Source organism: Microcoleus sp. MOSTC5 (assembly GCF_036701825.1).
Classification (GTDB): Bacteria; Cyanobacteriota; Cyanobacteriia; order Cyanobacteriales; family Microcoleaceae; genus Microcoleus; species Microcoleus asticus.
Genome location: NZ_JAUBRK010000018.1, coordinates 56,848 through 114,518 on the forward strand (window position 1 = coordinate 56,848; position 57,671 = coordinate 114,518).

Annotated in this window: 52 protein-coding genes; 28 read left to right on the forward strand and 24 right to left on the reverse strand. The window is 46.9% G+C overall.

What is annotated here, in order from left to right; genetic code table 11:
• Positions 1 to 371: 371 nt before the first annotated feature.
• The 3 genes from QUA54_RS12185 to QUA54_RS12195 form a co-directional block, all read right to left on the reverse strand.
• Positions 372 to 1,757, reverse strand: a complete 1,386-nt coding sequence (locus QUA54_RS12185) for a hypothetical protein (RefSeq protein WP_333414830.1) — start codon at positions 1,755 to 1,757, stop codon at positions 372 to 374.
• A 345-nt stretch (positions 1,758 to 2,102) separates the two neighbouring features.
• On the reverse strand, positions 2,103 to 2,384 hold the full coding sequence (locus QUA54_RS12190) for a type I restriction enzyme endonuclease domain-containing protein (protein ID WP_333414878.1): 282 nt from the start codon (positions 2,382 to 2,384) through the stop codon (positions 2,103 to 2,105).
• Entirely contained in the window at positions 2,327 to 2,650 is a 324-nt protein-coding gene (locus QUA54_RS12195) for a type I restriction enzyme endonuclease domain-containing protein (protein WP_333414879.1), read from the reverse strand. The genes QUA54_RS12190 and QUA54_RS12195 overlap by 58 nt, the downstream gene beginning before the upstream one ends.
• Positions 2,651 to 3,220: 570 nt before the next feature.
• Here QUA54_RS12195 and QUA54_RS12200 point away from each other — a divergent pair.
• Positions 3,221 to 4,276, forward strand: coding sequence for an alpha/beta fold hydrolase (locus tag QUA54_RS12200; protein WP_333414831.1), 1,056 nt, complete (start codon positions 3,221 to 3,223; stop codon positions 4,274 to 4,276).
• 314 nt (positions 4,277 to 4,590) lie between these two features.
• Here the strand turns inward: QUA54_RS12200 and QUA54_RS34460 are convergent, their stop codons facing one another.
• The 3 genes from QUA54_RS34460 to QUA54_RS12210 all read right to left on the reverse strand — a co-directional run bounded on the left by QUA54_RS34460 (position 4,591) and on the right by QUA54_RS12210 (position 5,549).
• Positions 4,591 to 4,827, reverse strand: coding sequence for an N-6 DNA methylase (locus QUA54_RS34460; protein WP_445301553.1), 237 nt, complete (start codon positions 4,825 to 4,827; stop codon positions 4,591 to 4,593).
• A complete protein-coding gene (locus tag QUA54_RS12205) occupies positions 4,746 to 5,042 on the reverse strand; it encodes a hypothetical protein (RefSeq protein WP_333414832.1) in 297 nt (98 codons plus the stop codon). Before QUA54_RS12205 ends, QUA54_RS34460 begins: the two co-directional genes overlap by 82 nt.
• A gap of 318 nt (positions 5,043 to 5,360) precedes the next feature.
• A complete protein-coding gene (locus QUA54_RS12210; RefSeq protein WP_333414833.1) occupies positions 5,361 to 5,549 on the reverse strand; it encodes a hypothetical protein in 189 nt (62 codons plus the stop codon).
• 125 nt (positions 5,550 to 5,674) lie between these two features.
• Here QUA54_RS12210 and QUA54_RS12215 point away from each other — a divergent pair, with 125 nt between their 5' ends.
• The 3 genes from QUA54_RS12215 to QUA54_RS12225 all read left to right on the forward strand — a co-directional run bounded on the left by QUA54_RS12215 (position 5,675) and on the right by QUA54_RS12225 (position 9,289).
• Positions 5,675 to 7,267, forward strand: a complete 1,593-nt coding sequence (locus QUA54_RS12215) for a metallophosphoesterase (protein ID WP_333414834.1) — start codon at positions 5,675 to 5,677, stop codon at positions 7,265 to 7,267.
• A 136-nt stretch (positions 7,268 to 7,403) separates the two neighbouring features.
• On the forward strand, positions 7,404 to 8,132 hold the full coding sequence (locus tag QUA54_RS12220; RefSeq protein WP_333414835.1) for a DUF3891 family protein: 729 nt from the start codon (positions 7,404 to 7,406) through the stop codon (positions 8,130 to 8,132).
• A 179-nt stretch (positions 8,133 to 8,311) separates the two neighbouring features.
• Complete coding sequence (locus QUA54_RS12225) at positions 8,312 to 9,289, forward strand: YegS/Rv2252/BmrU family lipid kinase (protein WP_333414836.1); 978 nt, start codon at positions 8,312 to 8,314, stop codon at positions 9,287 to 9,289.
• 43 nt (positions 9,290 to 9,332) lie between these two features.
• Here QUA54_RS12225 and QUA54_RS12230 read toward each other — a convergent pair whose 3' ends face one another.
• On the reverse strand, positions 9,333 to 9,689 hold the full coding sequence (locus tag QUA54_RS12230; protein ID WP_172186242.1) for a hypothetical protein: 357 nt from the start codon (positions 9,687 to 9,689) through the stop codon (positions 9,333 to 9,335).
• 430 nt (positions 9,690 to 10,119) lie between these two features.
• Between QUA54_RS12230 and QUA54_RS12235 the strand changes: the two genes are divergently transcribed.
• Both QUA54_RS12235 and QUA54_RS12240 read left to right on the forward strand, forming a co-directional pair.
• Positions 10,120 to 14,667, forward strand: a complete 4,548-nt coding sequence (locus QUA54_RS12235) for a WD40 domain-containing protein (protein ID WP_333414837.1) — start codon at positions 10,120 to 10,122, stop codon at positions 14,665 to 14,667.
• Positions 14,668 to 14,686: 19 nt separating this feature from the next.
• Positions 14,687 to 14,926: a hypothetical protein gene (locus tag QUA54_RS12240; RefSeq protein ID WP_333414838.1), complete on the forward strand. Its 240-nt coding sequence runs from the start codon at positions 14,687 to 14,689 to the stop codon at positions 14,924 to 14,926.
• A gap of 260 nt (positions 14,927 to 15,186) precedes the next feature.
• Here the strand turns inward: QUA54_RS12240 and QUA54_RS12245 are convergent, their stop codons facing one another.
• Together QUA54_RS12245 and QUA54_RS12250 are read right to left on the reverse strand one after the other, a co-directional pair.
• Positions 15,187 to 16,914: an ABC transporter ATP-binding protein gene (locus QUA54_RS12245; protein ID WP_333414839.1), complete on the reverse strand. Its 1,728-nt coding sequence runs from the start codon at positions 16,912 to 16,914 to the stop codon at positions 15,187 to 15,189.
• Between the two features lie 303 nt (positions 16,915 to 17,217).
• The gene (locus QUA54_RS12250) at positions 17,218 to 17,700 is read right to left on the reverse strand and encodes an FxLYD domain-containing protein (protein ID WP_333414840.1); all 483 of its coding nucleotides are present in this window, start codon (positions 17,698 to 17,700) and stop codon (positions 17,218 to 17,220) included.
• Between the two features lie 137 nt (positions 17,701 to 17,837).
• On the opposite strand from QUA54_RS12250, the gene QUA54_RS12255 reads away from it, so the two are divergent.
• Positions 17,838 to 18,593 carry a Uma2 family endonuclease gene (locus tag QUA54_RS12255; RefSeq protein ID WP_333414880.1) on the forward strand — a complete coding sequence of 252 codons (756 nt, stop codon included), beginning with the start codon at positions 17,838 to 17,840 and terminating at the stop codon, positions 18,591 to 18,593.
• A gap of 47 nt (positions 18,594 to 18,640) precedes the next feature.
• On the opposite strand, the gene QUA54_RS12260 is transcribed toward QUA54_RS12255, so the two are convergent.
• Entirely contained in the window at positions 18,641 to 20,344 is a 1,704-nt protein-coding gene (locus QUA54_RS12260) for an NAD(P)/FAD-dependent oxidoreductase (RefSeq protein WP_333414841.1), read from the reverse strand.
• Positions 20,345 to 20,437: 93 nt separating this feature from the next.
• Here QUA54_RS12260 and QUA54_RS12265 point away from each other — a divergent pair, with 93 nt between their 5' ends.
• Positions 20,438 to 21,352, forward strand: coding sequence for a PPC domain-containing protein (locus QUA54_RS12265; RefSeq protein ID WP_333414842.1), 915 nt, complete (start codon positions 20,438 to 20,440; stop codon positions 21,350 to 21,352).
• Between the two features lie 79 nt (positions 21,353 to 21,431).
• Here QUA54_RS12265 and QUA54_RS12270 read toward each other — a convergent pair whose 3' ends face one another.
• From QUA54_RS12270 to ribD, 4 genes are all read right to left on the reverse strand, one after another.
• Positions 21,432 to 22,910, reverse strand: a complete 1,479-nt coding sequence (locus QUA54_RS12270) for a DNA-processing protein DprA (RefSeq protein WP_333414843.1) — start codon at positions 22,908 to 22,910, stop codon at positions 21,432 to 21,434.
• Positions 22,911 to 22,914: 4 nt separating this feature from the next.
• Positions 22,915 to 25,011, reverse strand: coding sequence for a RecQ family ATP-dependent DNA helicase (locus tag QUA54_RS12275; protein WP_333414844.1), 2,097 nt, complete (start codon positions 25,009 to 25,011; stop codon positions 22,915 to 22,917).
• Between the two features lie 95 nt (positions 25,012 to 25,106).
• On the reverse strand, positions 25,107 to 25,718 hold the full coding sequence (locus QUA54_RS12280) for a hypothetical protein (RefSeq protein WP_333414845.1): 612 nt from the start codon (positions 25,716 to 25,718) through the stop codon (positions 25,107 to 25,109).
• A gap of 52 nt (positions 25,719 to 25,770) precedes the next feature.
• The gene (ribD, locus tag QUA54_RS12285) at positions 25,771 to 26,946 is read right to left on the reverse strand and encodes a bifunctional diaminohydroxyphosphoribosylaminopyrimidine deaminase/5-amino-6-(5-phosphoribosylamino)uracil reductase RibD (RefSeq protein ID WP_333188209.1); all 1,176 of its coding nucleotides are present in this window, start codon (positions 26,944 to 26,946) and stop codon (positions 25,771 to 25,773) included.
• Between the two features lie 193 nt (positions 26,947 to 27,139).
• Here ribD and QUA54_RS12290 point away from each other — a divergent pair, with 193 nt between their 5' ends.
• Both QUA54_RS12290 and QUA54_RS12295 read left to right on the forward strand, forming a co-directional pair.
• Complete coding sequence (locus QUA54_RS12290) at positions 27,140 to 28,012, forward strand: FAD-binding domain-containing protein (protein ID WP_333414846.1); 873 nt, start codon at positions 27,140 to 27,142, stop codon at positions 28,010 to 28,012.
• A gap of 129 nt (positions 28,013 to 28,141) precedes the next feature.
• Entirely contained in the window at positions 28,142 to 28,555 is a 414-nt protein-coding gene (locus tag QUA54_RS12295) for a hypothetical protein (protein ID WP_333414847.1), read from the forward strand.
• Between the two features lie 266 nt (positions 28,556 to 28,821).
• Here QUA54_RS12295 and QUA54_RS12300 read toward each other — a convergent pair whose 3' ends face one another.
• Complete coding sequence (locus QUA54_RS12300; protein WP_333414848.1) at positions 28,822 to 29,367, reverse strand: cyclic nucleotide-binding domain-containing protein; 546 nt, start codon at positions 29,365 to 29,367, stop codon at positions 28,822 to 28,824.
• 148 nt (positions 29,368 to 29,515) lie between these two features.
• Here QUA54_RS12300 and QUA54_RS12305 point away from each other — a divergent pair, with 148 nt between their 5' ends.
• From QUA54_RS12305 to QUA54_RS12340, 8 genes are all read left to right on the forward strand, one after another.
• Positions 29,516 to 29,797 (forward strand): hypothetical protein, encoded by a 282-nt coding sequence (locus QUA54_RS12305; protein WP_333414849.1) that lies wholly within the window; start codon positions 29,516 to 29,518, stop codon positions 29,795 to 29,797.
• A gap of 224 nt (positions 29,798 to 30,021) precedes the next feature.
• Entirely contained in the window at positions 30,022 to 31,134 is a 1,113-nt protein-coding gene (locus QUA54_RS12310; RefSeq protein ID WP_333414850.1) for a hypothetical protein, read from the forward strand.
• Between the two features lie 332 nt (positions 31,135 to 31,466).
• Positions 31,467 to 31,742: a hypothetical protein gene (locus QUA54_RS12315; protein WP_333202388.1), complete on the forward strand. Its 276-nt coding sequence runs from the start codon at positions 31,467 to 31,469 to the stop codon at positions 31,740 to 31,742.
• The gene (locus QUA54_RS12320; protein ID WP_015175564.1) at positions 31,735 to 32,076 is read left to right on the forward strand and encodes a type II toxin-antitoxin system PemK/MazF family toxin; all 342 of its coding nucleotides are present in this window, start codon (positions 31,735 to 31,737) and stop codon (positions 32,074 to 32,076) included. The genes QUA54_RS12315 and QUA54_RS12320 overlap by 8 nt, the downstream gene beginning before the upstream one ends.
• Before the next feature lie 64 nt (positions 32,077 to 32,140).
• Entirely contained in the window at positions 32,141 to 35,260 is a 3,120-nt protein-coding gene (locus tag QUA54_RS12325; RefSeq protein WP_333414851.1) for an AAA family ATPase, read from the forward strand.
• Between the two features lie 382 nt (positions 35,261 to 35,642).
• Positions 35,643 to 38,951, forward strand: coding sequence for a PAS domain S-box protein (locus tag QUA54_RS12330; RefSeq protein ID WP_333414852.1), 3,309 nt, complete (start codon positions 35,643 to 35,645; stop codon positions 38,949 to 38,951).
• Between the two features lie 159 nt (positions 38,952 to 39,110).
• The gene (locus QUA54_RS12335) at positions 39,111 to 40,985 is read left to right on the forward strand and encodes an adenylate/guanylate cyclase domain-containing protein (protein ID WP_333414853.1); all 1,875 of its coding nucleotides are present in this window, start codon (positions 39,111 to 39,113) and stop codon (positions 40,983 to 40,985) included.
• Positions 40,986 to 41,105: 120 nt separating this feature from the next.
• Positions 41,106 to 41,708, forward strand: a complete 603-nt coding sequence (locus QUA54_RS12340; RefSeq protein ID WP_333414854.1) for a Uma2 family endonuclease — start codon at positions 41,106 to 41,108, stop codon at positions 41,706 to 41,708.
• Positions 41,709 to 41,717: 9 nt separating this feature from the next.
• On the opposite strand, the gene QUA54_RS12345 is transcribed toward QUA54_RS12340, so the two are convergent.
• Positions 41,718 to 42,485: a YebC/PmpR family DNA-binding transcriptional regulator gene (locus tag QUA54_RS12345; RefSeq protein WP_333414855.1), complete on the reverse strand. Its 768-nt coding sequence runs from the start codon at positions 42,483 to 42,485 to the stop codon at positions 41,718 to 41,720.
• 145 nt (positions 42,486 to 42,630) lie between these two features.
• A complete protein-coding gene (locus QUA54_RS12350; RefSeq protein ID WP_333414856.1) occupies positions 42,631 to 43,269 on the reverse strand; it encodes a histidine phosphatase family protein in 639 nt (212 codons plus the stop codon).
• Between the two features lie 63 nt (positions 43,270 to 43,332).
• Between QUA54_RS12350 and QUA54_RS12355 the strand changes: the two genes are divergently transcribed.
• The 4 genes from QUA54_RS12355 to QUA54_RS12370 all read left to right on the forward strand — a co-directional run bounded on the left by QUA54_RS12355 (position 43,333) and on the right by QUA54_RS12370 (position 44,678).
• A complete protein-coding gene (locus QUA54_RS12355) occupies positions 43,333 to 43,605 on the forward strand; it encodes a BrnT family toxin (protein ID WP_333414857.1) in 273 nt (90 codons plus the stop codon).
• Complete coding sequence (locus QUA54_RS12360; protein WP_333054454.1) at positions 43,592 to 43,813, forward strand: hypothetical protein; 222 nt, start codon at positions 43,592 to 43,594, stop codon at positions 43,811 to 43,813. Before QUA54_RS12355 ends, QUA54_RS12360 begins: the two co-directional genes overlap by 14 nt.
• A 137-nt stretch (positions 43,814 to 43,950) precedes the next feature.
• The gene (locus QUA54_RS12365; RefSeq protein WP_333414858.1) at positions 43,951 to 44,286 is read left to right on the forward strand and encodes a hypothetical protein; all 336 of its coding nucleotides are present in this window, start codon (positions 43,951 to 43,953) and stop codon (positions 44,284 to 44,286) included.
• A 38-nt stretch (positions 44,287 to 44,324) separates the two neighbouring features.
• Entirely contained in the window at positions 44,325 to 44,678 is a 354-nt protein-coding gene (locus QUA54_RS12370) for a DUF4864 domain-containing protein (protein ID WP_333414859.1), read from the forward strand.
• Positions 44,679 to 44,688: 10 nt separating this feature from the next.
• Here the strand turns inward: QUA54_RS12370 and QUA54_RS12375 are convergent, their stop codons facing one another.
• On the reverse strand, positions 44,689 to 45,390 hold the full coding sequence (locus QUA54_RS12375) for a class I SAM-dependent methyltransferase (protein ID WP_333414860.1): 702 nt from the start codon (positions 45,388 to 45,390) through the stop codon (positions 44,689 to 44,691).
• A 333-nt stretch (positions 45,391 to 45,723) separates the two neighbouring features.
• Between QUA54_RS12375 and QUA54_RS12380 the strand changes: the two genes are divergently transcribed.
• Positions 45,724 to 47,589 (forward strand): polysaccharide biosynthesis/export family protein, encoded by a 1,866-nt coding sequence (locus QUA54_RS12380; protein ID WP_333414861.1) that lies wholly within the window; start codon positions 45,724 to 45,726, stop codon positions 47,587 to 47,589.
• A gap of 134 nt (positions 47,590 to 47,723) precedes the next feature.
• On the opposite strand, the gene QUA54_RS12385 is transcribed toward QUA54_RS12380, so the two are convergent.
• Complete coding sequence (locus QUA54_RS12385; RefSeq protein ID WP_333414862.1) at positions 47,724 to 48,458, reverse strand: SGNH/GDSL hydrolase family protein; 735 nt, start codon at positions 48,456 to 48,458, stop codon at positions 47,724 to 47,726.
• Between the two features lie 155 nt (positions 48,459 to 48,613).
• On the opposite strand from QUA54_RS12385, the gene QUA54_RS12390 reads away from it, so the two are divergent.
• The gene (locus tag QUA54_RS12390) at positions 48,614 to 48,937 is read left to right on the forward strand and encodes a polymorphic toxin type 24 domain-containing protein (RefSeq protein ID WP_172186216.1); all 324 of its coding nucleotides are present in this window, start codon (positions 48,614 to 48,616) and stop codon (positions 48,935 to 48,937) included.
• Positions 48,938 to 48,942: 5 nt separating this feature from the next.
• Positions 48,943 to 49,401 (forward strand): hypothetical protein, encoded by a 459-nt coding sequence (locus QUA54_RS12395; protein ID WP_172186215.1) that lies wholly within the window; start codon positions 48,943 to 48,945, stop codon positions 49,399 to 49,401.
• Here QUA54_RS12395 and larE read toward each other — a convergent pair whose 3' ends face one another.
• The 5 genes from larE to fraC form a co-directional block, all read right to left on the reverse strand.
• Positions 49,402 to 50,229, reverse strand: a complete 828-nt coding sequence (gene larE, locus QUA54_RS12400; RefSeq protein WP_333414863.1) for an ATP-dependent sacrificial sulfur transferase LarE — start codon at positions 50,227 to 50,229, stop codon at positions 49,402 to 49,404.
• A gap of 136 nt (positions 50,230 to 50,365) precedes the next feature.
• Positions 50,366 to 51,145 (reverse strand): Uma2 family endonuclease, encoded by a 780-nt coding sequence (locus QUA54_RS12405; RefSeq protein ID WP_333414864.1) that lies wholly within the window; start codon positions 51,143 to 51,145, stop codon positions 50,366 to 50,368.
• Positions 51,146 to 51,315: 170 nt separating this feature from the next.
• On the reverse strand, positions 51,316 to 52,089 hold the full coding sequence (locus QUA54_RS12410; RefSeq protein WP_333188144.1) for an ABC transporter permease: 774 nt from the start codon (positions 52,087 to 52,089) through the stop codon (positions 51,316 to 51,318).
• Positions 52,090 to 52,330: 241 nt separating this feature from the next.
• Positions 52,331 to 53,329, reverse strand: a complete 999-nt coding sequence (locus QUA54_RS12415) for a DUF5357 family protein (RefSeq protein ID WP_333414865.1) — start codon at positions 53,327 to 53,329, stop codon at positions 52,331 to 52,333.
• A 5-nt stretch (positions 53,330 to 53,334) separates the two neighbouring features.
• A complete protein-coding gene (fraC, locus tag QUA54_RS12420) occupies positions 53,335 to 53,853 on the reverse strand; it encodes a filament integrity protein FraC (protein WP_172186210.1) in 519 nt (172 codons plus the stop codon).
• A gap of 227 nt (positions 53,854 to 54,080) precedes the next feature.
• On the opposite strand from fraC, the gene QUA54_RS12425 reads away from it, so the two are divergent.
• The 3 genes from QUA54_RS12425 to QUA54_RS12435 all read left to right on the forward strand — a co-directional run bounded on the left by QUA54_RS12425 (position 54,081) and on the right by QUA54_RS12435 (position 57,631).
• Positions 54,081 to 55,214 carry a cob(I)yrinic acid a,c-diamide adenosyltransferase gene (locus QUA54_RS12425; protein ID WP_333414866.1) on the forward strand — a complete coding sequence of 378 codons (1,134 nt, stop codon included), beginning with the start codon at positions 54,081 to 54,083 and terminating at the stop codon, positions 55,212 to 55,214.
• A 281-nt stretch (positions 55,215 to 55,495) separates the two neighbouring features.
• The gene (locus tag QUA54_RS12430) at positions 55,496 to 55,672 is read left to right on the forward strand and encodes a hypothetical protein (protein WP_333060313.1); all 177 of its coding nucleotides are present in this window, start codon (positions 55,496 to 55,498) and stop codon (positions 55,670 to 55,672) included.
• A 6-nt stretch (positions 55,673 to 55,678) separates the two neighbouring features.
• Positions 55,679 to 57,631 carry a calcium-binding protein gene (locus QUA54_RS12435; protein ID WP_333414867.1) on the forward strand — a complete coding sequence of 651 codons (1,953 nt, stop codon included), beginning with the start codon at positions 55,679 to 55,681 and terminating at the stop codon, positions 57,629 to 57,631.
• Positions 57,632 to 57,671 lie beyond the last annotated feature (40 nt).

A 57,671-nucleotide genomic window follows, 5' to 3' on the forward strand; every position in this document is an offset into this window, starting at 1 on the left:
TCATAGGCGATCGGGCATCTTGCGTTGTATTTTTTGGGCGGGCGGGACACCCCACAAGAATTTCATCCAACTTGACTGTAAAATTTAGACGCGCCTGGGCTTAGCGAGATTAGCGGAACTCAGACAAAAACTGAGGCGAAAATGGCTTCAAACCTAGATCAAGAGAGACTTTTAGCTCTAATAAGCATAAATCTAGTATTTACAAGGGTTTCAAGCATTTTTAGCTCATCGACCTCTTTCCCGCGATCGAGAGGTTTTCAGCCCCTAAAGGGGCCTTAAAATGTCTAAGTCCCACTAACCGGAGATCGTGGCTGAACTCAATAAACCAGGTTTCTGCGATCGCGAACTTTTTCAGATTGTGCTAACCTCTCCTAAGAAAGAGTTTGGTGAGCTAATTTAACTTTCCCTAAAGCCATCTTCCTGCTGTCAAAGAGTTTCATCACCCCAGAGGAGATCGTGTCGATTACATCGGGAGAACAGTAAGACAGAAACTCTTCCGACGAATTAGGGTCGGCAAAAAAATCTTGAGCTTTCTTCAAAAAATTTTCAGTTTCAGCAAAGCCGATAGATTTGATAATAAACGTAGCTACGGGAGAGTTTTTAATATCATAGCGAGATTCTTGATTTCGTCCTATTGCTAACAAATTTAAAACCTCTCTTTCTAATTGACTTTCTAATGGGTAGGCGCTCTGTTGTTTGGGCAAGTAATCCTCCAAAACCGCTGTTTTAGATCCGGGTGCGCGCAATTCTCCCATCATAGTTGAAAGCGGAATATCCCGCCCCAAGCGGTAGGAAAGAGCTTCTAAAATGGCGATTGTAATTAGCTTGATAGCCAGATAAAGTTTAGCAACTTCGATATTTTTTCGAGTTCTGGCAATCAGGTTAGCGTAGGTTGCATCATCCGGCTCTTGCCTAAACTGCTGGAAAACCAGTTCTGGTTTGAGGAACTTCAAAAATCCTTCCATTTTTTGCAGAGACCTGCGATATTCGACAACAGTATAGGTATTGGTCTGGCTCAATTCGTGGTTGGTTTCTGGCATCAAGTTCCAGGTATTGTCTAAGAAATTAGAGGACTTGGGAGAGGCAAAATTCTCTACATCACGATTTGCTAACCTGACCGCTCGCTTGACAATTTCTACGGTTTGGGCATCGCTCCATCCCAATTTAAAATCGCGGTTCGCACTTACCAAACGCTGGTACAAAAGTTCGATCGCACTCAAACCACTGGGCGAAAGCGGACGAAAAGGAATAGTAGCTTCGATGCAAGAGGCGATTTCGGCGATCGTACTAGCTGGCAAAAAAGGCTCTAAACATTTGGCAGCAATAACGGCACTCAAAAATTCGTTTTGGCCGCCAAACGGAGAGAGAGCCTTGCCGGGAATAAACCCAAATACTGAGGCCACTAGGTGATACATGGCATCGTTGGGCAGTTCGGTTTCATCTCTAATAACTAACTGCGATCGCACCTCTTTGACAAAAGGACAAAGGGCGCTACTAATATTGAAACTGACACCCTGATCGACTTGCACGTACACGAGGTCGTGAAACAGCGCAGCCAGCACCTCGATCGGATCGACTGACCCCCCGACCTCAAAAATGTGTTCCGACGTGTGAAAGTAGCGCCAAGGCCCTCTCATCGTTTGAATGATGAGCTCAGCTATCTCCTCCAGCATCGGAATCTCTACTCGACCTCTCAATTGCTCGATCGAGCTTACCAAGCAATCCAAGCACCGTTTTTGTTCTCCCAAAAGCTCCATTTACGCACCTCCAGTGCATTCCCTGATTGTCTTGCGTTTGATTGCATGGTATCAAAACACGCTGCCATCCTGCCATGATTCGTCACTCAAAAATTGCAAATTTTAGGGAAAAAGAGGGAGAGGGGGGAGGGAAAGAGGGAGAGGGGGGGATGGGGAGAGAGGGAGAGGGAGAGAGAGGGAGATAGGGAAATTAAATATTAAAAATTCTGCATTTGTGGAGATTCGGGCAACTTGGGCGAGCGGTATCATAAATTACAGTCAACCTGAGAAAAAGTTGGTAAAGCCTTGATGAATTTTTGATGAATTTTTGACAAAAGCTGTGGGTGGGTGGCGGGCAATTCAGCTTTAAGCTGCTGCGGTGTAAATGCTGCGTCCAGCCTCAGAATAACATTCGTAGACTTGCTGGTAAACCTCTTGACATTTGCGCTGATACGCTTCGATTGAGTAGCTTTCGGGCAGCCCATCTAAAATTTCCTCGATCGCCACTTTAACTGCTGCCTTGGTTTGCTGTCGCCTGCGCCAATCTAACACTAATTTTTCTTGTTTGAGGGTTGATAAAAGTTCCTTTGCTACTTTCTTGATTTCGTGCTTTTCTTTTTCGTTAAAGTAATAGCTGGTTTGGTCAATAAGTCAGAAATCGCTAATTCTTCCTCTGCCCAGTTCTCGGATATTGCACGTTTATCCTCAAAGTTGATTTCTTGGGCAAACTCCACCAAATCGGCAAATAATGTCTCGACATTGCGATAACTGCTGTTGTATTCATCAATCTGTTGCTGGAACTTGTCTAAGTAATTGATCCGGGTTTTGGTGAGGCGTAGCATCTGGGTTAGTTGGCTGCTAATTATGCCTTTGAGTTTCTCTGTTTCGGTGTGTTTGTAACTCGATGCAAACAGGGCTTTGAGCCAGAAATTATATCAGCATGAAGGTGGGTAAAAGCTTCACAGCTTCTGAATTCGGGAAAGAGATTTCTGTAATAGCTAGAATACTCATCAATCAATTTCAAAGTCGAATTAGCTTGGCGAGGCTTAACCATAGACCCAGCTCAGCTTTGAGAGATTTTAGTCTATTATACTCGGACGCTTTGTGACAGAAGAGCGATACCACAAGAGTTTTGAATTTTTTTATGTCGGGAGGGTTAGCGATCGCCCTCGCCAAGTCCAGCCCCAACCGGTTTCTGTTTTAGCTGAATAGCCCTTGCTGTGAGTGCGGACTTGCTATCGCCTGGAAGTCTCTGGGGGTAAAGCTTTTCCATTTGCTCGATCTGGTTTTTCTTTAAACCTTGAAGGTTGCCGTAGATAAGTCTTTCGTCGCTTAGATAGAGTTTATTTACTATTTTGGCTTGACTTCGCCCTTGAGTGCATTTACTCCAAAAGTATTGCAGTTTTCAGGGTTAGTCGCTAGAATAGCCAAACTGTCAAGTAAAATCATCCCAACAACGAGACAGACATTTCCGATATCCGCTTATGACCATTGCCTATACTCCACCTTGGCTGCTGAACAACGGCATATTAATGACGTTGTACACCGCATTAAGGGCTAGTCGCGGTTGGGAAAAGACGATCCCTTACCCAGAGCCCCCTTACCGAGAACACATCTTTACTGGTGCCTGTGGAGTCCCGATTTTCGGCTGGGTTGCCATCCCCGAAAATCCCCGATATACCATTGTCGGCACTTACGGCATTACTGGCGATCTGGATAATCAATGGTTTCTGAGGCTACTAGGCCGTAAAGCCTATGCTCAAGGCTGTGCAGTGGTATTATTTGACTGGCGAGCTCACGGCAAAACAGCCAAACTCTCTCCCACCCTGACTTCTGATGGCCTATACGAAGGCGAAGATTTCGTTCGGATTGCTGCCGCTGCTAAAGAAATGGGATGTCCCGCGCCTTTTTGGTTCACGGGTTATTCCCTGGGCGGACAATTAGCCTTGTGGGCCGTAAAATCAGCTCAGACGATCGCAGATTGGGGGCCTGACTTAGGACTCGAAGAGTCAGAACTAGCAGGCGCGGCGGTGATTTGCCCCAGCTTGGACTCGAACCGTTCTCTGTCTTATCTAGTTAAAGATGAGTGGGGGAAATTTTTAGAAAAAGCGATCGCGCGACAGTTAAAAAAACTAGCAAAAAAGATCGCTAAGGCACATCCAGGGGCGATCGATCCTGCCGCTATTGAACGCGCCAACAGCATTTGGGGCTTTGACCATGAACTGGTAATTGGCCCGTTAGGTTTCTCCTCTGTGGAAGAATACTATGACGCTAGCAGCGCTCTACACATTTTGCCTCACCTCAAAAAACCCACTTTCATCCTCTATGCAGCGGACGATCCGATGTTTGACCCGGTGCTTGTCCCTGAGTTGCAAGCCATTAGCGCGAACAATCCTGCCTTAGAATTAGTGGTGACAGCCTACGGCGGTCATGTTGGGCATATCAGTAGTAAACGTTGTCAGCATCAATTTGCTGATAGCGATCGGTGGTGGGCATGGAATCGGATTTTACAGTGGTTCGATGCCTTGAGTGTTGATTAAGATTATCAAATAAAATTTGAACACTCCTCGGCAATAGTTGCGGGGAGGAAAGGATTAGGGGGTTTAATCCCTCCAGTCCAGAACCTTAAAACTATTTTGCAAAAACACCAGACATCTGGGCACAAGCTGAATGGCTTACTGGGACTCAATTGTGCATAATTTGCACAGCCGCTTGATTTCACGATTTGACGACAGCATCAGGATTAGAAACAATTTTAGTTAAAAACTGGTGAATAAATATCGATTAATTTATTCGTTTTTTTGAGAATTGTGTCAGCTATTAACTAGGTAAAACTAAAGCTCATACTCTCAATCTAATCAAACCGCAAATTGCGATAATTACTGTCTCGTAATGCCTTTTTCTTAACCCAATTTTTTATTGAGCCACTCGAAACCAGCATTCCCCCAGCACCACAAGCCGGGTCTAAAATTCCCCCGCAATTCGGCTCTATTACATCGACAATCAGCTTTACCAGTGAAATTGGAGTAAAAAACTCTCCGCCTTTGGGCCCTTCTTTTTGAGCAAAATTCCCAGGAAATACTGATAAAATTTCCTAAACGCATCTTCATTAATATTTGCTCGGGGAATTCGATTTAAGATTTTCAACAACTCCCGCAAAATCTGTTTTTCCAAGCTGTAAAAATTTCTAGGCCAAGCGCCGCCCAGTTGCTCATTTTCATCTGCTTTCGCCTTCATCGCCGCATTAATCGCACCGCCAATATTCTCTGCTTCCGGGCGATCGATCAAATAATCGTGCGCGGGCAATTTCCGGCAAATAAAGCGCCCAAGAGTGCGTGGTAATCCGCCTTACCCACGGTGCGCCGCCTGCAACTTCCCGCTGCTATTTCCCCAGAAACCAGGGCAAACTTATAGTCAGCATAGAGGAGAAAAACCAACCCCAAAACGGGGACGGAATATTGCGAAGGCTTGAGTTTAGAGTTGGCCGGCTCGTTCGTCGGCTGCTTCCCAAAGGCGTTTTTCGAGTTCGGTGTAGAAGGCTTGCATTGTTAGTGTTATCTTCCACGTCCTTGATAGATTCCCTCGTCCTCGGCAACAACAAACAGCACCGCCTCGTACAAACCCTTATTTGAGTTTAGATACGAGCGATCGCATCAAAACCAAAGAAACCCGGTTTTTGGCCGTTGCTGTCGGTGGTAACGAAGTATTTTCGTAAAACACCCGGTTTCTGACTGCCTGCGCGTCCAACCAAAGAAACAAAGAAACCGGGTTTTTGGCCGTTGCTGTCGGTTTTAACGAAGTATTCTCGTCCAAAACCCGGTTTCTGAGTACCCGCGCGTCGATTTTCAGCTTTTAGAGAGAGGTAAAAACTCGCCCGATCGCTACACTATGATTAACTAGGAACTCAGCAATTTGGGAGAAGAGGTGAATTGAAATTCGTGTCCGACCCGCGAATAACAGTCAAAATCCGCAAAATGAAAGAGCGGGTGCGGTGGCAAGAACAGTCGATCGTCGATCGGGGAATCGACCAAACTCGGATGGTTTTAGAATCTCAAACCACCGACTCTCCAGAGTTTTCGTTTTTAGTCGCAGGCGACAGCGGCACGGGCAACCACCGCGGCCACAATCCCCAGCGGCAAGTGGCCGAACTGATGCTCTCGGAGCGCGAAAATTGCCGTTTCCTCATCCACACGGGCGATGTCGTTTATCTCGTCGGTTCCAGCGAATATTACTTGCAAAACTTTATTCGCCCCTACCGAGAATTTATAGTCGGCGGCGAGCAACCCTCTCGGATTGCCCACGATCGCATGGTGTTTAACTTTCCGTTTTTACCCGTACCGGGAAACCACGACTATTACGACTTGCCCATAGTCTACGGCCTTCTGTCGGCGACAGCTTTGCCGCTGCGCCGGCTGTTGGGTTCCAAGTTGGATCTCGATGTCGGCTGGCACGGTTCCGATCGCGGAAATACCTACGCTAAAGCCTTTCTCGACTACCTCAAAGCTCACAAAATGCCGGGAGATCTCGATCGCCACCTAGACGCCCACTACACCGCCAGCACCAGCACCGGCCGCTGCCTCCGCTACCAACCCGGACGCTTTACCCGCTTACCCAACCGCTATTACACGTTCCGCAGCGGCGGCATCGACTTCTTTGCCCTCGACTCCAACACCTTCAACGAGCCCTTGCCGATCCCGAAAACCAAACAGGGCGACATTCGCCGCCAGAATTTGGAACTCGATCGGCAGAAGTTGGAACAAGAAAAATTGGCAATGCTCGAAATCTGCGCTCGGCTGAACCCCCAAATTCCCGAGGAAGCCGAACAGCTAGACGACTTGGCAGCCAAATTAGAGCAAGTTGACGAAATCCTGATGGATATTGACAAACAACTGTCCCCCGACAAAACAGCTACAGACGTTGAACAGCTCGAATGGCTGAGAAAAAGACTGATTGCGTCTTGGGCTGATTCCGAGGTGCGGGGGCGGGTAATTTACCTGCACCATCCCCCCTACGTGACGGAGGCGACAAAGTGGAATCAAGCTCAAACTTTGGCGGTTCGGTTGCGATTGCGCGAGGTACTCGACGGGGTAGCCGATGCAGTTGGGGAGGCGGCGCTGGGGCGTCCGCTAGTAGATTTGGTGCTGACCGGCCACGCTCACTGTTTGGAATACCTGCGGACTGGGGATACCGGACACGGCGACTCTGGGATTAATTGGATTGTCTGCGGGGGAAGCGGCCACAGTCTCCGCCGCCAGCGCCCGGAAGGGCCGGTGTTGCAGGAAGCATCAAGTCCAGAAGCTTATCGCTCGGCGCGCGAGGGCGGGCGATCGCAAAAAGACTCTCGGCGGATAGCGGAATCTTTGCTATTTGTCGGCCGCAGCGGTCAAGGTTCCCACAAACGCCGTCCTTATTCGTGTTTGCGGATTGATGTTCTCGATGGGTGTCCTCCCAAGTTTCGCATCCGACCTTTGGTTGTCGAACGATTTGAGGGGAAATGGCACGAGATCTCGATCGAACCTTTTGTGATTTAACTTTCGTTTTTCTGTAAGTCTCGATCCCCCTGAAAAAGGTGGACTTTGATCGATTCCAGTTCCCCCCTTTTTTAAGAGGGGTTAGGGGGGATCGAGAGCCGAATGCTCTATCAACTTAATTCAGGACAAAAATTCCATGATTGCTAATTTAACCGCCACCGGCTGGGAAATTATTTACCACCGCGCCCACGCTTTGCTCGCGGCGCAACTTGGCGGAGAGTGGAAGCGCTCGAAATCTCCGGTTCGCCTCTACGAAACCATAGCGGCTATTTCGCATCACGATGATTTGGAGAAAGAGTGGGAAGAAAATATTTTGACTGAAGCGGGCGCGCCCTTTGATTTTACCTTGCAGACGGAAACCTCTCTGCCGAAAATTAAAGCCATGACGCAGAATGCCCTATATCGCGGTCGCTGGGTAGCAATGCTGATTTCTATGCACATGACCTTTCTCAACGAAGGAAAGCGGGGAGAGTCGAAGGAACTCGATGAGTTTTTGGACGAACAACTGGAAAATCAAAAAAAATGGCGCAAAGAGTTGCAAGTTTCCGAGAAAGATGCTAAGGCAGCTTATGCTTTTTTCCAGTGGTGCGATCGGCTATCATTAATTCTTTGCAGCCGCGAGTTACCCGCCGGAGAACGAGCTTTAGAAATTAGTGTCGGCCCGGACGGTAAGCGCTACGATATTGTACAGAACAGCAACGAACTTGTGACTGTAACTCCTTGGCCTTTTGAAGACGATAAGTTTACTGTTAACGTCGAAGCGTGCCATTTGGATAAAGTCAAGTTCGACAGCAACCAGGAAATTAAGGAAGCGCTGCACAAAGCTCCCCGCGAAGTCTTAGAGTGGACTTTTGTCAAGTCTTAATTAAACCTCTAGCAAAAATACTGCACCGTTCTAGGTTTGTAGGGAGAACTTCAGCCACTCGATTTTTATGAGGACTGAAGTTCTCACTACAAACCAATTTGATTGTTGCCGATTGAACGGACATAATATTATCAATGAGCCATCACCAATTACCGATTACCCATTACCAATTACCAAATATGAAACGTTCAGCCTGTCTAATTTTCAATCCCGTCGCCGGCAACAGCGACCCCGACCAAGACTTAGCTAGAATTCAGGAACTTTTAGAGCCTTTTATTGACTTAGACATTCGGCTGACAACCCGAGAATTAGATGCAGATCAAATCGCCCGCGAAGCAGTTGCTAGGGGAGTTGAAGCAATTATTGCTTCCGGGGGCGACGGCACATTATCCGCAGTGGCTGGGGCGATTGTGGGCACAAATATTCCTTTAGGAATTATTTCGCGGGGAACGGCGAATGCTTTTGCTAATGCTTTAGACATTCCGAATACAATTGAAACCGCCTGCGCAACTATTTTTGGAGGGTTGACGCGGGTGGTGGATGCGGCGATTTGCAACGGTGAAATGCCGATGGTTTTGTTAGCTGGAGTGGGTTTTGAGGCGGAAACCGTCGAACTAGCCGATCGCGACATGAAGAATCGCTGGGGAATGCTGGCTTACATTCTATCGGGAATTAAACAGTTAAACAATTTAGAAAGATTTGAAGCGGAAATCGAAACCGAAGATAAAATTATCAGCCTTACTGCTGTCGCCGTGACAGTGGCGAATGCAGCGCCGCCTACTTCGATTTTAGCTCAAGGGCCTGCCGGAATTATTTTTGATGACGGCTTGCTGGACGTGACGCTGGTGGCGCCTCAGAATAAAGCTGGGGCGATCGCAGCTTCTTATCATCTATTGCAAACAGCTTTGAGCGGGAATGCTACGGATCGCGACGACATCGGTTATTTGCGGGCAAAAAAAGTAACAATTAGTGCCGATCCGCCTCAAAAAGTGGTTGTAGACGGCGAAATCATCGGCATGACTCCAGTTTCTATTGAGTGCGTTCCGGGAGGTTTAACTATTTTTGTACCGCGAGTTGAAGAAGAGCCCGTGGTGGAAAAACTCAGCGGTTTAGCGGACATCGAAATTACATTGAAACCCTTAGATGAAAATTTTTAGCAATACAAACAATAAGAAAGACCGCCCGGGCGGTCTTTCATTTTTAGGCGTCTAAAATTTGGCGAATGCGGCGCTCCAAACGTTCGAGATCGAGTCCGCCTTCATCGCGGCTGATGCGGCGCACGGTGACGTTAACATTGCTCAAATCTGCCAGCAAATCTTGGAGGATTTCTTGTTGCTGCCTAGCTTGAGTTATTTCGCGCGGTTCCTGCACGAGGTCGCGGATGATGGTGTCTTCGGCTCGCGAAGCAACGATCGGGTCTGCTTCGCCATCTATATGCACGAAAGTGCGCCGACCGGGCCCCCGTTCTTCTTCAATTGGTATTACTGCTGTTACTCGATCGGAGCGTACATATTTGCCAAATCCCAGGTGGACTAAGACAGAAGATTGTATTTTCATAGATAGCAAGATTTATTTGTTAGTTATCTATATTTTAACTTTTAAAAATATGATTTGACAACTAAATGAGAGCTATTGCTAGTACAATATTGGTGGGTTTTTTCGGGTGTTTTATAGTTGTCATATTTAGTAAAAAATGCTAATATTTTGCGATCTGCGAGCATTCCGAGATTCGTACAATCCGACAGTCCGGCGGGGGTTTTAATCCCTGTCGGACTGTCGGAATATGGCAAATCTCGGACTGTTAGATTACTGTGGGAATATGGCAAGTCTCGGATTGTGCGAATCTCGGACTGTCAGTGCGCGACAGTTGGCTGATGGGTTAACATAAAATTAGAGCAGTTTGCGATCGCCCGCAACACATTTCAGGGAAACAGCCTACCGATTTGAGATTTGAGCATTACAACCGCGGATAAACAGGAAGACCTCCATGATCCCAATTAGTATCGACTTAGTTATCAGTCTGCTGACTGCAATTCCCATCGCTTCCATCAAAGACAAGCTTCAGCGCAACGAAGCTGTCATCAAATTATTAAAAAAATTCAACATCGAACCCGACGCGCCGCCAGCCGATTTCGCGGGAGTCTATGTTTATACTTTAGTAGAGTATGGCGCTGGGAAACCCAAGCAGATTTTAGAACTATTTCGGCAACCAGAGATTAAAGAAGCATTTCGCAAAGCCTTCGAGTCCGACAGCCCAGCTATGCTGGTGAAAGCAGGCGAAGAATATCTCAGCCAGTCTGCTTTAGGCCAAGAAATTCGAGATTTAGGCATTGACCCCAGACGGGAATTCATGGCATTTGCAGCCGTGTTTATGGAAGTAGCAAAGCGGACGCGGACGCTGGGAGATGTGATGGTGGGAAATGCGATCGCCTCTTTGCAAAAACGCCTATCTATGGTACTCGATCGCATCGACCGCCTCCCCACTATCGAAGGAATCCGCACCGAATTTGCACGACTGGAAGCTGAAGATTATCCCGCACTTCCCGCCGCCGCATCAACTAATATTCAAAAGTCTCAAGCTTTTATTTTATCACAACAAGTTCGCGGCTGGTTTGAGACATTAAGTTATAAGTTTGAAACCTATCAAATCTCGGAAGATAACTATTTTGAATGGATTATCAATGTTCCTGTCAGACGCAATCGCTACGATCGCATTTTAGTGCGCGGAATTGCCGGAGAAGCGGGACTCAGAGATATCTCTGCCTTGCGCGAATCTGTAGCAAAACAGCGCACCGATGAAGGTTGGTTAGTCACCGCTCGCCGCATCAGTCGCGCCGCGCGGGATGAAGTAAAGAAAGCCGAAAATCGCGATCTAGCTTGCTATACCTTCGATGAATTGCTCGACCAAGATGCCGATTTTACCGCTTATCTGGATTGGCTAGAAACTGAAATAACCAGCCGAGGAATTGATACCAAATATGTGCCGCTAGCCTGTACGAAAGAAGAAATTGACCCCGATACTCAGCGCAAGATAGGCGTGAGTCATTATGGCGATCGAGATGGCTGGATCGAAGGTTATATTGACCTGTGGTTAGATGACCCAGTTAAAGAACATATTTCAGTTTTAGGAGAATTTGGGACGGGGAAAACTTGGTTTGCGATGCACTATGCTTGGATGGCGCTGCAACGCTACCGAGATGCTCAAAAGCGCGGCTTAGAACGTCCGCGTTTACCGTTAGTAATTCCTTTGCGAGATTACGCCAAAGCAGTTAGTGTCGAGTCGCTATTTTCCGAGTTTTTCTTTCGGAAACACGAGATACCTTTAGCGGGTTATTCGGCCTTTGAACAACTTAATCGCATGGGTAAATTTCTGCTGATTTTCGATGGTTTTGATGAAATGGCCGCTAAGTGCGATCGGCAACAAACCATCGACAACTTTTGGGAACTAGCAAAAGCCGTCGTTCCCGGCGCCAAAGTCATCCTCACTTGCCGTACCGAACACTTTCCTGAAGCCAAGGAAGGACGGGCATTGTTAAATGCAGAACTGCAAGCATCAACAACAAATTTAACAGGCGAAACTCCCCAATTTGAAGTATTAGAACTAGAAAAATTTAACGACGAGCAAATTCGGCAAGCGCTGTCATTTCAAACAGAAGCCGCGACAGTGGAAAAAGTGATGGGAAACCCGCAGTTATTGGATTTAGCGCGTCGCCCGGTGATGACCGAGTTAATTTTGGAAGCATTGCCCGATATTGAAGCTGGAAAACCAGTAGATATGTCGCGGATTTATCTGTATGCGGTGCGGCGGAAGATAGAGAGAGACATTAAAGCAGAACGCACTTTTACTTCTTTAGCAGATAAGCTTTACTTTTTGTGCGAACTGTCTTGGGAAATGCTGTCTACCGACCAAATGAGCCTGAATTATCGCGGTTTTCCCGATCGCATTCGCAGCTTGTTTGGTTCGCTCGTGCAAGAGGAAAAAGACTTAGACCACTGGCACTACGACATGATGGGTCAAACGATGCTAATCCGCAATGCTGATGGGGATTATACTCCGGCGCACCGTTCGTTGTTAGAGTTTTTTGTCGCTTATAAATTTGCAGCGGAATTGGGAGTTTTGGCCGCAGATTTTACCGAATTAGTTGAGCCTGAACAGTCTTGTGTCAATCCTGATGCAGCGCCTCGATCGTACACTTGGTCTAATTATTGTCGGCTTCAGGCCCAGAAGAGAAATAACAACGAACTTATCGCACCTTTAAAGGGATTTGTTGCTGAAGATTTAGGTCAACTTCTTCAGAGTTTCGGACAAGCGCCGCTGACTAAAGCAGTTATGGATTTGTTGTTACCGATGTTGGATGCAATTTCTCCCCCCTTGTTAAGGGGGGCCGGGGGGGATAGTGACGATGCTAGCCAGGAGAGATCCCCCCAACCCCCCTTAACAAGGGGGGCTTTAGAGAAGTCGCCCCTACTCGAAATTATAGAAACAACACGGGGGAAAAGTGAAAGTGAAGTAGGTTATGTGGGAGGGAATGCGGCGACGCTGTTGTTAAAAAAGAACAAGACTGCTTTAGAAGGAAAAGACCTCTCTAGTGCCGTTATTTTAGGTGCTGATTTTACAAATGCTAGTCTGCGCCGCGTCAATTTTGCTGAAGCGAATTTGACTAATTCTACTTTTACTAAAATCTTCGGCAGCGTGCGATCGGTAATATTTAGTCCTGATGGCAAACAGTTAGCTACAGGTGATAGTGATGGTGTAGTTCGCTTGTGGGAATCTAGCAGTGGAAGAGAAATATTGACCTGTAAAGGACATACCAACGTGGTGGAGTCTGTCGCCTTCAGTCCTGACGGTGAGATACTGGCTAGCGGAAGTTATGACAAAATAATCAAGTTATGGGATGTCAAAACTGGTGAATGTTTAAAAGTGTTGCAGGGACATACGGAATCAGTAATGTGTGTCACCTTCAATCCTGATGGAAATATACTCGCTAGTGGGAGTTTCGATCGCACGATAAGGTTATGGGATATCCGCACGGGTGAATGCCTCAAAACTTTGCCAGACCATACTAAAGTTGTATTTTCAGTTGCTTTCCATCCTGCTGGTGAAATACTTGCTAGTGGAAGCGGCGACAAAACAGTGAGGCTGTGGAATATCGGTAGCGGTGAATGTCTTAAAATTTTGTACGGTCATAAAAACGTGTTTTCAGTTGCTTTCAATTATGCTGGTGAAATACTTGCTAGTAGTAGCGACGACGAAACAGTGAGGCTGTGGAATATCGGTAGCGGTGAATGTCTTAAAATTTTGGAGGGACATTTCGATAAAGTACGGTCAATAGCCTTCAGTCCAAATGGCGAAATACTCGCTAGTGGAAGTCACGATCGAACAGTGAAGCTGTGGGATATCCGCACTGGTGAATGCTTGAATACTTTGCAAGAACATAACGATCGAATAGGGTCAGTCGCCTTCCATCCTGCTGGTGAAATACTTGTTAGTGGAAGCGGTGACCAAACGCTGAAGCTGTGGGATATCAACACTGCTGAATGCTTGAATACACTGCAAGGGCATAGCACTCAAGTAAGGTCGATCGCCTTTAGTCCCAACGGTGAAATGTTTGCCAGCGCCGATGACGAACAAACAGTCAAGCTGTGGGATGTCAGCAGCGGTGAGTGCCTCCAAATTTTGCACGGGCATCTCGATCGGGTAAACTTAGTTGCCTTCAATCCTTCGGGTCAAATACTTGCCAGCGCTAGTTATGACCAAACACTGAAACTGTGGGATATTCGCAGTGGTGAATGCCTTCATACTTTGCCAGAATTTGGCAATGAAACACTATCGATAGCCTTCAGCCCAAATGGTGAAATACTTGCTAGTGCAGGCTACCAAACGGTGAAGCTGTGGGATATCGGTACAGGCGAATGCCTCAAAACCTTGCAAGGGCATAACACTTTATTATACTCGGTTGCCTTCAGTCCTTTGGGCGAAATATTTGCCAGTACAGGTTATGACGGAACGGTGAGGCTGTGGGATATCCATACTGGTGAATGCCTCCAAATCTTGCAGGGGCATACTGATTGGGCACGCGCGATCGCCTTTAGCCCGAACGGTGAAATACTTGCCAGTGGAAGTGTGGATCAAACAGTAAGACTATGGGATATCAACAGCGGTGAATGCCTCAAGATTTTTCACGGGCATACTGATTGGATAAGTTCAGCGGCCTTTAGTTATTCGGGTGAAATAGTTGCTAGTGGAAGTGTCGATCACACGGTAAGATTATGGGATATCCGTACAGATCAATGTCTGAAAATTTTGCAAGGTCATACCAATAGAATTAACTCTGTTGCATTCAAATCAAACGATCAAATTATTGCTACTTGTAGTCAGGATGGCACAATTAGGCTGTGGGATTTTCAGACTTGTGAGTGCCTCAAAATATTGAAAAGTGACAGACATTATGAAAACATGAATATTGCAGGAGTTACGGGTTTAACGGAAGCTGAGAAAGCCACGCTCAAAGCTTTAGGGGCTGTGGAAAATTAATCATCGCAAAGGACGAACTATGCAGTCAGCAATACGGATTACAAGCAAAGTTCTTGCAGGAAATAAACTTGAAATTCAAGTGCCGCCTGGATCTGTGGGCGAAGAGGTTGAAGTGTTTGTGATTATACCAGAAAAGCCTCAAGGTGGGCGGCGTAAAGTGTTGGAATTGCTTACAGAAATCCGCAGCCGTCATGTTTCCAGAACTGTTGAAGAAATTGACCGGGAACTAGAAGAAGAAAGAAACTCATGGGACAACTAAACCTACCATGCTTCATCGGAATTGATATTACCCATAATTAGGACACGGCAGTGCCGTGGCCCTACAATTAATCGGGCGAGGGTTACATTTCTCATCGAGGAAAATCGATGATTTTGGGGTAGGGAAACGGCATTGCCGTGTCCTCCGTTACTAGAGTTATCCGAACAGAACTTACGCACAGGTGGTCAGAAACCGGGTTTTTTCGATAATACTTCGTTGAGGCCAGCAGAAACAGCCAAAAACCCGGTTTCTAAAGTAGCCTACTGACTAAACTGTTGAGCGTAGTAGCCAGCATAGCGATCGCCCTTTTCCAGCAACTCCTCGTGCGTCCCTGATTCTACAATTCTGCCTTTTTCCAAAACTAAAATGCGATCGGCTCTCCGCACAGTCGCCAAGCGGTGCGCGATAATAAACACAGTGCGATCGCGCATCAATCTTTCCAGCGCTTCTTGCACTAAACCTTCGGATTCCGAATCCAGCGCCGATGTCGCTTCATCCAAAATCAATATTCTGGGAGCGAGCAAAACTGCACGGGCGATCGCAATTCTTTGTTTCTGTCCCCCAGATAAGTTTACACCCCTTTCTCCTACCCAAGTTTGATAGCCGTCGGGAAACTCACTAATGAATTGATGAGCGTTAGCAATCTCCGCAGCTTTTTGGACATCTTGCAGTTCATAATAAGATTGACCGAAAGCGATATTTTGAGCAATTGTACCCGAAAATAAAATCGTTTCTTGCGGTACAATTCCGATTTGCCTCCGCAGAGTATTTAAGGTGACATCTTGAATATCAATACCGTCAATTAAAATCTGTCCCGCTTGCGGATCGTAAAATCTGGGTAACAAGTTTACTAAAGTAGTTTTACCCGCACCGGATGCACCCACGAGGGCAATCATTTCTCCGGGAAGCACCAACAAACTCATGTTTTGCAGAATGGGTGTCTCTGAGTTATAGGCAAAATTAATATTGCGGTATTCGACTTTTCCCGTAACGTGGGGAAGTTCGATCGCGCCCGGTTTTTCAACTACTGTTGGTACAATTGCTAATAATTCAAAAATGCGATCGCTAGAGGCTTCTCCCTGCTTAAAATCCCCGTAATTAGCAGTTGTGATAGCGATGGGGTCAATTAAAAGTGCCACCCCTGCGATATAACTGATAAATTGAGTACCTGTGAGATTCCCTTGAGCAATTTGCCAACCTCCCAGGAAAAAGAGCAAAATCACGCTCATCGCTTCCAGAAAGCCAACTACAACGAACTGAAGTGCTTTTATTCGTTCTGACAAATACTTAGCGCGGCGGTTTTGTTCTGCTTCTTCTGCAAAGCGGGCAATTTCGTAGTCTTCAGCCACAAATGCTTTGATTAAACGAATGCCGCTGAATACTTCTGTCAGCAAAGCGGATAAATCAGAGATGCGATTTTGACTTTGCCGCGAGTAACTCAGCAGTCTCTCGCCAAACCAGCCAATTAAAATAGCCATCAGCGGTGCAATAATTAATGCACCTAAAGTTAATTGCCAGTTGAGATAAATCATATATCCCAGAACCGCAATTAGCTGCAAAACACAAGGGATAAACTGATGAAAAAATTTATTTACGACTTCGCCAATGCGGTCAATATCTTCTGTGAGGCGGTAGGATAAGTCTCCGGTTTTGGCAGTTTCAAAGTAGCCGAGATTGAGTTTTTGCAGGTGGGAGTAGACTTTTTTGCGGATTTCTAAAGCAATAGTCAAAGCTGCTTTTGCCATCAGCGTATCTTGACCGTACTGGGCTGTACCGCGAAGTAGAAATATAATGGCGCTGAGTGCAGCAATTTCAGCAAACCCTTTTAAATCTCCTTGGCCTATAAATTTGGCTGTTTCGCCAACCAGCCACGCTATAATCGGCCAAAATACGGTAAATACTACGGTACAAGCTAATGCTTTACCGATGGTTTGTTTTTGGGGACGGAGGTAGGGTAAGATTTGCCAGTATGTCGATCGAGTTTTCAAGATATTTTGCCCTCGCAAATTCTGTTTTTGGGGATCTCTGCAAGAATATTCAAACTTCGATCCCCCCTCACCCCCCTTAGTAAGGGTGGCACAAGATTATTATTATTCAAAGTCCCCCTTTTGAAGGGGGATTTAGGGGGATCTCTGCGTAAGTCATAGAGATATCTGAGCCTGAATATGATATCAGCGATCGGACAAATCTCAACAATCATTCTTCACCGAAAGCAGCCGGGATACAAAGCCCCCGGATTCATCCGTGGGGTTAATTGTCCAATTCTTCAATCTAAAATCTAAAATCTAAAATCATTCCTGACCGTCTGCATGAGTAGCCTGTACCTTAGCCCCGGCGACAACTGCACCCCGAAAGACGGCTGACTGCCCGGGTGCAAGAGTAACTGGTTCAGCCTCGATAAATCCGTTGTCAATTAAATTGCCTGACTCGTCCAAAACTTCATAATTGACTTTGACATTCTTGATTATTTTACAGCCTCGATTAAGCACTTGACCGCTGAAAAAGTTGCCGTCATAATTAGCCGCCGCAATTGACACTTTTGCAGAAATGTTGGAACCGGGAATGCAAGTTTGGGAAGTTCCAGAAGCTGGCTGTTTTGCGCACAACTTGCCCAAGTCTACTGTTTTGCCGTCGGGGGTTTTTATGTAGCAAAACGGCTCGTCAATTGGTGAGTTTTGAGCAATTGTATTTGTAGAGTCTGCAAGCAAAGGGCGAGCTGATATCGGCGAGATTAGCAAACTTGATAAAGCTACTGTTAAAGGTAAAATATTCATATTTTTTCGGGAATATCTGAAATTAATTGTACAAGATAATTTACATAAATTTTACGCTTGCATATCTATAAGTACGGTGCGTTGCGATCGCGTTGCGTTGTGCTATGATAAGACATCAAACTTTAGAAAGTAAAGTCATGGTCGTTACTCAAGATAACCCAGGACAAAAAACGGTAGAACTCATCGTAACTTGGGAGAAGTTGCCAGACGGCTTCCAATTAGAAGAAAAACCAGTGGAGAATACAGGTCAACCGCTAATTGCTGGAGCATTGCGAGAAATCTTAGAACTGAGAGGATCGATCGGGCCACTAATGCTGATAGCCAGCAACTTTGGCATTTGCGCTACTGTCAACGGCGAGTTAATAATCAAAGCACCAGATTGGGTTTATGTACCGTCGGTACTGCCCGCAGAGTCTAGAATAGACCGCAAAAGTTATACCCCAAACTTGGAAGGAGAAATCCCGACCATTGTAATGGAATTCTTGTCGGAAACAGACGGTGGGGAATATTCTATCAAACGTACTTTTCCTCCGGGAAAGTGGTTTTTTTACGAACAAATTCTGCAAGTACCAACTTACGTCATTTTTGACCCAGAAACTGGCTTGCTGGAAGTATATCGCTTGCAAAATGGCAACTACGAACTAGAATTTCCCGACGCGGAAGGTCGCCACTGGATGGCAGATATTGGTTTATATTTAGGAACGTGGCGAGGGGAGAAAGAACAGCGTACAGGCTATTGGTTGCGCTGGTGGGATGAAGCAGGAAATCTGCTTTTATGGGGTGTAGAAGAGTTAGCAGCAGAACGCCAGCGGGCCGATCGCGAACGTGAACGGGCCGAACGACTGGCTGAATATTTGCGCGAGCGGGGAATTAACCCGGACGAGATTATTTGATAAGTTGTACGCCATATCTGTAGGTGCGCAATGCGCACCTTACGAGATTATCTAATACTCGGCTTTCTATTCCTAAGATTCCGCGCTCCGGGAACTTTTCGGCTCGGACGGCGACTGTTCAAACTGCTAGCAGTTCGAGCATTCACAGCATCAGCAGCAGCTATTAAACCCAAATCTTGCAAAATTTCAACAGCCGCCCTTTGTCCCGTTTCGCAACCGCCTTCCATGTAACCTTGATTTTCCAGCGAAGTGTGTTCCCCGGCAAAATATAAATTGCCAACTCGTTCGCCTTCAACCCCATACATTTGCGTCCACTGTCCGACTAAATAGCAGGCATAAGAACCTTTAGAAAAGCGTTCTCCCGGCCAATAAGCTCGCACAGCTTTGCCCGATCGCAAATTACTCACTCCGGGAAAAACTCTTTCAAATTGGTTCAAAAATCTTTGTGCTTGGTCTTCGGGAGTTCCAGCACCGATCGACAAACCTTGTCTGCCTCCTCTAAAATTAGTTATCAAACCGTTAGGAGTAGGAGCAAAAGGTGTAGGTTCCCAGGTATTCTGGAATCCTAAATCGCTATAAACAGAAGCAGTCGATCGATACGTTTCTCGCCAAATGCGGCTGCGGTAGCCAGTAATCAGCTTAGAATTAGTACCGTAACCCAATTGCTCGATCGCCCTGCGCTTTGGTTGGGGCAAAGGTACGTTAATTTTAACGTCTCGCAGAGTGCTGAACGGCAAAGTTAACAAAACTCGCTCGTAAGTGCGCTCGAACGCGCTTAGTCCCGATCGCAAATTTACCCGATAGCGCCCATCCGGCAAAAGAGTAATCGCTTCTAAAACCGTCCCCGCTTCGATCGAACCAGACAATTGACCCGCCAAACTGTTGATAATTTGACTGTTGCCGCCGTCAATTTGATAACGCTCGTCGCTGTTACCGTACAATTCAAAACTGCCAGCTTCAGAACCGATTAAAAACAGCAGATTTAACGCCGACTGTTCTTCAGGATCTCGACCGTATTCCGTCGTGTAAGCAATGCGGAGTAACTGCCGGACAATCGTGCTAGTATCAGCTTTGTCTACATATTCCGCGATCGAAAGATTGTCCAATCTTTCCGCTGCTTCCGTAAAATCAAGATAGCTAATTTCATCGCCAACCGCCTGCAAATCAGCAGTAATTTTACTCGCTAGTGGTGCAAATTCCGCGATTATTTGCTCAAGAGAAAAGCGCCGTCCTTCAAAGAAAAAAGTATCCTTCACCAGTCCCCGCTGCACTTCGAGGACATCAATCGCCCGCAGGCCCAATTCCGACGCCAGGGAAATCAAAGTAGTGTGGCCGGTGTCAATAAATTCTGCCCCCAACTCCGCATAAATTTGCGTTCCAGCCACCTTTGGAGCAGTGCGTATCCGCCCCCCCACGCGGTTAGTTGCCTCGATTATATCGGCGCGCACGCCCGCTTGACGCAAGCGATAAGCCGCCGTCAAACCCGCAATTCCCGCACCCACAACCAAAATCGGCGATCGTCCGCCCTGTTGAGCAAAAGCTCCCCCTCCCTCCCTGGTAAAAGTCGCAGCAGCGACAGCCCCCGCAGCAGCTAAGCCCCCGTGCAGCAAACGACGCCGAGATATGGGAGAATTGGGAATGCGATCGGTCAGCATCCCCAGCAGTTCATCAGCCGGAATGCCCGTTTCCCTTGATTTCTGGGCAATAGTCGCAGCGCGGCGCAGCATTGCCATCAGTGTAGATTTAGCCATAATTAAGACATCCTCACAAAACAAAACTTTGATGTAAACTGGATTCTCGATCGTGCACTTTCCAGACTAAAGTCCAGAGAGATTTTTTTAATAATGCTAACCCTCAGAACACTGTTCGACAGCAAATTTTATCTCGAAAACAACCCAGATGTCGCCGTAGCAGTTGCCAGAGGCACGGTATCGAGTCCTTTCGATCACTACCGAAAAATTGGCAAATTTGAAAATCGCGACCCGAATGCCCTGTTCGACGCCAGCTATTATTTAGACACCAATACAGATGTAGCGGTATCAGTCAAACTCAACGGCGTTTCAGCAGCAGATCACTTTATTAGATTCGGTCAATTTGAAGTTCGCAGCCCAAACCCATTCTTCGATTTTAATTTTTATCTAGCAAGCAACCCAGACGTTCAGGCAGCAGTCCAAACCAATCAATTTACCCCATTTGAACACTACTTCAAAGCAGGTCAATTAGAAAACCGCAAAGCCAGCGTTTTCTTCGATCCCAGCTTTTATCTAGAAAAATATCCGCTGGTAGCAGCAGCAGTCCAAAGCGGCGCAGTTAAAAGCGCGATCGAGCACTACATTCAATTCGGTCAACAAGAAGGACTGTTGAGCACTCTCCCCGATCCCGCCGACAATTTGATCGCAGCAAAAAGCCTGGGCATTCTCGGAGAAATTCAAACTGCAAGCGATTTTGTGGGCGCTGCTGAACCAGCCGACATTTACAGTTTCATTCTCAATACTCCCAGCCTTTTCAGTGTAACTGTTGACGGTTTGAGTGCAGATGTTGATGTTGAATTAATTCAGGATCTGAACGGCAACGGCGCAGTTGGATTAGACGATATTATTGCTTCGTCTAACAATTTAGGCACGGCTTCAGAAACAATTGTCAGCAATGGGGCTTTGCCTGCGGGGACTTATTTCCTCCGCGTTTCTCAATTTCAAGGCGATACAAATTATGACTTGAGATTGCTATCCGCTCCCTCAGATATACCCCCCCAAATTTAAGGAGTAAATTAATTTGAAACTTTAAATCTTAGATGGGAAATTTGAAGAATTTACCCACGGAAGTTTGAGACACCGTGGGTTATGCACTTTCATCAAGCAAAGATAATAAAGCTCCTTTTTGATGGGCTACATAAGCCACTGGATTCTTAGTTTTGATCGCCTTACCTTCTGCCACGGCTCTTTTTAACCATAACCGCATTTGCCCTATTTGAACATCCAGAAGTTCCGCAAGAGATTTATCATCTAACGGTTGCTCTAAATTACTGAGAATAAAGGGTAAAACTGCTTCGTAAATATCTTTTGGAGGAAATTGGACTGTTGGTGTTTTCTCGTGTGCGATCGCATCTTCCGAAGTTCCATTAGAGGCAAAATCTATTTCTTCCGAGGCTGGTGCTTCCACTTCTGTTTTTGCGGATACAATCTCCGATAGTGAGTTTGACAGTGATCTATTTACTGCAATATCCGATGTTAAGGAGTGTGTCACTTCCACATCTGTAACTGCAGCTTCAATTTCTAACAGCGAACCTTGTGGTTGTGGGCTTACCCCCGCATCAGCCGATAGATCAAAATTCGTTTCGGCTTCAGTCGCGAGCGCTCCAAATTCTGAGGTAGCCACCTCCAAAAGTTCCCTGAGTTGTCCCTTTAATAAACTAGCAGGTATAGCTGGCAAAGGTTTTGCTCCCCGTTTCAGCAGTTGACGATTGCCTTCTGGTACGGCATCATATATCCGCACAAAAACCGGAACATCTTTTATCCTTTCTAGCGCTTCCACCGCACCCGCCCAAGTGCCGCCCGTACCGACTGAACAACTGACGACAAGGGCGCGATCGGCTAAAGCATAAATATATTTATTTCGCCCCATCGCATTGCCAACATTAAAACTAGCATTCGGATCGCAAGCAGATACTAAAGTCAGTCTGCCTTCTTTAATACCAGTGCGATATTTTCCAGCAACAGCAGCTTTAGCCAAACTGTCAGCCAGCACACCAACAGCCGTTCCTCCCGCCTCCAGCGCGCTTAACATTGCCGCCGTATCTACCCCGCGCGCGCCACCGGAAACTACCTGCATTTCTTGTTCGGCACAAGTCTGTGCAATTCTCTGAGTGCGATCTAGTCCTTCTTCATCAACATCGCGAGATCCGACAATAGCTAATCCTCCCTGACCTAGCAATTTTAGGTTGCCAATTCCATAGAGAATTGCTGGTGCTAAATGTTTCAATATTTGCTTGAGGCGCTTGGGGTATTGAGAGTCGCTTCTTCCCAATATCCACAGCCCTTGATTCGTCCATTTTTCAACAGCTAAACTCAGCATTACCCCTCGTTCTAATAATTCCGAAACTCTGTAAAAGTCAAGCTTACTTGCCGGAATTGATTGTAACAAATTTAAACAAGTTGAACTTAGCAAATCCGCTGGGCGCTTCTGATTTTCGCGCAGCCAACCAGCCAAATAATTATATTCGCTAAGCGTTAGAGGTTGCGGTTCTGTTTGCCGATTTTGCCCGAAGCTGGCGCACAAGAGTAAAATTGCTTGAGTATCTGGTGGTAGTACATGATTCATATATCTAATCGGCGAGAGAGTTGAGGGATAATGCTAGCGGAAAAACTGACCCGCTACCACCTTGACGTAAAAGTGCCGCAATGACTGTAAAAGTCCACCGGGAATCTACCATATCGTCAACTAAGAAAACTGTTCCTTTTATTCCTTCCCAAGTGTCGATCGCAAATGCACCATCCAAATTATGAGCTTGCTGATAACTATTATTCATCTCTTTTTGAGGTCGTGTTGGGTTAATTTTCCGAATGACTGGCTTAAAAGGCAAATTTAATCGATCAGCCAGCTTTTGAGCAAAATTTGGTACTAACTCGGGACGATTTAAAGAAGGTACGCAAGTCACCCAAGTAGGAAATGGTTCAGGTTGCCAGCGCTGAATCATTTCAAAAGCCCCCTCAACCACTGCATCATTAAAATTATTATCCCGATACTTACCCAGTTTAACTAATTCTCCCCAACCTGCATCGCCCCACAAAGACAGCGCCCTTCCGGCTTCGGCTCTTAAATTAGGTTGAATATTTCCCGAATAACGGTAAATTAGAAATGCTTTTGAAGGCCATTGTTTGCGGGGTTCGATAATTATATCGCACCGCCGTAGGTACTGAATTGCTTGATTTACAATTTCCAGAGAAGGGATTTCTGGCAGTAAAGATTCACCCAAACATACAGCACATTTGCCACACTTAGTTGGATTGGGGTCATCTAATTCTTTTGCGAGAAAAGCCATGAGGCATTGTTTGTTTTCGCCCATGTATTCTCGCATTTTGTCTTGTTCTTGGTGACGAATTTGCGTCAAACGTTCGATTTTATCACTGTCTGGCTGATAGTTAACAGGGGTAGCATACCACTTGGAATTTTGCTTGCTCACCGGGGCTGGTGATTCCAGGGATAGCAGTTTTAAAACTTTATCAATTTTCCCTTTAGAAAAATTTAGTTCTTGCTCTAACTGGGGAACAGATAAGCCATTATCTGCTTGGTTAAGCGCAATTAAAACTTCCTGCGTATGGGCTTGTGGAGGAAAAGCTGTTCTGATAAAATAGTTGGTAATTTCGTCATCTTCATCGCCACTTAAAAGGATACCATAGGCTTGTTCTACGGCTCTACCCGCTCGCCCTACTTGTTGATAATAATGAACGACGGAGCCGGGACGCTGGTAATGAATAACAAATCCTAAATCTGGTTTGTCAAAACCCATCCCCAAAGCTGTCGTTGCAACTAAGGCCTTAATTTCGCTGTTGAGAAGTTGGTCTTCTAAGGTTTGCCTCTCTAAATTCTCTAGATTGCTATGGTAGGTTTTAGCATCAATTCCTTGACTTATTAACCAGTTAGCCAGACGTTCGGCATCTTTGATAGTTAGGGTGTAAATGATGCCGCTTCCCGGTAAGTTCGGCAACTGTTCTGCTAACCATGCCATTCTTGCTGCTGAACTTCCCAGAGCGATATTTTGAAGTTGCAAGCTTTCTCTAATTAAGTTTCCTCTGATTACGCGAAGATTGGCACTTAATTGCTCGATGATATCATTAACCACTCGGTTGTTAGCTGTAGCGGTTGTGGCTAAAACAGGTATGTTTTGAGGAAGAGCTTGCAAAATTCGGACAATCCGGCGATAATCTGGCCGAAAATCATGTCCCCAGTCGGAAATGCAGTGGGCTTCATCGACGGCAAATAACCCAATTTTTTGAGAAATTGGTAGCAGAATGCTGTTTGTAAAGTCTTCATTAGCCAGCCTTTCGGGGGAAATTAGGAGAACATCTATTTGTCCTGCTAGCAACTGAGTTTTTACGAGTTGCCATTCGTCTGTATTGCTGGAGTTAATTGTTGCTGCTTTAATGCCAATTCTATCGGCGGCGGCAATTTGGTTTCGCATGAGAGCGAGTAGAGGTGAAATCAGGAGTGTGGGACCAGCTCCTCTATCTCGCAGCAGCCGAGTTGCTAAAAAATATACTAAGCTTTTACCCCAACCAGTGCGCTGTACCACCAGCAGTTTCGATCGCTCTTCGATTAAAGAGGCGATCGCTTCCCACTGTCCGTCTCGAAAGTCAGCTTGTGTGTTGTTGAGGGCTATTTGGAGAAGCAATCGCGCCCGATTTTTCAATTCTACTGTCATATTGTTAATCTGTTAGTAAAAGTTCCTCTTCTTGTAATTTCGTGTTAAAAATAACAGGACTAATTACTAACATGATATCACCAACTACCCAAGTTTTAATTCGTACTTTTTTGCCCGCTGGGAGAGGGCAAAGATTGAACAGGTGTCGGAGGCCAATTAGAGCGACTTCTGGTTAGAGTAGTAGACACCAAAGCATAGCCCAAAACAGCAGGAAGCACGATCGCACTCAGAAACACGATCGCCGCCGCCCAAGTCATCGCATTCGAGAGAGGGCCGTAATGAGTGCGGTAAGGGTCAAACAGTGGTAAATTAGGCCTCGGGGCGTCCCGGAGCGCGATCGGACGTTTGAACCGCACCCGCCTGTCGTCGAGCTTTTCGAGCAAAATCCAGCCAACTTCCTCCTCTTCCTGGCACAGCTTGTTAAAAATCGCAGGATTGCGAAACAAATCGCTGCTAGCCCGCACAATCTTGTACTCCCAAACCGTCAAATCAACAGCATTAGGAGCGGATTTGGGATTGCCATTCGAGCGCGCATTTTCAGGCGCATTAAAATTATCCTCTTGAGATTCGTACCGAGTCAAAACTTCCTCCTCCTCGTCGTATTTTTGCCCCGCAGCCAATTGCTCGCGGCTCACCAATACACCCGCGAGCGCAGCCTCCAAGCCGAGACTGCCAACCATCAAACTCCAAATCAGAATTTCAACCATAAAAGGAGTTAAAAGTTAAAAATTAAAAACTAAAAAGACTCGCTTTTAACTTTCAATCTTTAATTTTCAAATAGCCTTCCACCAGACAATCTGCACCCACCGCGCGCCAAGAAACCCTCTCTAAAGTCAAAGCATCAGTCATTGCGGAAAACCCCAAATCTCCTACAGGAGTTGGAGCAGCTTGGCCGCCGACAATTTTAGGAGCAATAAAAGCCATAATTTTTTGCACTGCACCCTCAGCAATTGCCTTGGCCGCCAAAGTGCCGCCGCACTCCCAGAGTACAGACAGAAAAGATCGATCGTACAAATAAGCCATAACATTAGTCGGTGTCAGCGGCGAGAGTTCCACAACTTCCACCCCTTTGGCGATCAAAAATTCCTGAAATTCCGGGTTAACCCCAGGCTCAGTCAGCACCAAAGTAGCCGCCACAGAGGTTTCCCACAACCAAGCCGACTTCGGCAAATCGAGAGTGCGGCTCATCACCACCCGCAGGGGATTATTCCTATCAGGCTGGTGGCTCGTCAGTAGGGGATTGTCCAGACGCACCGTATTTCCCCCAACAATCACAGCATCGCAGCCGACGCGCACCCGGTGTACCTCGCTCCGAGCCTCCTCGCCTGTCACCCAAGCGCTGTGGCCGCTACTGGTAGCAATTTTACCGTCCAAAGTCATTGCATATTTCAAAATTCCCAAAGGCCGGCGGTACAAAATTCGGTGAACGAAAGCCTCGTTGAGTTTTTGGCAAGCTTCGCCTTCCACTCCCGCCACCACTTCAATCCCAGCCTCTCGCAACCGGGTCAGCCCAGTTCCAGCGACCAAAGGATTCGGATCGACCATGCCAGCCACTACTTTTGCCACCTTGGCCTTAACTAAAGCTTCGGAACAGGGAGGAGTCCGCCCGTAGTGGTTGCATGGTTCCAGGTTCACGTAGACGGTCGCTCCTTCGGCGAGTTCCCCCGCCTCCCGGAGTGCAAAAACTTCGGCGTGAGGTTGACCGGCACCGGGATGAAACCCTTCGCCGACAATCTTCCCGTCTCGGACAATTACAGAACCGACAAGGGGGTTGGGTGCGGTTTTGCCGAGAGCGCGGCGAGCCAATTCTATGCAGCGGCGCATCATGGCTCGATCGAACTCTTGAATTTCGCTGTTTTCCAGTTGTTTTGTACCTGGCTGCTGTCGGTTAGCTAAGCTGGCGATCGCTTGAGCGTCCGCCGGAAAAGTTTCCATGAGATTTTGGTATGATATCTATCCCTGAGTGTACTGACTTTGATGCTAATTTTGGCTGCGAACCGACGATCGATTGCTGCTGGGGCAAACTGTACGTTACCGGGAGCAAGCGGGGAATTTAGGGCGATCGACCCCGCAGGCCCGAACAAATAGCTTTAACATTAAGAAACAATAACAGGTGCTTGAGAAAACAATGAGTCAGGACATGGAGCGGGAATTTGCCAGCCGCGACGAATTAATAGCCTACGTGCGCGAACAGTTCCCCGCAGCAGACGCCCGGGACAGCAGCGTACCCCCAACCCCAGGCGGGCGGAAAGCAGCCGAGACAGCCCTGCAACAAATTGACCCCGGCAAGTACGCCTCAACCCGCAATTTCCTCAACGGTGCGGTAACGCGCTTGTCGCCCTATTTGCGCTACGGCGTTTTGAGTCTTGGGGAAGTCCGGGATGCCGTGCTGGAGAAGGTGCGGCATCGAGAAGATGCCGTAAAACTCGTCAACGAGTTGGGTTGGCGGGATTATTGGCAGCGACTTTACGCCGAATTGGGCAACGGGATTTGGGAAGACCGGGAAGCTTACAAAACTGGTTACACTGCTAAAGATTACAGCGAAACTCTGCCGGAGGATGTCATGGAGGGCACGACTGGTTTGGTTTGCATCGACAGTTTCAGCCGCCAGTTGCGAGAAACTGGTTATTTGCACAACCACCAGCGGATGTGGACTGCGGCTTATCTCGTACACTGGCGGCGCGTGCGCTGGCAAGCCGGAGCTCGCTGGTTTTTGCAACATTTGCTAGATGGAGATCCGGCGAGCAACAATCTTTCTTGGCAGTGGGTAGCCAGCACTTTTAGTCACAAACCTTATTTCTTTAATCGAGAAAATTTGGAGCGTTACACTAAGGCGGTTTATTGTCGCGATTGTCCTATGTACGGGCAATGCGATTTTGAGGGAACTTACGAATATTTGGAAGGGAAGTTGTTTCCTTTAGGAGAAAAGGTCGATCGCAGCGGCGGTTCTAAAAGTTGGCAAGACCATCAAAAAGGTCGCAGAAATTATAAAAGTCAGTAGTCAGTAGTCATTAGTCATTAGTCATTAGTCATTAGTTAACAGTTAACAGTTAACAGTCAACAGTCAACAGTCAACAGTCATTAGTTAACAGTCAACAGTCAACAGTCAACAGTCAACAATTACTAATTTATGAACAATCCGATTATTTGGCTGCACGGCGACTGTATGAGTCCTGAAGGCCCCGCTTTTCAAGCGCACCCAGAGGCACCGGCAATCTGGGTTTGGGATGATGCGCTCATTGATGAATGGCAGTTGAGTCTCAAACGAATGGTGTTTATTTACGAATGTTTGCTGGAGTTGCCGGTAGTTATTCGGCGGGGCGATGTGGCTGCAGAAGTTATCGCTTTTGCGATCGAATCCGGCGCGAATCAAGTGGTGACTGCGGAAAGTCCCAGTCCTCGGTTTCAGGATATTTGCAGCGAAATTAAGCGATCGCACCCTGTAGAAGTTTTGCCGCCAGAACCCTTTGTCCGCTACGATGGTTACATTGATTTGAAGCGTTTTTCCCGCTATTGGCGCGTCGCTGAAAAATATGTTTTCTAATCGGGAATTGAGAACTTGTACGCTCGCGTAGCCGAAGTATTGCTAACTGGAAATTGGGAATTGTCAGTTGCTAATTGTCAATTGGTAATGGGGCATTGGTAGAAAAACAAGAAAGAGGCAAAGCGGATAACATTATTTTTTCCTTCTTCCCTCGAACCTCTTCCCTCAAACTTCAACATCCATCCGTTAAATGCGAAGAAAGCGAATCCGTTGCCGAACTCCCCTCAACATCCCTTAAATCCCGTACACTCATCCGTTGCCGAACTTCAACTCCCCTTCAAACGCTGCAACAGCCATTGAAATCTAGATTCAGCCAAATCTTCAGGATTTTCAACATCTTGTGGCGGGATGGCGCGCTCGTCGTCGGGGTCTTTATATGATAAATAATCAGTCTCTTCGCCGAAGCGTTTTACTGTACCCCGCAGTCTCGACGACAAAAATTTGGTAATCGCCCGATAAAACCGCAGGGAAAAAAGCACATCTTGCTCGAGTTTTTCAGTTAGCAGCCGCCTCGGAATTGACAGGATGAGGCACTCTTCAATTGCCGTGACGCTAGCAGAAGGAAGCCTCCCGTCTACAAAAGACATTTCGCCCAACACTTCCCCGGAAATAATTTTTCCAATTTCTTTGTCGGCCAAAGATGATACAGCAACGCTCAAAGTTCCCTCCAGAACTATGTAGAGGGCGTCTAAGGGCTGACCTTCGGTGATGAGGGTGGTGCCGGGGAGGACTTGGGTGCGGGTGCCGTTGGCGAGCATCCAATCGATGTCGCGATCGCTCAATTCGCCTAATATCACTAGAACTTTGCTCATAAAGTCAGGTTGAGATGAGATAATTTGTATTTTTTTACTTGTTTAGTTGCGTGCTGTTGTGAGATGGTCAGACCTTGAGCGAAAGCGAAGGCTAAACTTTACAAATAGAACACTAAATTTTACACAATTCTAATAATATTTAGTAAATTTGACACGATCTAGCTACAAATGTTTGTCGGATCAGTGCTATTCTACATTACTTGTCAAGAACTGTGCAGCAGCCGATCGCGTTGTTTTAACTGCACTTGCTTTGGACGGCGGGGCTGCCAAAACTGTTTTGAAAGCTCGCTTTTTCTTGGTTTCGAGCCGGTGCGCCCTCAAAAACCGGATTTTTCCGGCGCTGCTGCGAGTGCAGCGCCCCCAAGTACAGAATTGTAGAATGCAAGCCAGACGCGCGATCGACCCCTCTATTAAACAGGATCTATGGTGAAATCATCCCTAGGATTGATTTTTAGCCGATCGATAGGTAAATTTAAATTAGCCTCTAAACCTGCCGTCAGTTCTTAAATCTAATCAGCTTGAGAGTTGACTATTCAACGGTTGAGTGCCAATCTAGGAACAACACAACTCATATTTGTGTCTTTTTTAGCAAAGCTCTCGACGGTCGCCCTCAAACACTTACACTTTTAACACACGGTTCATTGAGGAGTTTCTATGAATAGTCTATTTTCCAAGTCTACTTTCGCGTTAATAAATCTTGCTGCTTTAGCTGTTTGTTGCGGTACCCTGTCAGCGAAAGCTGAAACTGGCAACTTGCCCGATATCGGTACAACTGCAACAATCGCAGCTCAAAATATTGACCAAACTTCTGAGCCTGCGGCAACTTCAGCAGTTAAACCAGACGCAGAAACAACGGCTAGTAATAAAAAAATTGATTCTATCAGTTGGAGCGAACTAACAGAAGCGGCAGAGCCAGCAGCCTCTGAACCGGCAGCCAACTTGCAAGTATCTATTGCAACACCAGAAAAATCGGAAGCAGCAACATCTGAAATTGCTGGAACAGAAACTGCGCCAAGTACCTCCATTGCTGCTGAGACTGAGAAGTCGGAAGAAACCGCTAAAATTGCTGATAATAGCGTCAAAAAAGTGGAGTCAACGGTCGAGAATGCCAAAAAGAACGATCGACCTACCTCAATTGTTGCCGAGAGCAATAATCTTGAAGTAACAGCAACGAAGGAAGAAAAAGAAGTCAAAACAGCACAAGAATTGTTGAGCAATCCTGTCAGCACTTCCGCCTCAGCTTTGACAAACCAACCGAAAGTTGCTGAAAAACCGGCAACTGTCTCGGAACCAACTAAAAAAGTGGCTCAAGGAACTCAAATCAGACCAGGGCGAGCTACCCGTTCTGGGCCCAGCTACATCGGGATTGGTGGCAATCTAGGTTTTGGCGGAGATTCAGCCTTAGGCGACGGTTCCTTTGCCATTATTAGCAAAATCGGTTTGACGAACAATTTGTCGGTGAGACCGACTGTTTTGTTCCGGGACGACTTAGCTTTTCTAGTTCCCGTTACCTTCGATTTTGTATCTCAAGAGACCGTCGAAGTCAGCGACGATTTTGTGATTACTGCTGCTCCTTATGCAGGTGCTGGCGTGATAATTTCTACCGGGGATGACGGTACTTTGGGCTTCCTGATTTCGGGGGGTGTAGATGTGCCGCTGTCGAGAAATTTTACAGCAACAGCGGGACTGAATATTGGTTTTGTCGACGGAGCTGAAGTGGGATTGTTAGTCGGTGTCGGCTATACGTTCCCGAATATTGCCAGGTAGTGTTGCTGTTTGAGCAAACGCAGGACAAATAAATATGTGCGGGGTTGGCTGTAGGAATACACTCAACCCTTTTTTGATGGTGGAAACAAAAGCAATCGAGGACACGGCAATGCCGTTTCCCTACCATCTGAGGACACGGCAATTCGGAGGAGACGGAATGCCGTTTCCCTACCTAGAGGTAGCCGATTAATCATTGTAGGGACACAGCAGTGCCGTGTCCTGACTCCGGGGATGAGGTGAAATATTAACTGCGATCGCCGAGATAGATTTTTGCGAAAGATACAATCATGGTGGGATCGATCGCACTTTCTCACCAACCACCCGAAAAAACCGTGACCAAAACAGAAATCTTAGCAGCACTCAAAAATCTGACAGCAGAAGAACGCCTAGAAATCATCGAAACAGCTTCGCGGATGATGCGCGAAGAAATAGAAGAAAAAGCCCAGCGCAAAGCTGAGAGAAAGCGGAAACTCAGAGCCGCAGCAGAAGCCGCAGTAAAAGATTATATGCCGGGAGGTGCTTTACATGATTTGTGGTCGCCTGACAGCGAACCCTATTTTGATTCCGAGGAAGAATGCCTTAACGCAGGGATAAAAACTAATGCGTAGAGGTGAAATCTGGCTGGTTGCGCTTGAACCTACTGTGGGCGCGGAAATCGGCAAAACCCGTCCAGTAGTAATTGTCAGTGATGAAACGGTGGGAATTTTGCTGCTTGAAGTTATTGTTCCCATCACTGACTGGAAAGAGCGATACACCGAGAGAAATTGGATGGTTCGACTAGAACCCAGCGGCGAAAATGGCTTGACTAAAGTCTCCGCCGCCGACGCTTTTCAAGTCCGTTCCGTTTCCCAACAAAGATTTGTCCGACAACTTGGAACCCTGTCCGAGACAATTATGGAAGAAATTGCAGAAGCACTGACAATTGTTCTGGATCTAGATTGAATAACTAGGCAACAGCGCACAAATAGTGTTATTTATAGATAGATTGTATGGCGCGATGGCCTAAATGATTCCTATACAACTTACACTCAAAAATTTTCTCAGCTATCGCGAAGCCGGTTTAGACTTTCGCGGCCTGCACACCGCTTGCATTTGCGGGCCTAACGGTGCTGGCAAATCCTCCCTCTTAGAAGCCATATCCTGGGCACTTTGGGGCTGTTGTCGCAGCGATACGGAAGACGATATCATCCATATCGGCGAAACAGATGTGCGCGTTGATTTCACTTTCTCCACCGGTGGCCAAATCTACCGGGTGATTCGCAACCGCCGGCGCGGACAATCGGGAAGTTTGGAATTTCAAGTCAGCTTGAATTCTGCCGAGAGTGAGGAAAAACTTAATTTCCGCACGCTCACAGACAAAGGTCTGAGAACAACTCAGCAAAAAATCCTCGAACACATCAAACTAGATTACGATACTTTCATCAACTCGGCGTATTTGCGGCAGGGGCGAGCTGATGAATTTATGCTCAAAAAACCGATCGAACGCAAACAAGTTTTAGCCAACCTGCTCAAGCTCGATGAATACGATACATTATGCGAACAAGCCAAGGATACGTCCAAACAATTTAAAGCTCAAGTCGATGTGCTCAAACAGAGTTTGCAAACCGTACAAGAGCAACTGCAACAAAAAGAGGCGATCGCCTCGGAACAAACTCAATTGCAGCAAGCAACCGATTTGCTCTCTTCACAGCAGCAAGCCGACACAACCGAGTTACAACAACTGCAACTCCAGCACCACAACCGCCAAACTTGGCAAAAACTCCTCGCCGGCCACCAGCAACAGCACTACAATATCTCTCAAGAATGCCGCCGCTTGCTGCAAGAACTCAGCGCAGCAAAACAGCAGCAAAATGAGCTGCAAGCCCTCCTAGGGCAAGAAAAGGAAATAACAGAAGGCATCGCGTATTTCCACAGCTTGCAAGCCACAGAAGAGACTATGGCTGGCAAATTCAAAGCTAACCAACAAGCCCAAAACCAGCGCCAGCAATTGCAAGAACAGCAGCGGCAAGAACTGAGCTTTTTGCAAAGCAAAATTCAGCAGTTGCAAGCTCAATTAGAGGTTTTAGAACAAGATGAAAAAGATGTTCTGGAAATTCTCAAACAGCAGCCGGAGGTTGACAAAGGACTCGCACAGTTGCAAGCAGTTCGATCGCGCCTCAACGAACTAGAGCAACTGCAACTGCAAGTTTCGCCACTGTTACAACAGCAGCAGCAAAAGCAACAAAAGCTCGATCGCGCCCGCGCCGGTTTAACCGCCCGCTTAGACGAAATCAAGCGACAGGTGCAAGTTCAGCAGCAGCAGCGACAGCCGCAATTACAGCAGGAAATCTCGGCTATCGGCAATCAAATTTTGCAGTTGGAAAACAAGCGAGTTTATCAGCAGCGAGTCCGCGAAAAAGGTCAAGAAAGGCACGACTTTTTAGGAAACCTGCAAGCCAAAAGCCGGGACTATCAAACCAGACTCGCCGAGATCGACCAAAAACTGCAACTGCTGCGGAAACATGAAGGAGAAACCAGCGCAGGCGAAGGTAAAGCCTCGAATTTTGCGGAAAACGAACCCTCGAATTCGCCTTTAATGGTGCGGGATACAAATTTTGGCAATTGTCCTTTGTGCGATCGACCTTTAGACGAACACTACTGGAATTTGGTAGTCACAAAACACCACTCCCAACAGCAGGAAATCTGGAACCAACTGTGGGTTGTCCGCGAACAATTGGCCGTCTCCGAGCGCGAAATTCAAGTCCTCAGACATGAATACCGCGAACTAGAAGAGGAATTAGCGCCTTACCAAGAATTGCGGGAACGCCGCAGCCATTTGCAAGCACAATTAGATGGCCTGGGCCAAGACGAAAACCGGCTGCAAAATATGCGTCAAGACGCTGCGGAAATCGAGCGGTTGCTGCGCACCGGCGAGTATGCAGCCGACGATTTGGGCCAACTACAGCAAATCGAACAGCAACTGCAACAGCTCAATTACAGCGATAGCAGCCACTCTCTCGCCCGCAGCGATGAAAAGCGCTTGCGGTGGGCGGAAATTAAGCAAGCTCAAATCAAAGACGCTCAGCAGAAACTCAATAAAATTAATGCCCGCCGCCCGGATTTGCAAACTCAATTAGCCACGGTACAGCAACAGTTAGAACAGCAAAAAAATAGCTCGGAAATACAGCAGCAAATTCTGTCTTTAGATAGATACATTGCGGAAATTGGCTATAATTTGGAACAGCACGAACACGTGCGGAGCGAAATGCGCCGATCGCAGTTTTGGATCGCCCGCGCCGAAAAACTGCGATCGGCAACTGTGCAGTACCCGCAAGTGCAGCAGCGCGTTAATGAAATAACAAATTCCATCGCAGTGCGCGATCGAGATTTGCAAGCCGTCAGCGCTCAAACTTCCGCGATGAACCAGCAATTGCAAGAACATCCCGATCCCACAGCCCGCATAAGTGCGATCGAGCAGCAAATCAGCCGCCGCCGCCAGCAGCTAGACCAACATTTGGGAAGTCTCGGACGCCTCCAGCAGCAGCAGCAAAATCTGGAAAATATGCAATTTCAGCTAGTAGCTCAAAAAGAGCAAATGCAAGTTGCTAAACGCCAGCAGCGAGTTTATCAAGAGTTGGGTCAAGCATTTGGTAAAAACGGCATTCAAGCTTTAATGATTGAAAATGTTTTGCCTCAACTCGAAGCTGAAACCAATCAGATATTGTCGAGATTGAGCGCGAATCAATTGCACGTTCAATTTATTACTCAGCGAGCGGCTGCTTCTAAAAAAGCAACTAAATTGATTGACACTTTAGACATTTTAATTGCTGATGCTCGCGGTACTCGCGCCTACGAAACTTACTCGGGCGGTGAAGCTTTTCGGATTAATTTTGCGATTCGGCTGGCGCTGGCGAGACTGCTGTCTCAGCGGGCGGGTACGGCTTTGCAAATGTTGATTATTGATGAGGGATTCGGGACTCAGGATGCTGAAGGGTGCGATCGGCTGATTGCTGCAATTAATGCGATCGCCTCCGACTTCGCCTGCATTCTCACCGTTACCCATATGCCCCACCTGAAAGAAGCTTTTCAAGCCAGAATTGAAGTAAGCAAAACTGCTCAGGGTTCTTGCATCAACTTGTCAATTTAAAAGGGGTGGCGAGCCGGATGGAAGGAGGATAAGAAACAAGTAGAAAATATCAGTATTTTCACCTTCTGTTTTCTTTCCGCCTTCGGTATTTTCAGCTTCTGTTTTCTGGATAAGTGCCGAATGCCTTCGGTTATACTAATTTTCCAAAGAAGGCAATTGTATGCCCGTGCTCCCAACCATGATGGAATCAGTCATTGCCAATCTAAAATCTAAAATCTAAAATCTAAAATGGTATTACTCGTTTCCCGCGCAGGCTGTTTTTGCCTGCTGACTTTGTTAACAAGGCGAAATTAAAAATAAGATCATAGAATAAGAATGGCTCAAGCTATTGATAATTGTGTATTTTTCTGTCCGCTCCTAGGGAGTTTGGATCTTGCAACCGATGACAACAGACTCTTTCCACCTGTCTCTGCTAGATCGGGCGATCGCAGCGTCGAGCAACAGCATCATAATCGCGGATGCTAGCAAGCCTGACATACCTATTATCTACTGCAATCCTGCTTTTGAGAAACTGACCGGTTACAGTGCCGAAGAAGTTATTGGACGCAACTGCCGGTTTTTGCAGGGCCCCGATACCGATAGCGCCGAATTAGACAAACTCCGCAGCAGTTTACGATCGGGAACAGAAGTTAAGGTAGTTCTCAAAAATTATCGCAAAGACAAAACTCCTTTTTGGAACGAATTAATCGTTTCCCCCATCCTAGACAACGAGGGAAAATTAACTCATTTTATCGGAGTTCAGAACGATATTAGCAAAAGAGTAGCAGCCGAAACAGCCCTGCAAGAAAGCGAAGAAAGATTGCGGGCGATCGCCACTGCGACTCCCGTTCCCATGTTAATTACTCGCCTAGAAGACAGCGTAATTTTGTACGCAAATCCTGCCTTATGCAAAACTTTTGGTTTGAGTTACGAACAACTTATCGGCTGCAAAAAAAATGAATTTTATGCCAATATCAACGACCGCCGTCAATTGCTAGAATTAGTCAAACAAAACGGCTTTAGCGACAGCGAACAAATCTGTCTCAGGAAAGCAAACGGCAGTTTTTTTTGGGTAAAAATGTCGATGCGAGCGATTAATTTGAATGGAGAAGCTGCAATTTTATCGGCATTTTACGATATTACCGATCGCGTAGAAGCAGAAACAGCACTACGCCAAAGCGAAGCGAGGTTTCAAAAACTAGCCGCCAACGTTCCCGGAATGATTTATCAATTTCAATTAGCAGCAGACGGCACTATGTCATTCCCCTACCTCAGTTCCGGCTGCCGCGAACTCTGGGAATTAGAACCAGAGGTACTCCAAAACTCAGCTATTCCCGCGATCGAAATGGTTCATCCAGACGATGCGCCAAGCTTCCACGAATCTTTTGCCATCTCAGCTAAAACTTTAGAACCTTGGCGGTGGGAAGGGAGATTAGTTTTTCCGGGCGATCGGATTAAGTGGATTAGCGGGGCTTCCCGACCCGAACCGGGCGAAAAAGATGACATTATTTGGGACGGCTTGTTGATTGACATTAGCGATCGCAAACTTGCAGAATCAGCACTGCAGCAAAGCGAAGCCAGATTCCAAAAAATGGCTGCCAATTTGCCGGGAATGATTTATCAATACTTGCTGCATCCAGACGGTTCCGATGAATTCATTTATGTCAGTTCTGGCTGTTGGGAACTCTACGAATTAGAGCCAGAAAAACTTCAAAACAACTCCGATTTAATGTGGTCAACGGTGCATCCAGAAGACCTAAAACCCCTGTTAGAATCAGTCGCAGTTTCTGGCAAAACTTTAAAACCTTGGATATATGAAGGGCGGATCGTAACGCGATCGGGAAAACTGAAATGGATTCGCGGCATCGCCCGCCCCGAACTGCAAGCGGGGGGCGATATACTGTGGGAGGGGGTGACAATCGACATCAGCGATCGCAAGCTAGCAGAAATCGCCCTCAGCGAGTCAAAAATCGCCCTGCAACAAGCCAATCAAGAACTTGAAAAGCGCGTCCTAGAACGCACGGAAGCCTTGCAAACATCCCAAAAAATGCTGTGGTTGGTAATCAACAACATCCCTCAGTTAATCGTCTGGAAAGATCGAGATTCAGTTTACTTGGGAGGCAACAAAAACTTGGCCAACGTCGCAGGTTTCAATCACTCCAGTGAAATTGTCGGTCTCACGGACTACGATATGCCCTGGAAGCCAGAAGAAACAGAATTTTTTCGAGCCTGCGACCGCCGCATCATGGCAACCAACACCCCAGAATATCACATTATAGAACCCCAACTGCAAGCCGACGGCACCCAGCGCTGGCTGGATACAAATAAAATACCTTTACACGACAATAACGGCAATGTAGTCGGCATTTTGTGTACTTTTGAAGACATCACCGAACGGCTTTCCCTCGAAGCTAAAGTCCGGGCCAGCGAGGAACTATTTCGTACAATTTTTGAAGATGCACCCATTGCTATCTACTTAGCCAATTTAGACGATAACAAGTTCGTGCGAGTCAATAAAACTTACTGCGAAATGCTGGAATATACCGCAGCCGAATTGCTCGCCAAAACATTTATAGAAATTGGGCATCCCGAAGATAATCCCAAAAATCTCGAAGTTGCTGATGCTCTTTATCGGGGAGAAATTACGAGCTATCAAATCGAAATTCGCCAGATTTCGGCGACAGGTAAAATTGTTTGGGTAAACGTGACAGCTACTTTGATTCGAGACGGCGAAGGAAAACCTATTTACAAATTAGGGATGATTGAAAATATTACCAACCGCAAAATTTCCGCAGCAGCACTCCAAGCTTCCCAATCTCAATTGAAAAAACAAGCAGCCCAATTGCAAGAAGCCTACGAACAGCTTCAACACGCTCAAATCCAATTAGTTCAATCAGAAAAAATGTCGAGCCTCGGTCAGATGGTGGCTGGAATCGCCCACGAAATCAACAATCCCGCAACTTTTATTAACGGCAATATTTCTCACACATACAACTATTTTCACGATTTAATAGAACTATTGAATCTCTACCAGCAATGCTACCCGTCCCCAGATCCTCAGATTGCGAAAAAAGTTAAAGACTTAGACTTAGATTTTCTGAAGGAAGACTTGCCCAGAATGCTGAATTCTATGAGAGTAGGAATAGAAAGAATTGGTAAAATTGTGTTGTCGCTGCGAAATTTTTCGCGGCTGGATGAATCAGAGATGAAGTTGGTAGACCTTCACGAAGGAATTGACAGTACGCTATTAATTTTGCAGCACAGATTGCATCAGGAAAATAGAAAAAGCCGGATTGAAATTATTAAAGAATACGGAAAAATATCGAAAATTTCCTGTTGTGCGGGGCAGTTAAACCAGGTATTTCTCAACATTATCACCAATGCGATCGACGCTGTAGAAAACCAACCGCAACCTCGGACGATCGTGATTCGCACTGAAATGAAAAAAGCCGGGTTGAAAAGCCACAGTAAAAGCCAGCTCAGTCATTGCGATCGCATCGTCATTTGCATCGCCGACAGCGGCCCAGGAATGACCGAAGACGTTCGCAAGCGGCTGTTTGACCCCTTTTTTACCACCAAACCCGTAGGGTCTGGAACCGGCTTGGGATTATCCATCAGCCATCAAATTGTGGTAGAAAAACATAGGGGAAGCCTGCGGTGCATCAGTGCGCCCGGACAGGGAGCGGAATTCTGGATTGAAATCCCCTGCTGAGCGATCGTCCATTAACCTAAAAGTTTCAATATCTAACTTTTAATTCCCAATTGCCGTCGGTGCTTGAGTTATCAGCGTTTTGAATTAACCGCACTCAGAGGCCGAAATAAATCGCACTCAGCGGTGTGCTAATCTGCTGCCCTTATTCGCTAGGCAATTATGCTGAAAAAACTACCTTTATCCTGGTCTCGCTACAAGCCAGCCGGGTTGACGCTGGCTTTGGGTGTGGGACTGTCGATCCTAGCATTCGCCTTGGTTTGGGACTGGGAAGACAAGCGCCGCGACTACGAAATGCAGCGCCGCATTGACGATATTGCGATCGGCATCGAACGCCAGCTCAACTCCGACTTAGATAGTGTTCTCGCCCTCAGCGACTACATGAAAGCCTTCAGCGCCGTCGAGCGTTCCTCTTTTGCCCGGTTTGTCGCCCGTCCCCTAGCCGTCCACCCCAGCCTGCAACTCCTGGCTTGGACTCCCCGCGTCCCCAATTCCCAGCGAGCCAACTACGAAGCCAAAGCCAAAACCGAAACTGACCCCAGCTTCGAGATTACAGAGCGCGGCCCCCGAGGAGAACTGCGCAAGGCCCTCCAGCGTTCCGAATACTTCCCGGCTTTCTACGTCGAACCACCAGCCGGAAACGAGACTGCATTGGGCTTTGACCTCGCCTCCCACCCAGAAATCCGCACCGCGCTCGATCGAGGGCGAGATACTGGAGAAATGATTGTCACCAACTACGTCGGCCTAACTCAGAGCAATTCCCCGGAACTAGGTCTTTTGGCCATAGTTCCGATTTACGAAAACAGCACTAAACCGACTGCGCTGGAATCCCGCCGCCAACTGCTACAAGGATTTGTTCTGGGCGTATTTCGAGGCAAAGATATTTTCCAAACCTCTTTAAAAGGACGCAATACCGACTACCTCAATATTTATCTCGTTAGCGATGCCCCAGACAAGCAAGAAGCAGCGTCACTGTTACCGCAAAAGGCCAACCCGATTCTCAAAAATCTCCCTGCTGAGAGGCGAATTCAGCAATTTGCGGTGCAGTTCCAATCCGCGAGCCAACAAGTGCTTCCAGCATCAGCCGCTGCGGAACCAGCCCTCAGGCTAAACTGCCCGATTCTTGACAATCCAGGCCCGAACTATACAGCTTGCAGAAGGCGACTGAAAATTAGCGGCCGCCAGTGGTCTATGTACGTGTCGGCAACGCCGGAAATTCGCAGGATTCGCAAGCACTGGCGCTCTTGGGGAACTCTGACGATGGGGATGCTGTGGACTCTGATTCCGGTGACATATATACTGACAGCATTGAGCCGCACCGCCCAAATCGAAAAGCTAGCTCAAGAAAGAATTCGCCAAGCCGAACAGTTGCACGCTGCTTACCGACAGTTGGAACTCGAACAAGCTAAATCCGAGCAACTGCTGCTGAACGTTTTGCCGGCAGCGATCGCCCTGCGCTTGAAGGACAACGAACACAATATCGCCGAAAGTTTTGCGGAAGTAACTGTGATGTTTGCCGACATTGTGGGGTTTACAGAGCTTTCGTCGAGAATTTCCGCGACTGCAGTGGTGGAAGTGCTCAACGATATTTTTTCGGCTTTTGACCACTTAGCCGATCGCCACGGTTTGGAGAAGATTAAGACTATTGGTGACGCTTACATGGTTGTCGGCGGTTTGCCTACGGCCAGAGAGGATCATGCCGAGGCGGTTGCGAACATGGCGATCGATATGCTGCACGAAATTAGGCTCCTCAGTTTAGAACATTCGGAACCTTTCAGCATTCGGATCGGGATTAGCAGTGGCCCTGTCGTTGCCGGCGTCATCGGCTTAAAAAAGTTTATTTACGACCTCTGGGGCAATACAGTAAATATTGCTTCGCGCATGGAATCCCACGGGATTACCGGCTGCATTCAAGTCACCGCCGAAACCTACGAGATATTAAAAGATAAATATACTTTTCAGAAGCGCGGCGCCATTCAAGTTAAGGGCAAGGGATACATGGTTACTTATTTGCTGACTGGGAAAAAAGATTATTAACACCGCGCAAAAACGGATACAAGCCTCCGACTCCCCGATCGACTAAGACTTTCGCTCGCCAAGCTAAAATAGTGTAAGCTCAAGGTATTTTATCACCCCTGCACCAACTGAGGAAAAACCATGACGACGCTGCTAATTCAAACCGAAAGCGTCCCACTGACGGTCTATTTCCCTGCGCTCCAATCGATGACTGTTGAACAGTTTTATGAATTCTGTCTAGTTAATCGCGATTTGAGAATTGAGCGTACTGCCAGTGGGGAAGTGATCGTTATGTCACCAGCTTTTTCAGATACAGGGAATCGAAACGGTAAGATTGCCCTACAATTGGGGAACTGGGCTGAACAAGATGGCACAGGTGAAACGTTTGACTCCAGTGCAGGCTTTACCTTGCCGAATGGAGCAACCCGATCCCCCGATGCCTCATGGATTAAACTAGAGCGCTGGAATGCCTTAACTGAAGAACAAAAAGCCTCATTCGCACCGATTTGTCCGGACTTTGTGATTGAATTGCGGTCTGCTAGTGACACTCTCAAGGGATTGCAAAACAAGATGCAAGAATATATTGAGAACGGTGTATCGCTCGGCTTTTTGCTCGATCGCAAAAACAGAAAAGTCTACATCTACCGTCCCGATGGCGAACCTGAAATCTTAGATAATCCTGAAACAGTCAGCGCAGATCCAGAGTTACCGGGATTTGTCTTGCGGATGGCAAAAATCTGGTAATTTAGCTCGTTACACCATACTCAAAGACATCAATTCATCTGTCATTTCAAAATTCGCCGTCACACTTTGCACGTCGTCCAAATCTTCCAGTGCATCCATTAACTTAAGGAGCGATCGAGCTTTTTCAGGAGTGTCTATTTCCACTGTATTGCTGGGAATCCAGCGAGTTTCCGACTGCAAAACAGCAAACTTTTTTTGTTTCAAAACATCAGCCAACTGTTCCAAATTAGCCACACTTGTAAATACCTCTGCACCTTCAGTATCCTCATCAATTAATATCAAATCGTAAGATTCCGCAGCCGCCTCTAGCGACGCTTCAAACAATTGTTCCTCATCAATCGGGCCGCGTACCGTACAAACTCCTTTGTGGTCAAACATCCAGCCCACACAACCAGTTTCGCCCAAGTTGCCGCCATTTTTAGTAAAAGCTTCTCGCAAGTCAGCCGCCGTGCGGTTGCGGTTGTCTGTCAGCGCTTCAATCAGAATAGCAACTCCGCCAACGCCGTAACCTTCGTAGCGAATAGCTTCTAAATCCGAACTTCCCCCCGCCAAGCCGGCACCTTTGGCGATCGCCCTTTCTATGTTTTCATTAGGAATATCTGCCGCCTTGGCTTTTTCTATAGCCGTCCGCAGTTGAAAATTGCCAGCGGGATCTGGAACTCCGCTGCGGGCCGCGACAATAATTTCGCGAGATATTCTCGCAAAAACCTTGCCTTTAACGGCATCAACTCTAGCTTTTTGGCGTTTAATATTCGCCCACTTACTGTGTCCTGCCATACCGATTTAAGATTTTCCATTTAAAATGTGCGATCGACATTAAACAATAACACCCAGATTCTGACAAATCAGATTAACATAGGGTCCGCCTCGGCGCACTTTACAGACATAGCATAAAATGCGATTTTTCGCACGAATCTTAACTTTAATTAAACCGGATAACGGCTTCAGAGTCAGTCAGGTGAGAAGTATCGCCATTAAGTGCGATCGACCATTCTCCATCATCCCGCACCAATTTCACTAAACAACACAGAGAAGCGTTAATTTCTGTTTCTGCACCGCCCGCTAGCCCGATCGCAGTTCCTAAAACCGACGCACCGTGACCTACTAATAACATATCCTCGGGAAACTCAGCCGCGAGGCGTTTAGCAGTTTCCCCCGCCCTTTTGAGACAAGCTTCCCCAGTTTCGGGATAATTAGCAATACCGCCTTTGTAGGAAGCATCAATCCTGGGAAAACGCCTGCACAAAGCTTCGACGGACTCAGTTTCCGGCATTTCTGTCATCCATTCCGGATTCAGCCATTCGCACAGTCCCCACTCTAGTTTAATTGACAAATCGAGAGCTTCTGCCGCGTGATTTGCTGTTTGGACAGTTCGGAGAAAAGGCGAAGCAAAAATATGAGAAATTCCTTCACCTTTGAGGCGATTTGCGAGTTGTTTGGCTTGAACGTGACCGTCTTCGGAAAGGTGGGGATCGTAGCGGTGTTCTGCGGTGAGAAACCAGTCGGGGTTAACGAAGTCGATGCGGTTTCCGTGTCGTGCGATCCAGACTGTTTGCGGCATGAGTTGGTTTTAGTGTGGCTTCTTGATGTAATATTATATCAAAGATGCTGATTTAGGATCTTTATGAAATTCGAGTGGGATGAAAACAAGGCTGCGGTAAATTTGTCCAAGCATGGCATCTCATTTGAGGAAGCCAAAACGGTTTTTGACGAGCGCCTCTACGTCGATTTCTACGATCCGGATCACTCTGATGAAGAAGATCGCTATATTATTGTTGGAGAGTCCCAGCAAGGTAATTTATTGATAGTGTCGTATACAGAAAGAGCAGATTTTATTCGTTTGATTAGCGCCAGAAAAGTAACACGAGTGGAGCGAGAAGTTTATGAAGAAGGATGAAACAGGGATGGACGATGAACTTCGGTCGGAATATGATTTGAGGAAGTTGCGTGTAAGAAGGGTAGGCTCTGGACGAAAGACCTTTGGTGGTGTAAATATTCGTTTAGAACCGGATGTTGCAGAGATGTTTCCCGATTCTGAAGCAGTGAATGAAGCTCTGCGGTTTTTGATTAGAATTACTAAAGAAAACGTGGTATCTGAGAAATAAGTTCGCGAAATAAGCCCCCGGATCGATGCGTGGGGTCGCTTTAAAGCCTTTAATTAATTTTATAGCAACTGTGCCTTATAGTATGTGCAACTATTTGACACAGCGCTAAAATTACATCAGTCACTCTGTATTGTCCAATGGCTCAATCTATAAAGCAACTCCACGCCCAAATTCAAGCCATGCCCAGCGATTCGGTAAAAGCGATCGTGCTTTCATGGCTGAATCAGTCCAACGGTAATCTCAGCGACTTTGAACGCCTAATCGCAGAAATTGCCGAGGAAACGGAGGGATATCAGTGGGGAGAAATTGACACAGCAAACGAGTTTCAACCCCTCAGCGAAGAAGAAACGATCGCCAAGAGTCTCGCAGCCTTGCAAGATTACCAGACAAACAAGACGGGCATTGGGCACGATCGGGTTAAGCAATGGGCAAATAGTCTGGGGAGCGATCGCGAATTGCCATGCCCTCAGTAATTTGGAGGCAGATATAGCAGTACTTTATTATCAAAATTATGCAAATTACTGACAGCGATCGCGCTACTATTCGCTCAGTCGTAGAACAGCAACTACAAGCATTTCAAAAAGACGATGCTGCTGGGGCTTTTGCCTTCGCCAGTCCCGGAATTCAGCAGCAGTTTCGCACAGCAGAAAACTTTATGCACATGGTAAAAATTGCCTATGAATCTGTCTACCGTCCGCGCTCGGTATTATTTGAAAACCTCACCACTGTAGAAGGAATTCCCGCTCAGCCGGTGCTGTTGCTGGACTCGGAAGGCATCCCAATCAGAGCCATTTATCTCATGGAAAAACAGTTTGATAATAGTTGGCGAATTAATGGCTGTTATTTGGTTTCCATAACAGCATAATAAGTTATGCTTACTTTGAGGCTGAGCTTTTTTTGCTAACTCGCAGCATCTTATTCCCGCCTTTTTGAAACTCGTAGGGAGCCTCTTGAATTTCTACACTAAAACTTCTCTTTTTCAATTCTGCGATCGTCGGATTTAAGCGATCGGATTCCTCCCCGCTAAAACTCTGCAATAGAGGGAATACCCGGACTTCCTTCGCAACCCGACACATTTCTGTAATTGCTTCCAGATGAAATTCTTCGGAAAGCAGGTGAGAATAAGCAAACAAGAAATGGCTGCACAAAGCTAAATCGAATTGACTGTTCTCGAAAGGCAAAACTGGCAACTCAGCATTCAGGTAGCGGCCTTGCTGCAAGCCTGATGGAAAATCTTCTAAAAATTCCTGCATCGCCTTCATTCGCACTTCGCCTAGCTGGTACGGCGATTCAAAATTATTCCACAGATAGCCGTCTAAATTGGCTTTAACACCGTCAATCACTGTTTGATATGTTTCTTGGATGCGATCGCCAATCTCCACCGCAGTAAACTGATAAACTGGATCGCAAGAAATTACCTTTTTACCTTGGCGAGTCATTTCGGCATTGAAACTCGCCGGGCCGCCGGCACAATCAAGAATTGCTAGCTTGAGGTCACTTGATGTCAAGCTAAACATTCCTATGTATTCATCCAAGCAGCGTCCCCAAGGAATTACTCGATCCAATTTTAGTGACACTTGTCTTTGTCCTGCAGAGAGAATTATTTAACATTTTACCTCAAATCAGGGCGGTTTTTTCCTATCCCCTTTCGGTGGCGGGTTGATTTGTATCCCGAGTTATGTATGAAAAATTTTGCTCAAACGAACTCCTAATCCTGAGAACAGTTGGCGGGCTTTACACTTTCTTTACAAACAAGGTACAAAATAGTTAAGTGCGATCGCACTATTTTTATCATTCCGCCTGTGGATTTTGCAGCGAAGCGAGGCTACACTGGACAGCAGGGAAAATAAACTAAAATCAACTAGCTAAATTGCTCTCGTTCATTGGCAGGCTGCAACCAGGGAAGAAAGATGAAACATAACGTTCAAACCGCTAAAAGTCTGAGTTTGTCAGCACTCCTGGTGCTATTGAGTTCGCTGCCCAGTATAGCTCAGTTGCCTGCCATCAGAAATCCTGCCGCCAGTCCTAACTCAAACCAACCGATAGTACCGCCGCCGCCACCTCGGGGTGTAAGTTTGCCACCGATCGGCAATTCTGCGCCGCTGACACCAGAAGCAGCTTATACTTTAGGCCCGGGCGATCGCATTGCTTTAGATATCTTCGGCGTCCCTGAATTCAGCAAAGAATATCAAGTGTTAGTTGACGGGACGCTCAATTTGCCAATCATTCGCAGCGTCTCAATTCAAGGGTTGACGCTGCAACAAGCCGCTAACGTGATTACCCAGCGATACGAACCCTTCATCAATGTTCCCGTTGTTACTGTGACTGTGATCGTCGCTCGCCCCCTAAATATAGGTCTTGCGGGTGAAGTTACTCGCCCGGGTTCCTACAAGATTAATCCCACTAGAGAAGGAGGAGGAGTAAAATTCCCGACTTTGATGGAAATGCTGCAACTTGCACAAGGGGTGACATCAGCCGGAGATATGCGAAATGTCCAAATTCGCCGTCCCCGCAGAGGCGGGCCGGAGCAAGTTACTACGGTAGATTTGCAGAATTTTTTAGAGACGGGAAATTTGCGTCAAGATGTCACGATTCGAGATGGAGATACAATTTTTGTACCGACAGCCAGTGCCCTGAATACTCAAGAAGTTCGTCAAAGAGCCAGTGCTAATTTTTCCGCTGATATTACTAAACCAATTGGCGTGGTAATTGTCGGCGAGGTAAACAGGCCGGGGCCTTATACTATATCTGCTGCTGACTTGCGATCGACCAACCAACAAACAGAACTGAGTTTTGTCAGCATCGAGCAACAGCAAGGAGCAGTTGTCGGTTTACCAACGATAACTAGAGCGCTCAAAATTGCTGGCGGTATCACTACAGAAGCTGACATTCGCCGCGTGCAAATCCGCCGCCGAATCAGAGGTGCCAACGAACAAACTATCATGGTAAATCTGTGGGATTTGCTGCAAAAAGGCGACGCAACTCAAGATGTTTTGCTGCAAGAAGGAGATAGCGTAATTATCCCGACAGCAGCTACTGTAGACTTAGCTGAAGTTTCTCAAGTCGCAAATAGCAGTTTTTCTCCGAACGCGATTAGCATCAATATTGTAGGAGAAGTAATTAGGCCTGGGGCTTTGCTGGTGCGGCCCAGTACATCCCTGCACCAAGCTTTGCTGACCGCAGGCAGTTTCAATCAATTGCGGGCTAAAAAAGACAAGGTAGAACTATTGCGTTTGAACCCCAACGGTACTGTTTCTCGCCGCACGATCGAGGTGGATTTTGCTCAAGGGTTGAATCCTAATAATAACCCAACTCTTCGCAACAACGATGTGATTCTGGTAGCGCGATCGGGCTACACTAGGGTAGCAGACAATATCAACAGTTTCTTGCAGCCGATCGCAGGAGTTGCAACTGGGATCAGCGCTGTTAGCGGCGTTCTTACTGGGTTTGATACAACGATCAGAACTTTTCAAAACTTATTTTTGGGAGGAGATTTCGAGCGGCGAATTCAGATCAGACAGCTTCGCGAACAACGTCAAGACAGACAAGAGCAACGTGAAGACAGACAGCTAGAAAGAGAGATACAACGTGAAGATAGATTGCAGCAAGCAGAAGACAGAAGACTGCAACTTGAAGACAGAAGGCTGCAACTTGAAGACAGACAGCGGCAAATAGATCTTGAGAATCGGCAAATCCAAATCCAGGAGCAGCAACTGCTGCTCCAAAATCAGCAGCAGCAAATGCAGCCACAGCAAATTCAGCCAACTACTCCTTGATATCTAGTCATGTAAAATAACCTTTATAATTTTGTAGTGAGGACTTCAGTCCTCCCTACAAAACAATTTGATTGCGCTCGTTAAGCTAAAGCTACACGCATCAAGTCCCCGTCTACGGAATTTAAACTAATAACTTAAACAAAGATTATTTCGCAAATAATGCGCGTTGTTAAAGGATAATTCAAAATATTTAACAAAACTTTTCTGTATATGTCTAAACCTTTAGCATTGAGGTGAACACCGTCAATGGTTAAATCTGCATTGAGAGCTTGTTCCTTAAACAATGCTTGTATGCCGCGAGATTCAACAGCCACATTTTCGGCGGCTGCTACTCGATCGATCAGAACATTGATTTCGTCAACTCTAGCAATTGTTCCTGCTAATTTAGGATTGTAGCTGGCGGCAAGAGTGGAGTAAAAAGCAGGAATCAGAATAATCTGTTTTGTTCCGAGCGATCGCATCACGGCGATCGCCTGTTTTAAATTGGTGACAAACGCCTCGTCGCTAATGCCATACATAGCATCATTTGTGCCGATCGCCAAAATCGCTTTTTCGCAGGTAAACCGCTGTGGTACTAACAGTTTAAGCTGTTCTAGCAGCGAAACTGAACTCATTCCGCCGATCGCAAAATTAAAATTTTCTTCACCTAAAGAATCGCCGAGGGCCGAAGAAATAGAATCGCCCCAAACGCACCCTTGATATTGCTTGTCTTTAATTTGTTGTACCTGATTGTACACAATAAGTTGCCACCACAGGGCAGAACTAACTGTATCTCCCGAAGGTTGCGGGTTAGCTAACACCCGAAACGGGATGTACGCGCATAATAACAAAGCCAACACGACGGAAATTAACCTAAATTTAGCGTTCATAAAACTTGCTTGAGTTGGCTGCTACTTTAGTTTATGCTCTTGCTTTAACGAGCAGTCAGGATTGATGCAAATTTCTATAAATTAGTAATTTGTACATATCCAAATACCGCTACATATATCAAACTGAGGTGGTAAAATAATTTAGGACTAATATTATGTCTAAACCAGTTGACTGGACAGTTGGCATCCCCGCTAGCACCCTGATAGCCGTCGGAACCCAGGTCAGCGGGAGATTTCCTCTAGATGGAGCAAGTGCCAGAAACTTACTCTACCGCATGGAGGGCAAAAACATTACCAGCTATATCGTCTACGATGACAGCGGACGGGCAATTAAGCGAGTAGACTTGACAGGAAAGGCTCATGCAAATGTGCCGACACCTCACGCCGTTGAATACAAATACAACCAAAACTCAGCAGGAGACATTTTCGTGCAAGCTGAGAAAACAGTTAGGCCAGCTAGATTGGATGAAATACCCTAGAAATTATGTTCATCAAACAAATATCTTTGAATGCAGATAAACTAATCGATTTCCAGCAGTGGAAAAAAGCCAACGGCGATGATTTTTCACTTTGGGATTATCTTTTTGGAGCAGCTAACATTGAAATTGCTATAGCTTTCACAAAACTATTCTGGCCAGATTTTGTCGAACATGAAGGCGGTATCTTTTTGTCCGAAGCCTTTAACAGTCAAATATACGAACAGTGGAAAATCGAACTGGGGAATGATGTCGCTGCAATTGAGCAGGTGATGAACCACCAGCACATTGATGATATTCTCCCCGGTGCGGAAAACGCTAGCACTGAGAATTTATTGTATTTGGGACAAGCATTAGCTCAGATGTGGGAAAGTCGCCTAAAATTACTATATCCTCAGCGACGTTTTCAAGTTAAATGCGATCGGGACGAACACACTGTTGTAGTGACGTTTTTTCAGGATAATTAATCAAGCTTTCACCCCCAACAATTCCGGTTTCAAAACCTGATTTAATTTGCCACTGCGAAATCCCTCCAAATCCAAAGTCGCGTACACAAAACCAAACTCTTGAAACACCGCCACCAATGCAGGCAAATCCGCATTTACCACAAACTCCTGAATCTCTTCAGCAGGTAACTCAATGCGCGCCGTATCTCCGTCCGATCGCACCCGCAAATTTTTCAGTCCCAACTGCCGCAAATACCGTTCGGCGCGCCCCACTCTTTGCAACTTTCCAACGGTGATTTCTTCGCCGTAAGGAAAGCGCGAACTCAGACAAGGTTGAGCCGGTTTGTCCCACCAAGGCAAATCCAATTCTTTTGCCAATTGCCGCACTTCAAACTTAGTAATTCCTACTTCTGCTAAGGGCGATCGCGCGCCGCGTTCCTTTGCCGCCTGAATTCCGGGACGGTAATCCTTTAAATCGTCAGCATTAACCCCATCCACCACATAAGGATAACCCTTTGCTAGTGCTAGCGGTTTCAAAGTATCGTGCAGTTCGCTTTTACAGAAATAGCAGCGATTAACCGGGTTAGAAGTGTAATTTGGATTTGCCATTTCCTGAGTTTCTACTTCCTGGTGGGCAATCCCAATTTCTGCTGCTTGAATGCGCGCATCTTCTAAATCTTCTGGCAGTAAAGACGGGGAAACTGCCGTCACTGCCAAAGCGCGATCGCCCAACACATCAAAAGCGATTTTAGCCACCAAAGTGCTGTCAATTCCGCCGGAGTAGGCAATCAAAGCCCGTTCCATCTGTGCGAAAATATCTTTTAATTGTTCGAGTTTTTCTACTAACATAATTTCAATTTTTTGTTACAAACAGAGAAGTAAGAAAGCAAACTCAAGAAAGAAGGATGAAGAAAGCATATCTCGATCGGGTGCCCTTCTTGTCTCGAACCTCTTCCTTCTTCCGACTTCCATCGGACTTCTAATTCTATTCTGGATCGATACCGAGGGCTGCCAATCGAGCCAAAAGTTCTTGATTTCGCTGTCTTTCCTGTTCCAGCAGCCTCTCGGCTAACTCTTTATCTTGCTGTTGGCGATCGGCGCGCTGTCGTTCATCTTCAGCCCGTTCTTCCGGCCACAAAAGCAACTCACCGGCTGCATTCCACCAGCGCAGCCAATATCCCGTTCTACCTTCGCGAGTTCCCTGCCAAACTCCCAAAAATAGATTTAATCCAGGTATTAAATAACGCCCGTTTTCATCAGGATTTTGATTCTCGTAACGCCCCGATTCTAGCGCATAAACTTCTATTCTGCCTATATGTGGCCGAAAAATGACATAGCGAGGAACTTTGATTACTTGTTCGTAAAAAAACCACTTGCCGATTTCTTCTGTGTGTTCGACAGAGTATTCATCGCCGTAAGTAGCTGATAGAAATTCCATCACGACAAAAGGGACTATTCCTTCGGTATGAGGCGTGTAACTGCGGCGGGGATAGTTGTGAGGCCAAGGTTGAACTGGCTGCACGTACATCCAGTCTGGGGCTTTGCAAATAGTACGATCGTCCACAGCCGCGCACAAAGCAAAATTAGAAACTATTAGTGCGTCTTGCATTACTTCCGGGGAATCCACTACAGACTGGCGCAAACCGTTAGCTAGCAACGGAGGGTCTGTATCGTCTACAGGGTCGTCCGGTAGGATGAAATCATCGGGTAACAGCGGCCAGGTAATGGTTAGCTTTGAGAGTGGTTTGTGTATTATAGTAGTCATAAGCCACCTCATTTTACCAATAAAAATTTAAGTTTTAGTCGAGATTGCTTATCGACAACCTTTTCTATATCTTAGCGTGCTAATTCGATAATAAAATTTGTTTGTAGTGAAAATTTTAGTCCTCACTACAAACAATTACCAATTACCCCTGAAGCTGCCGAATGCGCGTTTTAAAATTCCCTACGGGAAAATATGGCGATCGCAATTGACAGCAGCAGCACCACATACAGCAAACCGTAGCCAGCATCTGTAATCAAACCTGCCAAGTAAGGAACTTGTCCGTAAACAGCATCGTTTCTCAAATTGAATCTGGCTAAATCCGGCAAAACCAGATAAAGTCCCATCATCAATTGTTCAATGCCAGGATTGTTAGTTAACTTGCCCAAAGCCACTAAATCCCGCGTCGAATGTCCCATCAAATAAACGCCAAATGTCAGTAAAGCTGCCAGCAGCGAACTGCTGAACACCCCAAATAAAATCCCGACACCAGCCATGAGACACAGCTCAAACCAGACAAACAACGAGGCGATTAAAATGCTTTCCAAAGGGTAAGGAATCCGGCTCAAACTCAGAATAGCCAGATAGATAACAGTCATTGCTGCTACAAGCACCGCCAGCACGGCCGACAGCCCTAAGTGCTTGCCCACAATTAACTCAGCCCTACTTATCGGCTTAGCAACTAACAGGTAAACAGTCCGCTTTTCAATTTCTTTGTTGACCAGTCCGGTAGCCACAAAGACTGTGGCAATTATACCGAGAATGCTCATAGCAGCCAAACCGACATCTAAGATAATTTTCTTCTCGGTTGTCGCCGCCAATTCCGGTATTAACCGTACTGAGGCTCCCATCAACAGAGCAAAAATAATAATTAAGTAAAGGATGCGATCGCGAATTACTTCCCAAAATACATTGGTCGCGACTGTCAAGATTCTTCTGAAATTCATCTAATTATTAACCCGCTGGAAACTTTCGCCATACTTTAATATAAGGAAGAATGAAGTTCGGCAACGCGCAGTGAATCGGGATTTAACGGATTTAACGGATTGGATGTTGAGCAAAGAAGTCCGAGGTTCGACAGAAGATTCTCGCCTATCTCCCACTCTCCCCCTCTCTGGCTCAGACACTCTCCTCATCTCCCCTCTTCCCCTTTCTTCTGGGACACTCTCCTAACTGCCTGAGACAGGCTTAAACTTGAGTGTCTCCCGCAGTTCCATCTTTTTTCTGTCCGGGTTGAGAGCGTTTGATCGGATCGCACCTTACAGTCGCCCTATTGCCTATCTCGAACACCTCGCAAGATTTGGTAAACGAATATATTTCCGGTCTAAAAACCAGCCCCAGCCAAGTTGCCTGCATCTCTAACTGATAGCGGGAGTCTCCTTGGACGATCGAAGTTTTGACATCCCAGCTCGCATCTTCTGGGACTATCCCAGTTGTTTTTAAGGCTTGATTCCGCAGAAAAAATCGCTCGTTGTCAATATCTATTAACATTTGCTCTACCTGCGCCCACGGTTTTGTGCGGGCTTCATTTTGCAGGTATCGCTCCATGGCATTGAGGATGACAACACCTCGGGAGCGATTAATAGTTGGCTGTTGAAATGTCACCACATAATCGCTTTTCCTCAAATCCTGCGATAAAACGCTTGGATACTGTTTTATCCAACCTTGAATTAAAAAGTGAAATGCAAACCAACAGGAAAACAGCAGGTGAACTAGGGTAATTATCAAAAACTGAGGGCGCACCAACGACTTGATACTTTCCCGTTTTGACTCGCTATTCCAAACCTCTATTGTAGCAAGAATTACTACTGCTATAAGTGGGCCGGATATCCATGCTATTTCCTTCCTATCCGCCGGCAATCTTACAAGCAACCACAAGCCAATTAAAATGCTTGTCACCCACGGACTCAGACTTACTCCTTTAATCACAAAAGGTTGCTGGCTGGTTAGCAAACCCATTGAAAGTGTAAAAAATAACCAGCTCATATCAAAAAGCAGAGTTCTCGTCCGCCAGTCAGTGACTGCCGCCACTGTCAGCAAAGCTAAAAAGATGCTGAGCAGTAAAGGCGTTTTCCAGTGAACCACTTTAGGCGGAATCATCGCCTTTTGGATTTTTTTATTGGTTTCCCAAAGGTTGTTCGTCAGCTTAGTGAGTTGCTGAGTGGCATCCAAAAATTGCTTCATCATATATTTCAATTGACACTTTGCAAAAACAACACGGTTAAAATAACGAAATTGCTAACCGTGTGGGCGATTAAAATTCCCCCCAACTGGGTAGTTACTTGAAAAGTTTTTTTGGGAGGACGGCGGGTGAGGGTTGGCGGTCCTAAAAACTGAGTTTTGGAAGCTTTTTTATTGCCTAAAACTATGTTTTCTATGATTCCTAATCCCTGCCATTTAGCTATAAAAGTTACTGCCAATACTGAGACTGCTATCATAGTTATTCGAGCGTAAACATCCTGGCCTCGACCTAATAAAATATAACCGATAAGCTGTTCCCGCAAATCTTTGGGAAGAACGCTTTCAATGCCGAAGAAAACTAACCAGCCTACGAAAGTGCAAGATAGATTGAGGATGGCTGTATATTCAACGCTGGTTTTGGGACCGAGTTTAAGTAGTTTTTGCAGAAACCACGATTCGATCGCGATCGCCAAAAACATAATTAAAATTTGCACCAAAACAGTCCGAAATGGGAAAACACTCGCAATCATAAGCTTTCAGGTATATAAGCCCGTGTTAAGTTTTAATTGTACAGCACAAGCGCAATAATCTTAACCGCAGATTTGAGCCCCTGATTGCGTTTGCTCGCTGCTTAAAAGATTGGGGGTTAGGACTTATCGTATAATCTTTTGAGATCCGCCAACAGAATGGAAAAATTAAACATTCAAGGCGCGCGATCGAATACCCACCCCGATACAGACTCAAATAACTGCTGATTATGGTAAGGAATGGCATTGGTATTCGGACAGCCTCATCCCGGTCGGAACGCGTTGCGGGTCAGATTCACGTCTACGACGGCGCTGGTAAAGGCAAGTCTCAGGCAGCTTTGGGAGTAGTGTTGCGCTCGATCGGGCTGGGTATCAATTCTGACTCGCCCACGCGAGTTTTGTTGCTGCGTTTTCTCAAAGGCCCCGGCCGCTCCTACGACGAAGACGGGGCAATAGAAGCCTTGCAACGGGCATTTCCGCACTTGATCGACCAAGTGCGCACCGGCAGAGCCGAATATTTTGGGGCCGAAGCAATCACCCGCTTCGATCGCGCAGAAGCTCAGCGAGGCTGGGATATCGCCAAAGGAGCGATCGCAAGCTTGCTCTATTCCGTGGTGGTACTAGACGAACTAAACCCTGTATTGGACTTGGGTTTGCTGCCAGTGGACGAAGTAGTCCAAACCCTCAAAAACAAACCAGAATATTTAGAAGTAATCGCCACAGGTCGAGCGGCCCCCGAAGCTTTGCTGGATATTGCCGACTTGCACTCAGAAATGAAGCCTCACTATCACCCCGCAGCGGCAGAGCATCAGATTGCGGGTATCGAAATATACACGGGAGCGGGCAAAGGCAAGTCTACGAGCGCTTTGGGCAAAGCTTTGCAGGCAATAGGTAGGGGTATCAGTCAAGACCAATCTCACCGCGTGTTAATCGTGCAGTGGCTCAAAGGCGGCACCGGTTATACAGAAGATGCGGCGATCGCAGCTTTGCGCCAAAGCTACCCGCAGCTAGTAGACCACCAGCGGTGCGGCCGGGATGCTATAGTTTGGCGGGGGCAACAGCAAGAGTTAGACTGCATCGAAGCAGAACGCGGCTGGGAAATCGCCAAATGTGCGATCGCCAGCGGCTGGTACAAAACGATTATTCTCGACGAACTCAATCCCACAGTAGACTTAGAACTGCTGTCGGTAGAGCCGATCGTAGAAGCCCTGCTACGCAAGCCGCGGGATACAGAAATTATTATCACCGGGCGCTGCCACAAACCCCACGCTTACTTTGACTTGGCAAGCGTACACTCCGAGGTATACTGTCACAAACACTACGGCGATCGGGGCGTAGAACTAAAGCGGGGCGTAGACTTTTAAAGCCCGGAGCGGTACGGAGTTCGATCCGGACTCAGAATTATTAAATGACGACCCTGCCTGGAAAACCGCAAATTGCCACAAAGCCTTGTTACCAAGTAACAAATCTCCCAATTTCCTTTGTCTTCTCGATCACCCAGATCTGCCTTTTTTAATCTTTAATTTCCTGCCCCGGACGCGATCCCCGACCGCCAATCCAGAATGGAACATTAAGAATATGAGCCGCGTCTTCTTGAGCGTGAGCACCTGAGACAGTGCACCAGGATTATTAAAGGGTGAAGACTTTGAAAATAAAAGCTTACAAGCAAAAAATCCGCGAGGGAGAAAGTCTAGACAGGGTTAACGCCAGTAGGCTAGACTTGCGGCTGGCAAACAGGTTAAACTACAGCGGAATCCAAACATTCGGTGTTCTAGGCAGTGTCTGTAGTCGCACCAGCGATGACCAACAAGTAGAGGAGTGAAGCTTTATGACAACGTTAGATGACAATCCTAATCAACTAGATTTAAACCTTCCGGGACTAGGGCCGGATACAATATTCGCCGGAGCCGGGGCGGATTTCGTTAGAACTTCCACCCTGGGCGGCAGCTTAATATTTGGCCAAGCCGATAACGATACTCTGGTTTCAGTTGGCCCGAACGATACCCTGTACGGCGGGGAGGATGAAGACTCAATCAGATCCCAGCGCACTCCGGCTTTGCTGTTCGGCGAAGCAGGCTCGGACACCATAGTCGCTGAATCCCAGGCTACCCTGGGCGGCGGTTTGGGAGAAGACTTTCTCCAAGGTACTGTCGAAGCTAACCTGATATTTGGTAATCAGGGCGCAGATACGCTGCTGGGAGGGGCGCAGAGAAGAGACTCCCTCTACGGCGGCAAAGACAATGACGCGATCGGCTTCTTCATCGCAGGCGGTGGCAACAACCTCTCTTTACCTGGTGGCGTGGCTATTGGCTTCGCTGGCAATGAAGGCAGCAACTACTTGCGGGGTGATTTGGGCGACGACTTGGTTGTAGGTATCAATGTAAGAGACAGTCTCTTTGGCGGTAGAGGCAACGACACGCTACGAGGTGTGGCCAGCAGCAGCTACCTGTCCGGCGATAATGACGACGACATCTTAGTCATTACCAACAGTACCCAAGCCAGCCCGTTTGCTTCGACCGTCATCACGGTCGGCATTGAAAGAACCACCTTGATCGGCGGTGGCGGCAACGATTCTCTCTACGGCGCCATTGGCGAGTTTGGCAGCGGCAGAAACTTCTTTGACGGCGCGGACGGCAACGACACGATCAGGGTTTTTGCAGCGCAGGATACAGCCCTCGGAGGTGCAGGCGACGACTTCATCGTGTCGTCAACGGTAGTTGCAGTTTCGAGCGTAGGCGCCTCCAGTTCATTTCCAGGCTTCGCGGGTCGGAGCTTGCTCGACGGCGGAGTGGGCAACGACACGATCGTTGCAGCTTATTCGACTGATACCATGGTCGGCGGTGATGGCAACGACAGCCTGAGCGGTAGCTTTACTCAAGCCTCCGGTGGAGACGGCAACGATACTATTGATGCTACCAAGGCTATTTTTGCTGGTACTGGTACTGCTTTGGTTACTCTCGACGGCGGGCTGGGCGGCGATCTGCTAATTGGCTACACTAATCCTACTGGCAGCACCTTCACCGTCACCAACCTCATGAACGGTGGCGAGGGAAGTGACACATTCATCTTTGGCAGCCAGTTCGATCGCGTGATTGGCAACTTTGCCGGTAACGACATCATCTCCTACGCCACCGGCGTCACCTTTACCGGCACAGTCGCCAACTTGATTACGGATACCTTAGGCAGCAACTTCATTACTGGCGGCAACGGCACTGATGTCATAACTACTGGTAGCGGGGATGACATACTGTTCGGCGACTCATCCAACACCACATTCGGGGATGATACCTTGGATGGCGGTGGCGGGAACGACACGATGCTGGGCGGCTTTGGTAAGGACTATTTGATCGGCGGTGACGGTAACGACTCTCTCGGTGGGGGGCCTGGTGCTGACACGCTGCTTGGTGGCTCGGGTAATGACAGCTTCTACTACAACAACTTCGGCGAGGGCGACTCGGGTAGTGGGCCAGACCAAATCGGCGATTTTGTGGCCGGTCAAGACAAGTTTATCTTGCAATTCAACAGCTTCCCCGGATTGAGTGCAGTCGAAGGTACGAATCGAGTTTCTTCGAGGTCGTTCTTGGTGCTTGAGAGCGGCGCTTACACTAGCAGTTTTGGTCCAGCCGGGGCTGCCGCGTCAGATGCGTTCCTCTTCTATGAAAATGGAACCGGACGACTAGGATTTGACCCTGACGGTACTGCTGGTGCTAACCCAGGCGTTACGCTGGCAATTCTCAATGGCAGACCGGGCGTGACGGCTTCTGACATTACCCTGATTTAATTTGGGTAAAAGTGGGTGGGGTCGATTCTGAAACGATCGC

Excerpts from the sequence above, each read along its gene's own strand:
- QUA54_RS12370 (WP_333414859.1), top strand. The coding sequence starts at position 44,325 with ATGCAAATTACTGACAGCGATCGCGCTACTATTCGCTCAGTCGTAGAA.
- QUA54_RS12230 (WP_172186242.1), bottom strand. The coding sequence starts at position 9,689 with ATGAAAATACAATCTTCTGTCTTAGTCCACCTGGGATTTGGCAAATAT.
- QUA54_RS12300 (WP_333414848.1), bottom strand. The coding sequence starts at position 29,367 with ATGAGCAAAGTTCTAGTGATATTAGGCGAATTGAGCGATCGCGACATC.
- QUA54_RS12260 (WP_333414841.1), bottom strand. The coding sequence starts at position 20,344 with ATGGCTAAATCTACACTGATGGCAATGCTGCGCCGCGCTGCGACTATT.
- QUA54_RS12435 (WP_333414867.1), top strand. The coding sequence starts at position 55,679 with ATGACAACGTTAGATGACAATCCTAATCAACTAGATTTAAACCTTCCG.
- QUA54_RS12240 (WP_333414838.1), top strand. The coding sequence starts at position 14,687 with ATGCAGTCAGCAATACGGATTACAAGCAAAGTTCTTGCAGGAAATAAA.
- QUA54_RS12310 (WP_333414850.1), top strand. The coding sequence starts at position 30,022 with ATGAATAGTCTATTTTCCAAGTCTACTTTCGCGTTAATAAATCTTGCT.
- QUA54_RS12390 (WP_172186216.1), top strand. The coding sequence starts at position 48,614 with ATGTCTAAACCAGTTGACTGGACAGTTGGCATCCCCGCTAGCACCCTG.
- QUA54_RS12280 (WP_333414845.1), bottom strand. The coding sequence starts at position 25,718 with ATGGTTGAAATTCTGATTTGGAGTTTGATGGTTGGCAGTCTCGGCTTG.
- QUA54_RS12185 (WP_333414830.1), bottom strand. The coding sequence starts at position 1,757 with ATGGAGCTTTTGGGAGAACAAAAACGGTGCTTGGATTGCTTGGTAAGC.
- QUA54_RS12410 (WP_333188144.1), bottom strand. The coding sequence starts at position 52,089 with ATGAATTTCAGAAGAATCTTGACAGTCGCGACCAATGTATTTTGGGAA.
- QUA54_RS12225 (WP_333414836.1), top strand. The coding sequence starts at position 8,312 with ATGAAACGTTCAGCCTGTCTAATTTTCAATCCCGTCGCCGGCAACAGC.
- QUA54_RS12325 (WP_333414851.1), top strand. The coding sequence starts at position 32,141 with ATGATTCCTATACAACTTACACTCAAAAATTTTCTCAGCTATCGCGAA.
- QUA54_RS12345 (WP_333414855.1), bottom strand. The coding sequence starts at position 42,485 with ATGGCAGGACACAGTAAGTGGGCGAATATTAAACGCCAAAAAGCTAGA.
- QUA54_RS12220 (WP_333414835.1), top strand. The coding sequence starts at position 7,404 with ATGATTGCTAATTTAACCGCCACCGGCTGGGAAATTATTTACCACCGC.
- QUA54_RS12360 (WP_333054454.1), top strand. The coding sequence starts at position 43,592 with ATGAAGAAGGATGAAACAGGGATGGACGATGAACTTCGGTCGGAATAT.
- QUA54_RS12290 (WP_333414846.1), top strand. The coding sequence starts at position 27,140 with ATGAGTCAGGACATGGAGCGGGAATTTGCCAGCCGCGACGAATTAATA.
- QUA54_RS12255 (WP_333414880.1), top strand. The coding sequence starts at position 17,838 with ATGGTCGTTACTCAAGATAACCCAGGACAAAAAACGGTAGAACTCATC.
- QUA54_RS12320 (WP_015175564.1), top strand. The coding sequence starts at position 31,735 with ATGCGTAGAGGTGAAATCTGGCTGGTTGCGCTTGAACCTACTGTGGGC.
- QUA54_RS12270 (WP_333414843.1), bottom strand. The coding sequence starts at position 22,910 with ATGAATCATGTACTACCACCAGATACTCAAGCAATTTTACTCTTGTGC.
- QUA54_RS12340 (WP_333414854.1), top strand. The coding sequence starts at position 41,106 with ATGACGACGCTGCTAATTCAAACCGAAAGCGTCCCACTGACGGTCTAT.
- QUA54_RS12415 (WP_333414865.1), bottom strand. The coding sequence starts at position 53,329 with ATGATGAAGCAATTTTTGGATGCCACTCAGCAACTCACTAAGCTGACG.
- QUA54_RS12350 (WP_333414856.1), bottom strand. The coding sequence starts at position 43,269 with ATGCCGCAAACAGTCTGGATCGCACGACACGGAAACCGCATCGACTTC.
- QUA54_RS12335 (WP_333414853.1), top strand. The coding sequence starts at position 39,111 with ATGCTGAAAAAACTACCTTTATCCTGGTCTCGCTACAAGCCAGCCGGG.
- QUA54_RS12275 (WP_333414844.1), bottom strand. The coding sequence starts at position 25,011 with ATGACAGTAGAATTGAAAAATCGGGCGCGATTGCTTCTCCAAATAGCC.
- ribD (WP_333188209.1), bottom strand. The coding sequence starts at position 26,946 with ATGGAAACTTTTCCGGCGGACGCTCAAGCGATCGCCAGCTTAGCTAAC.
- QUA54_RS12405 (WP_333414864.1), bottom strand. The coding sequence starts at position 51,145 with ATGACTACTATAATACACAAACCACTCTCAAAGCTAACCATTACCTGG.
- QUA54_RS12385 (WP_333414862.1), bottom strand. The coding sequence starts at position 48,458 with ATGAACGCTAAATTTAGGTTAATTTCCGTCGTGTTGGCTTTGTTATTA.
- QUA54_RS12200 (WP_333414831.1), top strand. The coding sequence starts at position 3,221 with ATGACCATTGCCTATACTCCACCTTGGCTGCTGAACAACGGCATATTA.
- QUA54_RS12425 (WP_333414866.1), top strand. The coding sequence starts at position 54,081 with ATGGTAAGGAATGGCATTGGTATTCGGACAGCCTCATCCCGGTCGGAA.
- QUA54_RS12355 (WP_333414857.1), top strand. The coding sequence starts at position 43,333 with ATGAAATTCGAGTGGGATGAAAACAAGGCTGCGGTAAATTTGTCCAAG.
- QUA54_RS12365 (WP_333414858.1), top strand. The coding sequence starts at position 43,951 with ATGGCTCAATCTATAAAGCAACTCCACGCCCAAATTCAAGCCATGCCC.
- QUA54_RS12295 (WP_333414847.1), top strand. The coding sequence starts at position 28,142 with ATGAACAATCCGATTATTTGGCTGCACGGCGACTGTATGAGTCCTGAA.
- QUA54_RS12235 (WP_333414837.1), top strand. The coding sequence starts at position 10,120 with ATGATCCCAATTAGTATCGACTTAGTTATCAGTCTGCTGACTGCAATT.
- QUA54_RS12330 (WP_333414852.1), top strand. The coding sequence starts at position 35,643 with ATGACAACAGACTCTTTCCACCTGTCTCTGCTAGATCGGGCGATCGCA.
- QUA54_RS12395 (WP_172186215.1), top strand. The coding sequence starts at position 48,943 with ATGTTCATCAAACAAATATCTTTGAATGCAGATAAACTAATCGATTTC.
- fraC (WP_172186210.1), bottom strand. The coding sequence starts at position 53,853 with ATGATTGCGAGTGTTTTCCCATTTCGGACTGTTTTGGTGCAAATTTTA.
- QUA54_RS12250 (WP_333414840.1), bottom strand. The coding sequence starts at position 17,700 with ATGAATATTTTACCTTTAACAGTAGCTTTATCAAGTTTGCTAATCTCG.
- QUA54_RS12380 (WP_333414861.1), top strand. The coding sequence starts at position 45,724 with ATGAAACATAACGTTCAAACCGCTAAAAGTCTGAGTTTGTCAGCACTC.
- QUA54_RS12265 (WP_333414842.1), top strand. The coding sequence starts at position 20,438 with ATGCTAACCCTCAGAACACTGTTCGACAGCAAATTTTATCTCGAAAAC.
- larE (WP_333414863.1), bottom strand. The coding sequence starts at position 50,229 with ATGTTAGTAGAAAAACTCGAACAATTAAAAGATATTTTCGCACAGATG.